The sequence below is a fragment of the Teredinibacter haidensis genome (assembly GCF_014211975.1).
Lineage (GTDB): Bacteria > Pseudomonadota > Gammaproteobacteria > Pseudomonadales > Cellvibrionaceae > Teredinibacter > Teredinibacter haidensis.
Genome location: NZ_CP060084.1, coordinates 4,691,167 through 4,748,837 on the forward strand (window position 1 = coordinate 4,691,167; position 57,671 = coordinate 4,748,837).

37 protein-coding genes and 1 riboswitch (2 of these 38 only partly in view) are annotated in these 57,671 nt (G+C 46.4%); of the genes, 18 read left to right on the forward strand and 19 right to left on the reverse strand.

Annotation, left to right across the window (positions count from 1 at the left end):
* The 8 genes from H5715_RS19115 to H5715_RS19150 form a co-directional block, all read right to left on the reverse strand.
* Positions 1 to 1,598: the 5' portion of a cytochrome b/b6 domain-containing protein gene (locus H5715_RS19115; RefSeq protein ID WP_083607960.1), read on the reverse strand. It extends 364 nt beyond the left edge of the window; only the first 1,598 of its 1,962 coding nucleotides appear in the window; the start codon lies at positions 1,596 to 1,598; its stop codon lies off the left edge, out of view.
* The gene (locus H5715_RS19120) at positions 1,595 to 3,061 is read right to left on the reverse strand and encodes a tetrathionate reductase family octaheme c-type cytochrome (RefSeq protein WP_075185026.1); all 1,467 of its coding nucleotides are present in this window, start codon (positions 3,059 to 3,061) and stop codon (positions 1,595 to 1,597) included. Before H5715_RS19120 ends, H5715_RS19115 begins: the two co-directional genes overlap by 4 nt.
* A 255-nt stretch (positions 3,062 to 3,316) precedes the next feature.
* Positions 3,317 to 3,994 carry a hypothetical protein gene (locus H5715_RS19125; protein ID WP_075185025.1) on the reverse strand — a complete coding sequence of 226 codons (678 nt, stop codon included), beginning with the start codon at positions 3,992 to 3,994 and terminating at the stop codon, positions 3,317 to 3,319.
* Positions 3,957 to 4,637, reverse strand: coding sequence for an HAD family hydrolase (locus H5715_RS19130; protein ID WP_075185069.1), 681 nt, complete (start codon positions 4,635 to 4,637; stop codon positions 3,957 to 3,959). The genes H5715_RS19125 and H5715_RS19130 overlap by 38 nt, the downstream gene beginning before the upstream one ends.
* 250 nt (positions 4,638 to 4,887) lie before the next feature.
* Positions 4,888 to 5,436, reverse strand: coding sequence for a hypothetical protein (locus H5715_RS19135; RefSeq protein WP_075185024.1), 549 nt, complete (start codon positions 5,434 to 5,436; stop codon positions 4,888 to 4,890).
* Position 5,437: 1 nt separating this feature from the next.
* Positions 5,438 to 6,439 (reverse strand): NAD-dependent epimerase/dehydratase family protein, encoded by a 1,002-nt coding sequence (locus tag H5715_RS19140; protein ID WP_075185023.1) that lies wholly within the window; start codon positions 6,437 to 6,439, stop codon positions 5,438 to 5,440.
* Positions 6,436 to 7,194 (reverse strand): AfsA-related hotdog domain-containing protein, encoded by a 759-nt coding sequence (locus H5715_RS19145; protein ID WP_075185022.1) that lies wholly within the window; start codon positions 7,192 to 7,194, stop codon positions 6,436 to 6,438. The genes H5715_RS19140 and H5715_RS19145 overlap by 4 nt, the downstream gene beginning before the upstream one ends.
* 656 nt (positions 7,195 to 7,850) lie before the next feature.
* Positions 7,851 to 8,468 (reverse strand): TetR/AcrR family transcriptional regulator, encoded by a 618-nt coding sequence (locus H5715_RS19150; protein WP_075185021.1) that lies wholly within the window; start codon positions 8,466 to 8,468, stop codon positions 7,851 to 7,853.
* A gap of 846 nt (positions 8,469 to 9,314) precedes the next feature.
* A riboswitch (cobalamin riboswitch) is annotated at positions 9,315 to 9,456 on the forward strand.
* A gap of 118 nt (positions 9,457 to 9,574) precedes the next feature.
* Between H5715_RS19150 and H5715_RS19155 the strand changes: the two genes are divergently transcribed.
* From H5715_RS19155 to H5715_RS19165, 3 genes are read left to right on the forward strand one after another with little or no spacing between them, the layout of a single operon-like run.
* Positions 9,575 to 11,617 (forward strand): ribonucleoside triphosphate reductase, encoded by a 2,043-nt coding sequence (locus tag H5715_RS19155; RefSeq protein WP_075185020.1) that lies wholly within the window; start codon positions 9,575 to 9,577, stop codon positions 11,615 to 11,617.
* A complete protein-coding gene (nrdD, locus tag H5715_RS20450) occupies positions 11,607 to 11,774 on the forward strand; it encodes an anaerobic ribonucleoside-triphosphate reductase (RefSeq protein WP_075185019.1) in 168 nt (55 codons plus the stop codon). The genes H5715_RS19155 and nrdD overlap by 11 nt, the downstream gene beginning before the upstream one ends.
* Positions 11,761 to 12,363 carry an anaerobic ribonucleoside-triphosphate reductase activating protein gene (locus H5715_RS19165; RefSeq protein ID WP_075185018.1) on the forward strand — a complete coding sequence of 201 codons (603 nt, stop codon included), beginning with the start codon at positions 11,761 to 11,763 and terminating at the stop codon, positions 12,361 to 12,363. Before nrdD ends, H5715_RS19165 begins: the two co-directional genes overlap by 14 nt.
* Here H5715_RS19165 and H5715_RS19170 read toward each other — a convergent pair.
* Positions 12,326 to 13,234 carry a LysR family transcriptional regulator gene (locus tag H5715_RS19170; RefSeq protein ID WP_075185017.1) on the reverse strand — a complete coding sequence of 303 codons (909 nt, stop codon included), beginning with the start codon at positions 13,232 to 13,234 and terminating at the stop codon, positions 12,326 to 12,328. The genes H5715_RS19165 and H5715_RS19170 overlap by 38 nt on opposite strands.
* A 111-nt stretch (positions 13,235 to 13,345) precedes the next feature.
* Here H5715_RS19170 and metE point away from each other — a divergent pair, with 111 nt between their 5' ends.
* The 4 genes from metE to H5715_RS19190 all read left to right on the forward strand — a co-directional run bounded on the left by metE (position 13,346) and on the right by H5715_RS19190 (position 20,225).
* The gene (metE, locus tag H5715_RS19175) at positions 13,346 to 15,652 is read left to right on the forward strand and encodes a 5-methyltetrahydropteroyltriglutamate--homocysteine S-methyltransferase (protein ID WP_075185016.1); all 2,307 of its coding nucleotides are present in this window, start codon (positions 13,346 to 13,348) and stop codon (positions 15,650 to 15,652) included.
* A 451-nt stretch (positions 15,653 to 16,103) separates the two neighbouring features.
* The gene (locus H5715_RS19180) at positions 16,104 to 16,808 is read left to right on the forward strand and encodes a hypothetical protein (protein ID WP_075185015.1); all 705 of its coding nucleotides are present in this window, start codon (positions 16,104 to 16,106) and stop codon (positions 16,806 to 16,808) included.
* A 108-nt stretch (positions 16,809 to 16,916) separates the two neighbouring features.
* Positions 16,917 to 17,432, forward strand: a complete 516-nt coding sequence (locus H5715_RS19185) for a hypothetical protein (RefSeq protein WP_075185014.1) — start codon at positions 16,917 to 16,919, stop codon at positions 17,430 to 17,432.
* A 609-nt stretch (positions 17,433 to 18,041) separates the two neighbouring features.
* Positions 18,042 to 20,225 (forward strand): carbohydrate-binding domain-containing protein, encoded by a 2,184-nt coding sequence (locus tag H5715_RS19190; RefSeq protein ID WP_185906571.1) that lies wholly within the window; start codon positions 18,042 to 18,044, stop codon positions 20,223 to 20,225.
* A gap of 279 nt (positions 20,226 to 20,504) precedes the next feature.
* On the opposite strand, the gene H5715_RS19195 is transcribed toward H5715_RS19190, so the two are convergent.
* Positions 20,505 to 21,266: an SDR family NAD(P)-dependent oxidoreductase gene (locus H5715_RS19195; protein WP_075185012.1), complete on the reverse strand. Its 762-nt coding sequence runs from the start codon at positions 21,264 to 21,266 to the stop codon at positions 20,505 to 20,507.
* 142 nt (positions 21,267 to 21,408) lie between these two features.
* Here H5715_RS19195 and H5715_RS19200 point away from each other — a divergent pair, with 142 nt between their 5' ends.
* Entirely contained in the window at positions 21,409 to 22,305 is an 897-nt protein-coding gene (locus tag H5715_RS19200; protein WP_075185011.1) for a LysR family transcriptional regulator, read from the forward strand.
* Between the two features lie 42 nt (positions 22,306 to 22,347).
* On the opposite strand, the gene H5715_RS19205 is transcribed toward H5715_RS19200, so the two are convergent.
* The 5 genes from H5715_RS19205 to H5715_RS19225 form a co-directional block, all read right to left on the reverse strand.
* Positions 22,348 to 24,408: a metallophosphoesterase family protein gene (locus H5715_RS19205; RefSeq protein ID WP_075185010.1), complete on the reverse strand. Its 2,061-nt coding sequence runs from the start codon at positions 24,406 to 24,408 to the stop codon at positions 22,348 to 22,350.
* A 74-nt stretch (positions 24,409 to 24,482) separates the two neighbouring features.
* Positions 24,483 to 27,641 (reverse strand): TonB-dependent receptor, encoded by a 3,159-nt coding sequence (locus tag H5715_RS19210; RefSeq protein WP_246434617.1) that lies wholly within the window; start codon positions 27,639 to 27,641, stop codon positions 24,483 to 24,485.
* Positions 27,642 to 27,739: 98 nt separating this feature from the next.
* The gene (locus H5715_RS19215) at positions 27,740 to 28,813 is read right to left on the reverse strand and encodes a FecR family protein (protein ID WP_075185009.1); all 1,074 of its coding nucleotides are present in this window, start codon (positions 28,811 to 28,813) and stop codon (positions 27,740 to 27,742) included.
* A complete protein-coding gene (locus tag H5715_RS19220; protein ID WP_075185008.1) occupies positions 28,810 to 29,436 on the reverse strand; it encodes an RNA polymerase sigma factor in 627 nt (208 codons plus the stop codon). Before H5715_RS19220 ends, H5715_RS19215 begins: the two co-directional genes overlap by 4 nt.
* A 161-nt stretch (positions 29,437 to 29,597) precedes the next feature.
* On the reverse strand, positions 29,598 to 29,795 hold the full coding sequence (locus H5715_RS19225) for a hypothetical protein (protein ID WP_175574245.1): 198 nt from the start codon (positions 29,793 to 29,795) through the stop codon (positions 29,598 to 29,600).
* Positions 29,796 to 30,497: 702 nt separating this feature from the next.
* Between H5715_RS19225 and H5715_RS19230 the strand changes: the two genes are divergently transcribed.
* The 3 genes from H5715_RS19230 to H5715_RS19240 all read left to right on the forward strand — a co-directional run bounded on the left by H5715_RS19230 (position 30,498) and on the right by H5715_RS19240 (position 45,844).
* The gene (locus tag H5715_RS19230; protein WP_246434619.1) at positions 30,498 to 33,317 is read left to right on the forward strand and encodes an endo-1,4-beta-xylanase; all 2,820 of its coding nucleotides are present in this window, start codon (positions 30,498 to 30,500) and stop codon (positions 33,315 to 33,317) included.
* Between the two features lie 835 nt (positions 33,318 to 34,152).
* Entirely contained in the window at positions 34,153 to 45,441 is an 11,289-nt protein-coding gene (locus H5715_RS19235; protein ID WP_185906572.1) for a choice-of-anchor A family protein, read from the forward strand.
* A 1-nt stretch (position 45,442) separates the two neighbouring features.
* The gene (locus tag H5715_RS19240) at positions 45,443 to 45,844 is read left to right on the forward strand and encodes a hypothetical protein (protein WP_075185756.1); all 402 of its coding nucleotides are present in this window, start codon (positions 45,443 to 45,445) and stop codon (positions 45,842 to 45,844) included.
* A 58-nt stretch (positions 45,845 to 45,902) separates the two neighbouring features.
* Here the strand turns inward: H5715_RS19240 and H5715_RS19245 are convergent, their stop codons facing one another.
* Positions 45,903 to 46,307: a helix-turn-helix domain-containing protein gene (locus tag H5715_RS19245; RefSeq protein ID WP_075185755.1), complete on the reverse strand. Its 405-nt coding sequence runs from the start codon at positions 46,305 to 46,307 to the stop codon at positions 45,903 to 45,905.
* Between the two features lie 104 nt (positions 46,308 to 46,411).
* Between H5715_RS19245 and H5715_RS19250 the strand changes: the two genes are divergently transcribed.
* The 5 genes from H5715_RS19250 (at position 46,412) to H5715_RS19270 (ending at position 52,984) form a co-directional block, all read left to right on the forward strand.
* Positions 46,412 to 49,549: a CHC2 zinc finger domain-containing protein gene (locus H5715_RS19250; protein WP_075185754.1), complete on the forward strand. Its 3,138-nt coding sequence runs from the start codon at positions 46,412 to 46,414 to the stop codon at positions 49,547 to 49,549.
* Between the two features lie 3 nt (positions 49,550 to 49,552).
* Entirely contained in the window at positions 49,553 to 50,581 is a 1,029-nt protein-coding gene (gene xerC, locus H5715_RS19255) for a site-specific tyrosine recombinase XerC (protein WP_185906573.1), read from the forward strand.
* 626 nt (positions 50,582 to 51,207) lie between these two features.
* A complete protein-coding gene (locus H5715_RS19260) occupies positions 51,208 to 51,444 on the forward strand; it encodes a hypothetical protein (protein WP_075186658.1) in 237 nt (78 codons plus the stop codon).
* Between the two features lie 374 nt (positions 51,445 to 51,818).
* Positions 51,819 to 52,457 (forward strand): hypothetical protein, encoded by a 639-nt coding sequence (locus tag H5715_RS19265; protein ID WP_075186521.1) that lies wholly within the window; start codon positions 51,819 to 51,821, stop codon positions 52,455 to 52,457.
* An 11-nt stretch (positions 52,458 to 52,468) separates the two neighbouring features.
* The gene (locus H5715_RS19270; protein ID WP_075186522.1) at positions 52,469 to 52,984 is read left to right on the forward strand and encodes a hypothetical protein; all 516 of its coding nucleotides are present in this window, start codon (positions 52,469 to 52,471) and stop codon (positions 52,982 to 52,984) included.
* 77 nt (positions 52,985 to 53,061) lie between these two features.
* On the opposite strand, the gene H5715_RS19275 is transcribed toward H5715_RS19270, so the two are convergent.
* Genes H5715_RS19275 through H5715_RS19285 form a run of 3 tightly spaced genes read right to left on the reverse strand, consistent with a single transcriptional unit; the run spans position 53,062 to position 54,811 of the window.
* Complete coding sequence (locus tag H5715_RS19275) at positions 53,062 to 53,802, reverse strand: ImmA/IrrE family metallo-endopeptidase (protein ID WP_075186523.1); 741 nt, start codon at positions 53,800 to 53,802, stop codon at positions 53,062 to 53,064.
* Positions 53,802 to 54,239 carry a hypothetical protein gene (locus H5715_RS19280; protein WP_075186524.1) on the reverse strand — a complete coding sequence of 146 codons (438 nt, stop codon included), beginning with the start codon at positions 54,237 to 54,239 and terminating at the stop codon, positions 53,802 to 53,804. The genes H5715_RS19275 and H5715_RS19280 overlap by 1 nt, the downstream gene beginning before the upstream one ends.
* Positions 54,236 to 54,811: a sigma-70 family RNA polymerase sigma factor gene (locus H5715_RS19285; protein WP_075186525.1), complete on the reverse strand. Its 576-nt coding sequence runs from the start codon at positions 54,809 to 54,811 to the stop codon at positions 54,236 to 54,238. The genes H5715_RS19280 and H5715_RS19285 overlap by 4 nt, the downstream gene beginning before the upstream one ends.
* A gap of 298 nt (positions 54,812 to 55,109) precedes the next feature.
* Between H5715_RS19285 and mblB the strand changes: the two genes are divergently transcribed.
* On the forward strand, positions 55,110 to 56,330 hold the full coding sequence (mblB, locus tag H5715_RS19290) for an anti-phage 6A-MBL system MBL-fold protein (RefSeq protein ID WP_075186526.1): 1,221 nt from the start codon (positions 55,110 to 55,112) through the stop codon (positions 56,328 to 56,330).
* Positions 56,323 to 57,671: the 5' portion of an anti-phage 6A-MBL system cap2_3 protein gene (gene cap2-3 / locus H5715_RS19295; protein ID WP_075186527.1), read on the forward strand. 847 nt of this gene lie beyond the right edge of the window; 1,349 of the gene's 2,196 nt are visible here — the first part of the coding sequence; it begins with the start codon at positions 56,323 to 56,325; the stop codon falls past the right edge of the window. The genes mblB and cap2-3 overlap by 8 nt, the downstream gene beginning before the upstream one ends.

Consider the following 57,671-nt stretch of genomic DNA (forward strand, 5'->3'; position numbering starts at 1 on the left):
TGTAGCTGCTCAAAACTGCGGACAAACAAGTCTGCTGGCATGGGGATAAATTGCTTTATTTCACCACTAGCTAAATGATAGAAAAGAGCCAGAGCAGCATTAGTGAACAAAATAAACGCAAAAATATTGTGTAGCTCCACCATTGAGCCAAAACTCAGCCATGAAAAAAGCCACGGCTTGTGAATGGCAGCGCCTGTAATCAGTAGAATAAATATGATCGCTGCCTGTAGCCAATGCCACAGGCGTTGGTAGTAACGATACATATAGACGCGTATACGGGGGGTAGCGCGATCAGCGCTTTTGCGGCGAGTTAGATACAGAGCGAACCCGTGTGCACTTACGCTGCTTAGCGTGGCTATTAGGATAATGAGCCCTAGCCAATCGACAATGGGCACGGTATCTCCACCGAGTACGTAAATGCCTGCTGCAGCGGGGACAGGTTTAAGGTTCGATAGAAAACTCTCGGGAAAATTCAGGTTTCTGGGATTGGCGGGTAGAGCTCTTAGTAATATGGAGGTGTTACTGTGGCAGGCGCTGCAGTGTTTTATGGCGGCCTCAGAGCTGATGTTGTGATGAATGCCTTTTGCTACAGCAAAGGTATTTTTTTCGTTAACAATTTCAATAATATTGAAGGGCGAAAACTTACCGTGTTTATTGGGAAGTAACCATGGGTTATAGCCTGTAATTAAACCGTCTTGTAAACCGCGCCATGTCACTTTTATATTATCTCCTGTGAGTGAGATATTTGAGAATGCGGGGCTGGCAATCCAATTACTATGGCAGCTTTCGCAGCTAAGCTTGCTGAGATGTCTACTAAGATAGGGGAGCCAGTTATGTGTTTTGTCTACTTTATGACAGCTGCTGCATTCATGGGCGTGTGTGAAATTATGATCGGGTTGTTGTAGATAGTCATGTGCTGAAAGCGTACGTGGGTCGAAGGATAGTTGCTTATTGGTATCGAGTTTTTGTGGCGAGACGGGATTGTTGGCTGAAGCATGGCAGTCGCTGCAACTCACTACACGCTCAGCGTGAGCATCAAAGCTGTAGTTCAATTTCTGTTTGTTGGCAATGTTCAGGGCTGATTGACTGATAAATTGCGAAGAAAAAATTTCACCGGTCAATCCAAAAGTATTGTCATTTTCAATCTGGCCATCAATGCTCAACGCTTCGCTTCCGATTTCTACTAAGCTGTGGCAGTTGCCGCAAGCTGTACTGGTTGGGCTGGTAAGTGTTAGGGTTTGGGGGGAGATTTCCCCTTCGTGATTAACCAGTTCTGAAAGTGTGTGACTCCGGTCAGGGTTGTGACAGTCCAGGCATTGGATGTTCTTTTTACGCGTATTTGTCAGCGTTATACCCAAATATAGCTTTAGGCGGTCACCACCTTCGGCAGCTTTGTGGTGGTAAGGGGCAAGCGAAGAATGGATAAATTCGGCATTGTGGCATTGGCCGCAGGTTAATGGCTGTGAAATCGCTTCGCCGTCTTGCCAGATTTCTCCGGCCGTATTGAGCAGTGAAAATTCCGGGTGAAAATCGTTGCCCCTCACAGATAGAGTGGTGGTAAGTAATAGGAAGGAAATGATTGAAAACCATGCTTTCATTTTTCACTACCCTGCATATCTGCAGTTAACTTACGGGATCCCCAGCGAATCGGGTCACCGGCGTAGCCAAGAGCTTTCCAGTTTAATCTGCCTGCTTTATCGTTGGCTGTTTCGTTGTGGCAGTCGCGACATTGCAAGGCTCTGCTGGCGGCTTGCACCATATGCGTTTGTGGCCAGTACATTAAGGTTTCGGTAAAGCCAAACTCACCACTATAGGCAAGCCCGGTTATGTCTGACCCCTGCTGTACGGCGCTGTCCCAGTCGAATGTTTTCCAATAGCCGGTCTCGCCATAGGTTTTCGGCTGCAGCAAGTGCTGATATTGTTTATCGTAAATTTGCTTTGCGCTGTGAACCTTAAACGGGAAAATTTTAGCGTGGGGATTATTAATATCCCCATTGGGATAATTTAAATCGGTTGCTCCGTCACGGTTAATCTTGTCTCCGTATAAATGGCGTTGAGCTGTACCGCTAAACCAGAGGTATTCGGGTTTTAAGTTATTCGCATATTTAAATTCACCTTTGATCTTTTTGTATCCCTCATTCTCTTCCCGCTCATTGTCACCAGCCTGGCTCCAGTCCCAATGGGTTTTAGTGGCGCTGCGCGTGGCTACTTCTGGTATGTGACAAGTCTGGCAGGCGACGGTGCTTGTGTGCTGATTGATACGCTGATCTTGGTGGAGGGTTTCACTGTGGCAATCGATACAGCTCACCTGAGCGGTATTATCCATGCTTACACTTAAGGCGCGACCGGATATCTTATGGCTTTCGGTTCTATGGCAATCGGTACAAACCATATCGTGCTTGCCCATATGTATATCGACATCATCGGAGGGAAAGTAGAGGCTGGAGTCCAGGTCGCCATGCTTCACGGCATCTCCACCACCTCCGCCGAAGTGGCAACTACCGCAGTTGCTGCGGCTGGGGAATGCGACGCTCTTCGCTGAAGCGAGTAGGTCCACTCCGTCTACTGGTAATCCCGCCTTGCCTTTCACATAAGTGCCCGTTTGCTCGTGGCAGACAAGGCAGTCGACATTGCGGTTGTCAGAAAAATCAAAGCTGTCATCTTTCCAGCCGTAGCCAGCATGGCAGCCTGTGCAGCCCTCCCAGTTTCCGGCAACGCCTATGCAAAAGTTGTTAATGACGTTCTTCTTTCCTCCTTTCACTCGCTCGGTACGACCGGGCACAAGAACGGGCTCATGCTCCCAAGTCCAGTGGGAGGAGCGCATCACCTGATCGTCGCTTTTATCATGGCACTCCAGGCAGCGGGCGGTTACCTGCTGTGGCGTATCGTATGGGCCTTTCATTAGCGCTGTATGGTCTACGTGGGGAATACGTTGGGGGAGGAAACTGGATGGGTCGGCCGTAGGCAGCTCATGATCGGGCAGCAACACCAATAACGGTATGGTAATAATGGCAAAGATGCTGATGGGCAGCCAGAGTGATTTTAATCGTGTCTTCCACATGGTCGAGCCTAGAGCTGTTGACGTCTAAATATAAGCATATACTAATATTTTGATCGTTGACTTTTATCAAAGATAGATACGCTTGTCATTTAGTTGATGAAAATTAAATGGGAAGTCGTTGGCTGGCAGGTGTTGAGTGAAATGATATAGTTGGCTCTATTGCTCAGGATTGGCTGCGCCCAAAAAGCAGAATCGAATAAAATGTGAAAGTACAAAACTTTTATAAAATCCATTTTTTTATACCAAAAAAGTTCGTTACCTATTTTCGAGAAACAATAGAGCATCCGACCAGTTGTTGAATATTATTTTTATAAACTCTTGCTTTGAGGGTAAGTCTTCGCGCCTAAATACGGAATTACACATCATCGCAGTAACGTATCCTGCTATTTTTGCGGCGTTTAGCGCTGTAGGGCAGTCATCAATGTAGAGCGTCTTTGATGGCGTTAAATTGATGGTGCTGGTAACACGAGAATAGTGTTCAGGATTAGTTTTACTCAGCCCGGGCTCTGCAATAACGTGGTCCTTACCAAGTAGCTCTATAATTTCCCGATACTTTTCAGCCTGAATATTGCCGGTGGACAATATATAGAGGGGTATACGTTTTTCAATACAGTGGTGGATAAAAGTTTTCGATTCGCTAATGCCCCCATTTGTCGACATTAAAGCACTAACGAGTTCCGCTTTTATATGATTGAGATCCATTGAGGAAAGTAGAAAGTCGATAGACAGGTCGAGAGGGTGAGGTACGAGTGACGAAAATAATTGACGGAATATGCTGTAATCCAACGGGCGATATTGAGATATGATTTTGTAGCAGGCATCCAGAAGTAGTTGGGTGTTCTGATAGGCTAGGACACCGTCAAAATCCGCGATGATGCTTGCTGGTGCTCCACCGCTAAACAGGTTGTGGTTTGAAGCATTTTCCAGGATCAATATCAATCTCCAGTATTCGTTCTTTAGTTATTTGTGTGAGCGAACTTAAGCGGTGTACAACTCCGGTACGCTTCATATCGCTATCCTGCCAACCCCAGGTATGAGAGGGTGGTAACCCGATGAATCCCGTGCCTAAATTCTTGCAGGTTTCTGCAACGGTATTGACATCGTCTATAAAAAGAACGTTTGTTGGCGATAGTTTGGCGCTATAAATTATTTCCTTCATTCCTGGTCTGAAGCTATTGGTGCAAATGTAGTCGTCAAAAAAATCCATGCAGGGTAAAAACTCCTTATGGATTTTGTGCTTTTCAAGACCTCCGTAGCAGAGTATGGGAAGTTTGAACTCTGAAAGCAACGCTAAGGTTTCAAGCGCGTCTTCGTTTAGACCTCCATCGTGATGTTTGAGGTAAGCTTCCCTTTCGGTAAAGTATTCGTCTATAAGGTGGTGTGCTGTGATATTGATTTCCAGGGTTTCTATTATGTAATTTGCCGCCTGAATTTGGTTTCTTGAAAATACATTACGCTCAATATCACGGGTGTAATCTCCGCCGTGGCGCAATATAAGTGTGTGCAGTACAGGGCTGAAGGTATCTTTGAGTATTACGCCATCAATATCAATTGCAAATAATTTGATGTTTTTCATATCGTATAGATTGTAATTCTTTAGTGTAAAAAATGCCGCATCTAGAACGCAAAAACAAAACACCTTAGGATGTTAAAATCCCATCGTCTCTCTAGGAGCTTACCTGAAATGAGGGGAGTCTTATCAGGTAGAGATTAGGGTAATACTAAGATGTTACCATTTTTTGCATGCGCCGCTAGATGCAGGGAGCAGGGCTCTAAGGAGACACAAAGTAACGTTGATATTTTTAAATTTAGCGAATAATTATTCGCTAGTGAAGTGTTTGCGAGACCATGGTCCCTCCGTCCATAGGGAAGACGGAACCAAAAAATGGCTCTCTTGCCAGTCGGACAACATAAAGCATGACGAAGGTATTTGGCGCTACCCAACGGCAGATACCTCTTCTATAGGGTTCACCTTTGTCGAGGAAACCTCCAATAACGCGTACAGTACCGCCAAAAAGGGCTGATTTTTCGTGAAAAAGTTGCGCGGCAAGGTCAAACTCTTCCTTGGTCGTTGATGAGGGGATTATGTCAATCTCTGTGTGCCAGAGTATTACTTCTTGATAGGCATCTGCGACTTGTTGGTTGTGCCTTCTGTATCTTTCAAAACTACGCACAACAAATTGGGTTGATATATCACGCTCAATCCATATTCTATCTAAGTCTTCTATATCGTATTTGTCAAAGCTGATTTTTTCAAATAGCTGGACCATCAGATCCTTATTCGATAGTTGATATACCTCGTCGTACAAATCACCAGCGATGGCCTGTTGCGCAAAGGTTAGCGTTATTGTTATGAGTATCGTTAATCGAAGCATGTTAGCAGGTAACCTCTTGTGGACGTAAAATAACGTTTTCATTGTTTAGGCAGTCTATAGAAGATCTTGGTGAGAAGTCTAGATCGTTGATAGATTTTGATATATCGTACGATTCTTTACTGTTGTAGTAGAACTTAACTTGGCTCCTTAGCAGCTGTGGCTCTGTTTTAATAATAAAACCTATAAATTCTGCGATGGATGCGACGACCATCAATATTAATCGACCAGAATTTATGGGCGGGGTCAGGTCTGGGTTATACTTTTGGAAAAATTTGTTGATTTGGATAAGGCTAATACCTGCGGGATTGGCCAAAATATATCGATTTCCGATTTTTGCTTTATCTATAGCATTTATCATTGCGTCGCAAACGTCATTGACATCTACAATATTGAGTTCAAAGTTTAGGTTAAATGGAACTTTCCCATCCCTAATCGATTCGATAAAGCGGCTTGTTGGTGTTGAATGCGTAAACGATCCACCGAGCATGGCACCGGGCAATACAGACACCATATTAATTCCCAGCTTTTTTGCTTTAGCCCACGCGAGTTGTTCAGATTGTTTCTTCGATTCAAAGTACGGGTTTCCGTGAGTGTTTTCTATCCACTCATTGGGCCCTACAACGCGCTCGTTACTTCGCCCTAGCGCTCCTGTCGAACCAACGTAAATCACGCGTTCGACTGCGTTGTGCTTGCAAGCGATTAATACATTATCTGTGATACGGTTGTTAGCTAAAATAATATCGTGTTCAGGGTCTTCACTCCAATGTGAAAAGTTTGCTGCCGCTTGGAATACGATGTCAGCACCCTGCATTACGCTTTCGGCTTCATCTAGCTTGGTAAGATCAGCTATGCGTATTTCGGCTTTGCTTTTATCTAGTCCTAACGCTTTAGCTTTACTGAAATTTCGAACAACCGCTATTACTTGGTAGCCTTTGTCTAGCAATTTTGATACTAAATTAAGCCCAAGATGCCCGGTAGCACCGGTAACCAGTATCTTTTTCATGCAATTTCTTCTCTTAGAATTTCTTCACTATTTTGTTCTTCCTTGAGTTTCTTCTTCATTAGCCGACAAAATTTATTCGTCGTTATTTGCGCAAGTCGAGCCTCCTTTTTACAGAGTTCTGATTTTTTCGAAGCCGTGAAACGACCACCCGATGTAACAACTTTTGTTGAGTTTTGATAAAAATCGACAGTTACATTGAAATATTTTTCACGATTTTCAGTTTCTTTATGCTCGATTGTCAGCTCTATGAACGTCTCAATCGGAAACGAGAAATTGAGATATTCAGCGTAAATATTGTGCATAACATAATAGCTATTAGAGTCGTTGAAGAGTAAATCTACTACTGAGGTCGACATTTGGCGTGTTACCTCCAGGAAAATCATACCTCGAATATGGTAGCCGGTAGTATGGTCGAGAATGAACTCATTATTTTCCTGTAGTACAAGCTTGGAGGAATAGGTGTTCTCTCCAGTTTTTATCGGTTCTGTTATAAGAATATTATCGGAAATATGCTTGTGTGTTTGCTTTTGTGTGGCAATAGGGGGAGGGGAGCTTTCAAAAAAAGGAGACTGCCTGTAAATATTGTCGATTTGAATGGGGCTTAGGCCTTGGCCTGGAACGAATAGGCAGGTGCCGGCATGTGTTTCGCCTGATTTTACCAAATCCTTCCAGTCGCTATAAAGGATACACGAAGAGATGTTGTTATAGTTGTAGAACCGGTCACCCACAACGATCCATATGTCCTGTATTTCCATTTCACTACCATCACTAGTTTTAGTTAAAAATTAAAGTAAACGTAAGAGGCGTTGAGGGAAAGTACTCGACGCCACTATGTCTTTAAATTTTGTTAAGCACTAAAAACCATTCCGAAAGCTTCAGTCAGCTTTTTGTCAGAATGCTCGTGGCGGCGCCTTATGGAGGTTGGCGGGTTTTCACGAGTGGCGTTTCATTGAAAGAATGGTTTGAGTTTGTCCCTAAAGCCCTCTTTGGTGTGCTCGTTTAGTATCCGATGAACGACCAAATTATTATTAATTATATGGATCTGCTAAATTTGGCGGAAACGGATACACGGTATGGCACCCGTATCGTTCGGTATATTATGTTACTCAGGGTAACTTAAGCTGTTGATATATGTCAACTGTTCAGACTATGTCGTACCGTCTTGCGTGGCGTTGGTGCTCTATAGGTATTTAGCTAACCATCGTCGGGCTTGGTCTAGCACTGATACTGCTTAGATTAATTGCGCAATTTCATCTGGTGTTGTGGGGGGAACTGAGGTTGTTCGGGGGGGCGAGACGGTTCGCTTATCCTAGGGCCAAGTTTGAACGGCTTCTGCCCAAGTAAAGTATGAGGTGGTTTATTGAAAAGTGGTTTAAGTGGGGCGTACGGAAAGTAGTTGAAAAATTTTAAATCAATCGACATAGCCTTTAAGCAAGGCTTCAATATGCCAGTACAGCGAATCATAAAATTTCATGTTAAATACGCTAAGTTCGGGTATTTCGTAGGCCTTTGCCATTAATGCGCTTGGGTTACTTAAGTGCCAGGCGCCGATTAGGGAAGAAAAAAGTTGTAATATACATTGGATCGCGTTTTGGGGCGTTAACGACAATTCTATGGCTACCGTTTTTACGAGCGGTTGCATTAATATTGCCACTTCACTTTTAAAGTCAATGGCCTCTTCGAGCGTAAGTGGTTGCTCGAGTACAGTTGTGAGTATGCCGCTCAAACGACAAAATATGGGTCGGCTAACAAATACCTTGGTAATGGCCTCTGATGATGGCGGTGTAAAAGCTTTAATCAGTAATGGAATTAGTTCGGATAACTCCCTGCGATAGATTTCCAAAAATATAAGTTCTTTGACGCGGAAATATCGATAGAGTGCCGGTTTACTCATGCCAACAGCGGCAGCAATGTCGTTGAGGTTGCAGCGCTCAAAGCGCTGTTCTGCGATAACACTTTCAGCCGCCGAAAGGATTTCAGTAATCCGGATTTTTTTACAATCTTCAGATCGCGCTCGCCGAAACGTCACGATGCTACTCCTTTTTCGTACCAATAATAATATGTATGCAAGTAATCGAATCCAATGATTGAAAAATGGCAAAATCAGCCAATTATACTGTCGAAAATAAAAATGCCCGTGAATTGAAAATTTTTCTATTCAGTAAAATGGAAGAATAGACGCTATGCGCGCCATCCGCAACTGCCAGAAAATGCCTAGATAAGGGTGGTGCAACACGTAAACAATAGAGGTAGATGCTTGGGCTTGCTCAATTATTCGCCTAAGCTTCGCGTTTTTCTTACTGTTATTTTGTGGTGACGTTACGGCATTTTTCCATTCTTTTTCGGGCGTCGCTATGATGTTTCCCTAAAAGTAGAAGATTATTTTTTTCGTTAAAGCGGTTGCGTAATCTCTTTACAATAGGGTTTGATATAGATGCTTACAAATTTCCTTTATCGACGATACGTTTTAAGTGAATCCATCTTGCGATGGACCGTCGCTTGGACCTCGTTGATATGTATTCGTCCGGGGCGAATTAAAATTTAATCAGAGCTTCACCAGTTGGTTACCTCCAACGTCCAAAACGAATAAGCTTGAATCTTGTCTCTTTTGAGATATCCGTTTGTTATGGGCGGGAGCCTGTCGGAAAGATAGCAGATAATTGGAGGTTGTCGCGTTAGTTATAGGCTTGTTTAAATGAGTAAAATCGCTATTTAGCGTCTGAGATAATCTCGGCGGGCTTGTACGCTGCTCCAGATGCCTTTTGGTAAAGTCCTCGCTCAAAGCAGCGGCTGGATGTTACATTCGTCTCTTTTCAGGTCATTGATCCATCACAAATAAAAATAGTAATTATCCTATATGATGTGTTTTAAGTGATGAGAAGCACAACATGTAGGCTTTGTGTCACTAAATGCAGGGGAACCTGGTGTGAATCCAGGGCTGTCGCGCAACGGTAATAAGTGGGAATGTATTAATCCCCACTTTAAGCCCGAATGCCTGCCAATGTGCTGCCAGAAAGCTGACAGCTCAACCCGGGTCTCGCGCTAGGACCAGCAGGGTGGTCGACGCTGTTGACCTTACCTTCCCCGCCGTTCACTAAGTTTCCGCGCGACCCCCCACAGATATCGGGGAGTCTTATGTCTAGTAACGTGGCGTCAGCCAATTCATTGTTTTCTCAAATGCCAGAAGCCGTGCGTAAACGCGACGGCAGTCGCGCTGTTTTTGAGCGCGACAAAATCGAGCAGGCCATCGCTAAAGCTGGGCTTGCGACGAATGAGTTGGACGGAGCAGAAGCCAGTCTAATGACGTCGCAGGTACTGAAAGTTATCGGTCATTTGCAAGTACGTGAAGTGGATATAGAGCGCGTACAAGACATTGTCGAACAGGCCTTGATCAGTGCCAATCACTTAAAAACAGCGCGGGCGTTTATTGTCTATCGCGAACAGCATCAGCGCTTGCGAAAGGATAAGCAAACCTTGGTGGATGTGTCCTCAGCTGTTAACGAATATCTCGATAGGCTCGATTGGCGGGTTGCTGCGAATGCCAATCAGGGGTATTCGCTGGGCGGATTGATCCTTAACACCTCTGGAAAAATTATCGCCAACTACTGGCTTAATCATGTGTATCCGCCCCAAATAGGCGAGGCTCACCGCAAGGGCGACTTGCATATTCACGATTTGGATATGCTCAGCGGTTATTGCGCGGGCTGGTCACTGCGCACGCTGTTACACGAGGGCTTGAACGGTGTGCCCGGTCAGGTAGAGGCAGCGCCACCGCAACATATGTCGAGCGCCGTGGGCCAGATCGTGAATTTTCTGGGAACCCTGCAGAACGAATGGGCCGGTGCCCAGGCCTTCAGTTCTTTCGATACCTATATGGCGCCATTTGTGCGCAAAGATCAGTTGAGTTATACCGAAGTTCGCCAGCACATTCAGGAGTTGGTTTACAACCTGAATGTGCCCTCGCGCTGGGGTACGCAAACCCCTTTTACCAACCTTACGTTCGATTGGGTGTGCCCGGACGATCTTAAACAGCAGAACCCTGTTATCGGCACCGAGACCATGCCATTTTGCTACGGCGAGCTGCAGTGTGAAATGGATATGATCAACCGCGCGTATATCGAGGTTATGTCCGAGGGCGACGCCAATGGCCGCGTGTTTACCTTCCCTATCCCCACGTACAACATCACTCGTGAATTTCCCTGGCACTCAGAGAATGCCGAGCGCCTGTTTGCCATGACAGCCAAATACGGCCTGCCGTATTTCCAAAATTTTCTCAATTCCGAGCTGGAGCCCAATATGGTTCGCTCCATGTGCTGCCGGCTGCAGCTGGATTTAAGGGAGCTGTTAAAGCGGGGTAATGGCCTCTTTGGCTCTGCCGAGCAAACGGGCTCTCTGGGTGTGGTAACTATCAATTGCGCGCGCCTGGGTTACCTGCACAAAGGTAATGAGGCTGGGTTGATAGAGGCCTTGGATCGGTTGCTGGACCTGGGGCGGGACAGCCTAGAGCTTAAGCGCAAAGTGATACAGCGGCATATCGACGCGGGCTTATTTCCTTATACCAAGCGTTATTTGGGCTCGCTGCGCAACCATTTCTCCACCCTGGGTATAAATGGTGTCAATGAGATGATTCGCAATTTTTCCGAAGATCAATGGCATATTGCCACTCCCGACGGCAAAGCACTGGCGCTGCGGCTGCTCGACCATGTGCGTTTGCGTATGACACAGTTTCAGGAAGAAACCGGGCATCTATACAACCTGGAAGCGACACCGGCGGAAGGCACGACCTATCGTTTTGCGCGGGAAGATAAAAAGCGCTTTAAGGATATCCTGCAGGCAGGTACGGAGGATAGTCCGTACTACACCAATTCCTCCCAGTTACCGGTGGATTTCACCCAGGATCCCTTCGACGCGCTGGAGCGTCAGCAGGAATTGCAAAGTAAGTACACGGGTGGAACGGTTTTACATCTCTATCTGGGCGAGCCTCTGGCAAGCGCAGATGCCTGTCGCCGGCTTGTTAAGCGCGCGCTCAGCAATTTTCGCCTGCCTTACATCACGGTAACACCAACGTTTTCCATTTGTCCCAAGCACGGCTATTTAGCTGGTGAGCATGAATACTGCCCGCGCTGTGATCAGGACATTCTGCAACAAAAATCGAAGGAGATTAGCGATGAACAATAAAGTCGAGTTAAAACCAGAAGAGCGTGTGCGCTGCGAAGTCTGGACCCGAGTAATGGGCTACCATCGCCCTGTGTCAGCCTGGAATGCGGGCAAGCAGGCGGAGCATCAGCAGCGTCGTTTTTTTACCGTAGATAAAAAGCCGCATGCCGAGAGCTAAGACACTGCAGGTGGGTGGTTTTCAGCCCTTAACCAGTATTGATTATCCCGGTGAGCTGGCGGCCATCGTGTTCGCCCAGGGTTGCCCGTGGCGCTGCGTTTATTGCCACAACCAAGGGCTGCAGCCCACCGGTGGTGGTACTAGAATTTGCTGGCAGCAAGTGATGGATTTTCTCGCCCGCCGTCGCGGATTATTGGATGCCGTGGTTTTTTCCGGGGGAGAGCCAACGGCGCAGGTCAGTCTGTGGGCGGCTATTGAAGAAGTTAAAGCTCTAGGGTTTAAAGTCGGCTTGCACAGCGCGGGGATCTACCCGCGTCGGCTTAAAACCTTGTTGCCATTAATCGACTGGATTGGTTTGGATGTGAAAGCTCCGGTCGATCATTACCCGCTTATTACCGGTGTTAACGACAGTGGTAACGCAGCCTGGCAGAGTGCTCGATGGGTTCTGGATAGCGGTATCGACTACCAGTTTCGGATTACAGTCGATAACCAGTGGATAAGCTCTGAACAGTTGGCGGCCACTCAGCAGCGTCTGGCGCAGATGGGGAGCGTTAATACGGTTGTTCAGTCGGGCCTGCCTGTGGTCTGAGTGCCAGCTCGATAAACGCGCGTAAATAGTCGGTTTGATCAGCGTCGTCACGCGTGCCCAGGTGAATCTGTTTTTGTATGCCTTTGTGTCCCAGGCGCACCGCTTTTACCGCAAAAGTTTCCGCCAGCTCGGTTACGAGCCATTGTGGCAGTGTGGCGACGCCGCGACCGGCTTCTACCATCTGCAGCATAATCTCAGTGGTTTCGACCGTTTTGTGTTGTCGTGGTCGACAGTTGGCAGGCAACAGAAATTGGTTGTAAATGTCTAGCCGTTCCGTGGAAACGGGGTAGCTAAAAAGTTGGTGATGATTCAGATCTTTCGGCATTACATAAGCTTTTGATGCCAGCGGGTGCTGAAGGCCTACGACCAATACTTGTTCGTAGTCGAACACCGGTGTAAAGCGAACGCCTTTTCTGTGCAGTGGGTCGGGCGTTACCAGTATGTCGATTTCGCGGTTAAATAGAGCTGCCATACCGCCAAACTGGAAGCGCTGTTTTACGTCCACATCGACCTGAGGCCACTCCTGAAGATAGGGTTGTAACAGCCGTAGCAGCCATTGATAGCAGGGGTGGCACTCCATACCTATTCGTAGCGAGCCCTTTTTCCCCGAGGCAATTTGCTGCATTACCTCGTCGAGGTTGCGCATTTGGGGGAGCAGGCGCTTCGCCTCCGCAAGTAGATAGTCACCGGCCTGCGTGAACTTTAGTCCGCGCCCATCTTTATGCCATAGGCGTGTGCCCAGCTGGTGTTCAAGCTTCTTAATCGTATGTGTGAGCGCGGACTGGGTAAGGCACAAAGTTTTGGCTGCAGCGGTAAGGGAGCCTTGTTTTTCAAGTTCGCACAAGATACGCAGGTGGTGACGTTCAATCATATCATCTATGAATAAAATTAATGGAATTGCAAAATAATACCATTATTCCTCATGGTTTACGCTCGTTAGACTGCTCGGCAATTCTTGATCAATACAAACGAGTGAGACGTTATGGTTACCACACACAACCTTGGGTTCCCGCGCATAGGCGGTAACCGGGAACTTAAATTTGCATTGGAATCGTTATGGCAGGGGAAAACCCACGCTGCCAATTTGCAAGCCACCGCTGAACAATTACGCGCGCGACACTGGGCTTATCAAAAGAGCTGTGACTACCGGCCCGTGGGCGATTTTTCCCTCTACGACCACGTACTGGATACCAGCTTTTTGCTCGGTAATATTCCCGAGCGGGCGGGTTCTGGCGATACCCTGCAGCAGTATTTTCGGGTGGCGAGAGGTCGGGCGCACAACACAGATGATTGTGGCTGTACGCGGGCGGGGGAGATGACAAAATGGTTTGACACCAACTACCATTACATCGTCCCGGAATTTGATGCCCAGACTCAATTTGCACTGAATCCCGAACGCCTGTTGGGAGAGTTAAGTGAAGCCAGGCAGCAGGGGGGCAAGGTCAAACCCGTACTGCTCGGGCCGGTGACCTACCTCTGGCTGGGCAAAGCTCGTGATGGCAGTAATAAACTCGATTTGTTGGAATCGCTGCTGGAAATCTATAGCCAATTATTACAGCGCCTAGAGGACGCTGGTGTGGAGTGGGTTCAGTTGGATGAACCCATATTGGCGACTGATCTGTCGCCCGAGTGGAAACAGGCGCTGGAGCGCAGCTGTCACCGATTTAAAACACAAAAAATTAATTTGCTGTTAAGCACCTATTTCGGTGCGCTGGAAGATAACCTGCAATTGGCCTGCACACTGCCGGTTGCGGGGCTACATATCGATGCCATCAATAACCCAAAAGAAGTGACGAGAGTTGTCGACTGGTTGCCTGCGCATAAAGTGTTATCGCTGGGCGTTATCGACGGTCGCAATATTTGGAAGACGGATTTAAATGCAGCACTGGAATGGTTGCAGCCTCTGGCCGACAAGCGGGGTGATGGGCTCTGGCTGGCGCCTTCCTGCTCGCTTTTACATGTGCCAGTGGATCTGACTAATGAAAGTGCGCTGGATCCTGAAATTAAAAGCTGGCTGTCTTTCGCGGTACAAAAACTGGAAGAGCTGGCCGTGCTGGCCAAAGCCTTAAACCATGGTTGTGAATCGGTCGCACAAGCGTTGGAGGACAATAAAGCGGCCATACTGGGACGACGGTCATCAACACGCGTGCACAATGCCTCTGTTCAGGCGGCTATGGGCCAGATAAACGCCGAGTTCGGACAGCGCCGAAGCCCTTTCCCCACGCGCGCCGCCCTCCAGCGGCAGGCTTTAAACTTGCCGGAATTTCCGACGACGACAATAGGCTCCTTTCCACAAACAGACGAAATCCGCAGCTTGCGCAGACGCTATAAACTTGGTGAATTGCAGCAAATGGAATACGAGCGGCTAATAAAACAGGAAATAGAGCGGGCCGTAAGTGTGCAGGAAGAGCTGGGTTTGGATGTGCTGGTTCACGGCGAAGCCGAGCGCAACGATATGGTCGAATACTTCGGCGAACAGCTGCAGGGTTATGCCTTCAGTGAAAAAGGCTGGGTTCAATCTTACGGCTCACGCTGTGTGAAACCGCCCATTTTATACGGCGATATCTCTCGCCCAAGTGGCATGACGCTGCAATGGATTCAATACGCGCAATCGCTAACGCAAAAACCACTTAAAGGAATGCTAACAGGCCCGGTCACCATGCTTAATTGGTCGTTCGTACGTGATGATCAGAAAAGGAGTAGAACGGCCCTGCAACTGGCGCTGGCGATACGAGAAGAAGTGCAGCAGTTGGAAGCGGCGGGTATTCAGATAATTCAAATCGATGAAGCCGCCCTGCGGGAAGGTCTACCCCTGCGCCGCACTGAATGGCAGGGATATCTGGATTGGGCAGTTGAAGCGTATCGCATTAGTGCAAACGGCGTAAGCGATAGTACGCAAATCCATACCCATATGTGTTACTCAGAGTTTAACGACATTATTGCAGCGGTTGCGCAGATGGACGCGGACGTAATTACGATCGAAAGCTCTCGTTCTGATATGGAATTGCTAAACGCGTTTGAAAAATTCAGTTATCCCAACGATATCGGTCCAGGCGTATACGATATTCATTCTCCAAATATTCCAACGGTCGAACAAATTGTTGAGAATATGCGCCGGGCGGCACAACGAATTCCCGCCGAGCGTTTGTGGGTAAACCCCGACTGTGGTTTGAAAACACGAAAGTGGGACGAAGTGTTATCTGCACTCAGCAATATGGTTTCTGCGGCAAGAGCGCTGCGTGACGTTTCTGAGCCAGCAGAGACGAATACATTGATGGCTAATGGTTAAGTTATACCCTGACATTGGAAAATAGCGCCCAAAAACTCGTGGGCCGAATTGTTAAAGGAGCTCGCGTAGATTAGGCCTGGGCGAGTTCCTTTTTTGTGCTTGGTATATATTTCCAGCTTATATATGGAAAACCTTCTTTGTGACAGAAATGAAAGATTTGATGCCAAATGATTTTTTGAAGCATAAGTTAGTATGCTTTGAATTTGGTTTTTTGGGATTGTATGTTGATATTAAACAGGATAATCTCAGTGGCTTGCGACGTTAACATGATAACTAATTGAGATTTTCGTTGATTCTGTTAAATCTTTATAGCTCATCGCTATGGATTTTGTTTTGTGTAATCTCGTAGTGAAAGGTACGACTTTTGTTTTTTTCGTGCGGACAATTATTTTGTAATAATGTCATGCATTGACTTGGGTAGAATAACAATAATTTCTGGAGGGTCATAGGGATGCAGCGGCATCAATATTTGATTCTTTTATTATCCGTAATACTTTCATTTTTTCTTGGCCATCGGTTTCAGAATGTAGGGCAGGGTAATGTTGCCGAGGTTCACCGAAGTGAGCGTCCTGGCGAGCTACCACTTAACGATTGTCAGCCACAAGCGCCGCTCCTTTCTAAATCCATCACAAAAAACAATGTCTTACTCCCGCGTGAAGAACTGTTGCCAAAAGAGATGGTCGAGCGCGGTGAATATTCCACCCGAAAAAAATTCGAAGAGATTGCTATAGCTGAGGCTGAGCTGCTTAAAAGTGAGCAGCGAACGAGCGAGTTTCAGATCTGGGTTAGTAGCCAAATTGCGCGCGATAGCAAGTTTAATATCGAGCATGAAATGAATCGGAAATTTAGTGCGGAAGAAAAAGATGCATCCTGGTCTATTGAAGCTGAAGACGAAATTTCCAGTATGTTTTACAACGAAGAAGCACTTGGAGAATTTGCCTTGCAGGGCGTTGAGTGTCGGTCAACTCAGTGTCGGGTGGACGTTGCAATTTCCGATCTTCGTCAGGCAAATGCCATTATTGAAGTGCTGTCGAATAGTTTCTCCAAGACTGGCGACTATCGCGAGCTGGTTGCCGCGCCGAATCACATCGTCGGAAGTTCAGCCATTTTCGTTTCTCGCGACGCCGGAGGTCTGTCTATTAACTCTGAGTTTTAACTGACACGGAGGTTGGTGTCCGCCAATCAAGTGATGGTGAGCTTGGTAATATTGCTATAAAAAAAGGGAAAATTTTATAGCGAAAAATAATAGTTCTAGGAGAATTATATGAAGAATAAAACGTTATCTTTTTTTCTGCTGCTCGCAGTATCGATGTTGATGGGGAACTCGGCTCTGGCAAATGAACATAGCGTTACGGATTGTAGTTGGGTAACCACCCAACAAAACCAAACGTATTACTGGATAACGGTATCTCAGGCGTATCAATGTACGCTGGTAGAAAGTGGGAATGCCGTGACGCCGTTAACGCGTACTATTAAACAGCAAAAACGGCCGATAGGTTCAACGCCTCCCGGCGCTCCAACATGCTCTATAGTGGATCATGGCGTGTACTCACACACCGGCACCTGTTTTAGCCCAACACTTATCACTCCAGCCATTACTCCCCCTTCCGAGCCTTGCGGTGACAATGCTGGGCATTTTTGGGGGTCTTTACCCACCATTATTACGTCAACCATTACAAATCAAATAAGTCAGTATTGTGGTGGTTGTGGGTTTAATATTCGCCCGCTTTACAGTAATAGTGATGGAACCACTGCGCTGGGTGCCTGGTGTAATAATTAATGAGTTTGATGGCGCTATAAACGCAGCGAAATTTCTAAATAGGTCTAAGTGTTGTTGAAATATCACGAGTTGATATTTAGGTGGGGTTGTCTCTGAAGGCGCGTTGTAAAGTTTTGGTGGTAAATACATCGATCTTTCAGCCATATCTTGTCAATAAGAACTTCTAGTATGAAACAACGTCCGGGCTTGTTCAGATATATTATAAAAAGAGTCGTTATCAAAGTGCCGCAGTTGCGGCGCTTTTTTAATTGAATTTTAAGTGGTAGTTTGTTCTGTGAGAGTTCGATTGATCATACCAATAGTGATTGCCCTGGCTATAAGCATGTCGCGCTATCGTCTGTAATTCGTTCAGATTTCCATTTTGTGTTTTCGGTGGTCTTGAATTCTCGCTAGTTTCGAGAAGTGAAACGCCTGCACTTCACTTCGTTCCAAATATCGACTACGGTCGGTAATATTCCATAAGAATTAATCAGTTGTCACAAAAAGCTTCGAGTTACTTTTGACGTATCTCGGCGTCTTAGGCTTTTAAAACCCTTCGCTATGCAGTCTTCGCATAATATCGCTTTTGCGAAAGTTCGCTATCCATTAAAACAGACGGAGATGTTGATTATGAATAAAACGTGCGAGATATTCTTTAAACGAATTTTACGGTTAGGTATTTCGGGTGTGGCGGCTATCTGTTTTTTTTCTTCAGTCAGTGTGTCTTCGCAAGAAAATAATAACACTATTGATGTTCGTATGCGTGGAGGTGCTGGAGAAGAAATAGCCTTCCTAAAGGTGGGGTCGAGCGTTGTTGGATCCTGGGAGGTGACTAATGATTATCAAACCTATTCTGCAGCTACGACCTTATCTGGAGAAATACGAGTTGAATTTAGCAACGACGCTGACGGTCGAGATTTACAGGTTGATTACATTGTCGTGAATAATGATGTGCGTCAGGCTGAAAACCAGCAAGAAAATACCGGCGCCTGGGATGAGAGTTGTGGTGGTGGATCCTACTCGGAAATGCTTCATTGTAATGGCTATATAGCATTTGGAAGTGTTGGCGGTAGCCGTTCCATCTCGTCATCTAGTTCCAGTAGTATTGCGTGCGAGGAAGTGTGCCAGTGGTATCAAGACTCTCCGCGACCGCTGTGTGAATATTTGGACAACGGTTGGGGGTGGGAAAACCAGCAAAGTTGTATTGGTAGAATTACCTGTGAAAATCAGTACGGTGGCAGTGGCGTTATATCGACGTGCGACTCAGATGAAGACGACAGGCATCTTTGCGATCAGATGAGCGGGCGGACCTACTACTCCAACGGTCTATTTGAAATGGGGCGCTCGGAAACAGGAATCGTGCAGGGACACCGCCAGTTACGTTTCAATAACGGTGAGTTGTCGATTTACCAATCCGACTACGTTATTCCCGGTAGCTACCGCTGTGAAAACAAAACGGTACTGCTTAGCTACGGAGCGGTAGCTGATCAACTGCTTGATATAAATTGGGATTTAAGCACCTTGTTTTTTAATGCCAACGGTGGTGAAGCGATTGGCTATACCTATCCCGGTGACGTTAATACCACGGATGCTTGCGAGTTGGTCGCAGGAGCTTACTACGAGGTGGATACTTCCTCGCTTGAGGTAGAAACAATCCCCGAGGAAGAAAATTATACTATCGCGTTTACGGGATATTCACGGGTGAATATCGATATGAGAGGGGCCGTCTACCCCGATGCCTATTACGATTGTACCTTAGGTTACCTACACCTGCACCGAAGCACTGATGACGAAAATCCGATGGTTGTTGACGTCGGTGAGAACGGCGATGTTCTATTTGTTGCCATTGGCGATTCGACAACCTGGAGATTTAACAAGGTTGATCCTGTGGTATGTCCTGCGGTTTATGAGCCGGTGTGCGCGATAGAGCCCCATGACATAGCGTGCGAACTGGATGACTGTCCGGTTGGTGTTTACAAAACCTATGGCAATCGTTGTGAATCAGATAGCGTTAACGCGTTGTTGCCAAAAGATGGCGAGTGCGGTGAAGAGGAAGGTGGTTATGCTTGGGATGATGGCGGCATCTGCACGATGGAATATGCGCCCGTATGTGCGGTGGATACATGGGTGCAGCCCTGCACTGAAATGCCCTGTCCAGTTGAAACGCTTCGTACATACAGTAACTCGTGTTTTGCCAATGTAACTCACAACACTTTCGTGATCTCGCATGAGACCTGTGGTGACAGGAGTGGCGAGCGTTTTACTGATTTGACAGACATTGCTCAGATAGCTTGTGCGACGGATTATTACCCTGTTTGTGGCAAAGATGAGGCGGATATCATGTGTGTTACGGAACCTTGCCCAACCCATGAATATAAAACCTTCAGCCAGAAGTGTGCAGCGTTTTATGCTGCGGCTGATTTAACCTGGGACGATGGTGTGTGTGGGAATCTTGAAGGAACGTTAGCGAGCAGTGAGCCACCGGTTAGGCTTGTCGATGTTTTAGCGGTATCGGATAAAGCTGTGGAAATCGAGCAAGCGACTATCGAAAACGACGTCTTGCTCGTTGCTCTGAATTACTCCGGGTGTAACGAGCAACATTTTGAGTTGCAAATTTCGAGGGCATTTGCCGAAAGTAATCCCGTGCAGGCGCGCTATGTATTTAAGCCGCTATTGGAAGATAACGATTGCGATAACATCCAGTCGACAAAATTCAAGTACGATTTATTGCCGCTAAAGGCGACCTATCGAGCAGCCTATGGTAATAACAGCGGCGTGATTGTCTTGCCGGGATTGGGGGAATACGGTTTTTAGGTCGAGCCGACAAGAGAGGCTCTTAGAGCCTCTCAGGGGAGTGAGATTATTGGCACCTTAAATGGGTTTTGGTTGTTCTGTTGTTGAATTGTCGTGGCTTCCGATATGTTGGTAATTGATATACGGAAAAATTCTGGCGGGGCGTTATGCGATTCGATGTTTTGCGTTGAAAGGTGTGTTGTTTGGATAAGGCGCGCAAGCCAAACGCGGTTTGTTGTGTGGACTAAAGCCGTTGTCGAGGGAAGAAGATCCCGTCGACAACGGACATGTGTTGCTTGTTTAGAGAAACATTCCGCCGGAGGCTTCGATACGCTGACCGGTTATCCAGCCATTTTGGTCGGACAATAATGATGCGATGGCACCACCGATATCGTCCGGTAGGCCAACCCTACCAAGAGCGGTTTGTGAAGCGAGATGTTGATTCATTTCGGCGTTGTCGCGCACCACCCCGCCGCTGAAATCTGTTTCAATCGCTCCGGGTGCGAATGCGTTTACCCGTATGCCGCGCGATCCCAGCTCTTTCGCCAGATACCTGCTCAGAATTTCAATGGCACCTTTAAATGATGCATAGGCGGAGTGTCCCGGAACGCTAAATCGGGTAAGTCCGCTGGAGATATTAATAATTCTTCCGCCATCGGCCATTAAGGGTAGCAGTGTTTGAGTTAGGAAAAAGACTCCTTTGAAATGCTCGTTTAAAAGTTGGTCGAAGTCGGCTTCGGTTGTTTCCATAAAAGGTTTGTGAACACCTCTACCCGCATTGTTCACCAAAAAATCAAAGCGACTGCACTGCCATTCGTCCTTCAGATGGCTTGCGATCTTCTCCGCGAATGTGCCGAACTGTGGGATTTGCCCAACATCCAGTTGCAGGCATACGGCTTTTCTGCCCAAACTCTGGATATTGCTAACGACTTCACGCGCCTCCGATTCGTTGGTGCGATAGGTCAGTATAATATCCACACCTGACCGCGCCAAAGCCATTGCTGTGTTTTTCCCGAGACCGCGACTACCGCCGGTTATCAAAGCTAGTTTGCCATTGCTCATGTTCAGTTCTCCTATGCATGTAGAGCCCGTTGATCTAGGGGGATAAAGGGCCGATGTGCTTAGGTTATTGGTTTCAAATATAAAGATAAACAGCCACAAATAACATAAACTGTTCATATTGTCAGAACAATAGGGTGGGTGTATGGACAAATACGAAGCCATGACGATATTTACTCGTGCGGCTGAGCTGTTAAGTTTCAGTAACACCGCGCAGGATCTGGCCATTCCTAAAGCCAAGGTATCCAATGCGATTCAACAGCTAGAGGCCAGCCTCGGTACGCGCCTATTTCATCGCACCACTCGTCGTGTGCAGTTGACGCAAGACGGTTCAGCCTACTACGAGGGCTGTCTGCTGGTGATGGAAGAGCTGGCGGCGCTGGAGTCGCAACTGCAAAACACAAGCAGTATTTCCGGCAGGCTGCGCGTTGATATGAATCTCGGCATGGCGAAAAATCTGGTAATTCCTCATTTGCCAGAATTTTTGGAAAAATACCCGAATATTTCTCTGGAAGTGAGTTGCGTTGATTACCCGGTGGATCTTGTTCGGGAAGGTATTGATTGTGTGCTTAGGGTGGGAGCATTGGCTGATTCGACTTTGATCGCAAAGCCACTGGGTAATCTGCATATTATCAACTGTGTTAGTGCCGCCTATCTCGAACAGTTTGGCGAACCAGAAACACTGGCGGATCTCGCCAGCCATAAGTTGATTGATTACGTCACTTCACTTGGAGCAAAGTCTAATGGCTGGGAATATTGGGATGGCAAACGGTACCGCAGTTTAGCGATGCAATATAGAGTTCGGGTAAACAGTGTTGAAGCATATACTTATGCCTGCCTGGCCGGCTTAGGTATTGTGCAGGTACCCGAGGTAGGAGTAAGACGATATTTAGAGGAGGGGAGCCTGGTTGAGATCCTCACTTCCTTTAGCGCAGAGCCAATGCCTGTCTCGCTTATCTATCCCAACCGAAAAAATGTATCGAAAAAAGTTCAGGTATTTATGGCGTGGGTTACAGCACTTATGGGCGATTATCTTCGATAACCTTTAGGGGTCAAATGGCGTGCGTCGGGAGCTCCTCAGTTATTATTTACCGTTAGGTTTCAGTGCTTGAATAAGACCTTTTTCTGTATCTAAAAGAAAATGATTGTCGGGAGCACCGGTTTCGAATCCGTCGAGGATGGTTAGTACTTGGCTCAATTGCTGGCGTAGTTTGCTAATGTGCGGCAGTTCTTCGGCCGTGAAATTTTCAGAGTTGGTATTGTCATTGTATATTTGGTTGAGTAAGCGATACTCAGCCAAACGTTTCGGAGCAATATCTTGCAAGGCTAGGCTCCCTGCATTGCGCAGGCGATAGAAGTCGACGCCAATATCCATGCCTGTCCAGTCACCGAAATTATGTAAAGAGCGGCCAGCCTTTTCCGCATTTTTCTGAGCGCGCTCGCTTGCCTGATGCCATTCGGGCGATGTTAAAATCGACTCCCAGGCGATATCGCCATTGTCGGCAAAGGCTTCCGGTGTTCCCCTCCATTGAGATAAAACCAAAAGTTGTTTTCCGGTTAGTTCGAAAACGCTGTTTCGTAGGTGTTGAGGCCACTCGTTTGGAATAAATCGTTGTCGGGTCAGCTCGCGAATGTGCCAGTCCGTAAACTCACGGTAGGTTTTTGAGTCGAGAATGGCGTGGTTCCACAATCTGTCAGGGTCTGTCCGCTGCAGTGTTTTATACTCCGCCTCATAGTGCTCGAATAATTCATCGAAACGGGGTACTTCTTCGATCTGGATGGTTTCAACTTCTATCTGGTGATTATTCCTCAGTGTTATTAATTTATAGGCAGGACGGTAGGCAGCGATGCTGGGCGCCTGAATATTGAATAGCGTTTTCCCTGCGGGTGTGCGAATAACGCTGGTGTCATTCATATGCATATGGCCACCGATGTGAACCTTAATCCCCATGTTTGCCAACAGCTGACCTGTCTTGTCTTCTGGCTTGCGGCGCAATTGATGTGTGTGTTTGCCAAAAGTATTCGCCATGGTGCTTGACTGGTCGTCGTAAAATTCCGCCATTGGAAAGTGGCTGAAGGCAATCAGCACTTTGTTTTGAGACGATGCTCGCTGCACGACATCGCCTATCCAGTTCATTACATGGGTTTTGTGAGTAAACATTTTGTTGTAACCGGCGTTTCCAGAACTTTCAAATTGTTTATCCTCGTTCGGAATGTAAACATTGGCATCGATGGCCAGTAGCCAAAGCCCTGGGACGGGTTCCACCAGATAGCTGCTGTCGGGTACCTGTGTACAATCGGTAAAACCCTTTTGTTTGAATTTTCCACCACTGCCCTGCTTGCAAATTTCGTATTGCCGAAGAGACAGTTTCGATCGCGCCAACGCGTGTTTATATTGATAAGGCTTTACCTTGTTGTCGCTATAAGGTGTTTCCCAGTAGCGGTAGTCAGCTTGCGGATAGAAACCATACGGAGCTAAAAAGTGCATAACATCGTGGTAACCCGAATGCTGAACCATTTCGTTACAAATGGTATTCAGCGTATGACGGGTTTTTATTCGCGCCACACTACCCCGATATTCGTTGCATTCGGCCATGCCGCGACTAAAAATTCTCTGTTCGTAACCGGCTACCCCGAGAAAATCGGTTTCACCTCCGGGCGAATTAACCGGCCTGACGGGATCATGGTTTCCCGTTGTCGCAAAAAACGTAATACCGTACTGCTGACGATAAGATTCAAGGATCTTAGCGAGTCCACGCAAGTGAATGGGCTGCCCATCGTCGCTAAAGTCTCCCGGAAGGACGACGTAAGTGATACCGCGTGCGGCGACATCGTCCAACGCAGCCAGCAGCGCAAAATAATTTTCATTGAATAGTCGGGTCGAGTTCAGTTCAGCAGATAGGCTGCGGATTGTTGCGTATCTTCCACTCTTGCTATTTAACAAACCTCTAAAAGCGCCTTCGGGAAAATTCGCATAAATATCGTGAAAATGAACGTCGGGCATAAACGCGATACGCAGGCCATTTAATGGTGAACTTTTGTCCGCGTTCGCGGTGGTGAGGCTTACCCAAGAGACTAGCCCGGTAAGAATAAGGTAAGAGATTAGCCGAACGATTGTTGTTTTCAGTTTAAATAGAAAGTGCATGATTAAACGGAGACATCCTGACAGGGACGGAGAAAAGAGCAGGCGTCACGATTGACTAAACCTGCCCCAAAAACTTAGAAATTGGCTCTTACACCCAGGGAGTACCGGCTGCCCGAGACTTCATACATGGTCGGGAATGAAGGGTCCATGGTGTAACCTTGAGTCGCTTCATCGGTAATGTTAATGCCTTCCAGTGACACTTTTACAGTGTCCGTAATTTGGTAGCCAATGGATATATCCATTTGACCGTAAGCATCGCGATATACGGGGTACATATCACGCTCGATACGATCGACATATTTGTCCTTGTAGTTATAGGACAGACGGGCATCGAACACATCGTTCTCGTAGTAAAATGTCATGTTGTACGTGTTTTCTGCGAGGCCTTCCGGTGGTGTGGAAATCCCCAGGTCCGATTCTCCCGTTAGCGAATTATCGAGCATGGTGTAGTTGGCATTAACGCCGAAGCCATCAAGCCGATCGCTAAACATGTTTAAAGGGAACATGGCGACTAACTCTATTCCGGAAACATCATAAGAACCATCGACATTAACTTTTTGATAGACTTCAAAGTCGTATACGCCATCGAGAGTGCCGTTGTCATTATACTTTGTGACATCTGGAACTATATCTGTCAGTGTTTCACGCACAACGCCCTCGATTTTTTTCTCGAAGTAAGATGCAGCCAAAATACCCCCACTTTCCAGATAGTATTCGAGCCCGAGCTCCCATTGGTCCGCGTAGGTGGGTTTTAGATCGGGGTTACCATCACGGTATTTAAATTCATTAACACTGACGCTACGCTTATAGGCTATATCACTCAGTGCTGGTCGAATTAATGTTTTCGATGCGGCGGCGCGCACTAGCATTTCGGGTTGAATAGCGAGACTCATATTAAGGCTTGGCAATAGATCGCTGTAGCTGCCCTTCTTTGACACAGGCTCCGAAGTGTAGCCTGTTGATCCGTCGGAGTTTTGTACCTGGTGATAGCCGAAAGACAATACCGAGCTATCGACAAAGCGGGCACCGGCATTGATGGTTGCTGGCATATCGGCAATATCGAATTCAAAATCTGTCATCGCGTAGAGGCTGAGCACTTCTTCATCAACGCGGTAATACTGGTCTGCTTCGTAATCGACATGAAAGCCGTCGTAACGGAATTCCTTGCGTGCGTAGGCGTTAGACACCTGGGCCCAGGAGGGACTGTAGGGCAGCTCCGGCAAATAGTTTCCACCGGGCACTAGATCTGAAATCTGTGTCAGTTCACTATCTCGAAGTGTACGTACTCCCGACCAACTGTTGTCCCCTTCGCTAGGGCCCTTGACTTGATGGGTTCCCTGATCGCGTTCCTTGGATTTATCGGTATAGCGTATGCCAAACTGCACATCGGCGAGCGCTGGGAGAAATGACAAATTCAGGTCACGGCGAAAATCCAGTTGCGCCGCATATTTGTCATCACTAATTTCCTCGAGACGCACTTCGTAAAAATCGAAAAGATACGCTTCCGGTGATTGGTACATGTCGATAGTATTAGGGTTATCACTGAATATTGTCTCGCCCCCCTTGCCGGTGTAGCGTGTTCGCGAAGGCGCATAGGCGGTGTGCTTTAAGTTGGTAATGTCGGCCAACTTTTCGGCACCGGAATATCCCAGTAAGCCGCTGATATCCCAAGCCGTAACATGCCAATCCATTGTTACGCTGTACTGTTGGTAATCTGTTTTGTTCACGCGTTCTTTGCTTAGGAATTCGTGCTGGGTCAGTGCATAGGATACATCGTTCAGAACTGTAATTCCGTGCTCGGAAAGTGTGGAGCCGTCATAGCCGTGAATGACTTCCAAGGTGCTGGGGCTGGAAGCAGAATAGGCTGCCGCGTCGTATTCGTCTTCGGTCGTATCATAGCCACCGAGCATCGCATCAAAACTTAATACAAACTCATTGCTCGGTTTGTATTGCAGTGATGTTGTTGCTCCCCATTTGTCCTGGTCATTCAGGTAAGCGCGATCACCTACTTTGTCGATAAATACCACTCGGCTGGTTTCGTCACTGTCAAATCTATCGTTAATGACAATGCCGGTATCTCGTTCGAGTACGTCTGCGGCCTGATCTGATTGCGCCTGTTTGGAATCGGATCCAGATTTTTCCAGCCAGCGTGAAAGTGGACGAAAGTTAATGCCCGAATTGGAATCTGTGCGATTGGTTCGTTTTGAGCTGGAAAACGATACAAGGCCACCCCAGTCACCAAATGTTTCGCTGGCAAGAAATGCAAAATTGGGATCGATTTCTTCAGAGGTTGAATTATATGCGCCTTCGGCGGAGACGATAAATTTACCTTGGTCGTAATCGAAGGGGCGCGCTGTAGAAATAAGCACCGACCCGGCAATACCTCCCTCTTCGTCGGCGGCGGAGGGGGATTTTTGAACGGTAACACTTTGAATGATTTCGGATGCGAAAATATCGAACTCAATGTCACGGCCCCCGCTACCCGACGCCGTTGCAACGCCATTTATCGAAACGTGCGTAAATTCGGTAGGCAGGCTACGAACATTAACTTTGGTTCCCAGCCCCTTGTTGCGTTCGATTGTCACGCCAGGCATACGCTGTAATGCCTCGGCCAAATTTTGTTCGGGAAAGTCAGCGATATCAGAGGCAACTACTGAATCTGAAAAACCGATATTATTGCGCTTTAGGTCTACCGCCTGCTTGAGGCTTTCGCCATAACTTCCTGTTACAACAACCTCTTCAATCAGGTTTTCCTCAGATACACCATCAGCGTAAACTGCGGCGGAATTGCCCATTATCGCTGTAATCATAGCAATAAGACGTGATAGCTTCTTTTTCTTGATATTCACTTCGTGATCCTCATTCGGCGGTCTTTTTTCAACCGCGATTGTCAGAATCCGACTACTGCTAAAGACAGGTTTCAATCCAGTTCCATTGAGCAATATGGCAATCGCTTCATCGATTGAATAATCGCCTTTGAGTCTATTGGCATAAATTCCGCTGACTCGATTAACCGGAAATAAAACCTGCAATTCAGCTTGTTGAGCAAAGTGATTTAGGCTTTGCGTAGCCGGTTGCTTGTCGATATCGAAGTGATAAAAAGTTTGTCTGCTTTCCGAAGCGCGGACGGCAGACAATGGATACAGTACCAGCATTAACAGTAGCCATTTGCTTAATACACCGGCGATATCACGATTAGTTTCTTTAAAAAAACGAGGTTTAACCGCCGTCAAAAAAACATATCGTCGGATAAGACAACTGAGGATGAATAATCTGCCAGTTAAATTTTTATGAACTTTGTGTGTGAGAATAAGAAGGTACATCGTCGACTTTACTGAGCGCTACTGTTGTCATTTTTTGTTAATAAAACCGTGTTATTGTTTGTGGTTGTGACATTAATATTAAAACCGATTTTCAGTAGATCGAGCATCGCTTGAGTTTCCCCTGCTTTGAAATATCCGCCAACTTGCAGGTTGGCCAGCTCTGGGTCTTGAATTAGAATCTTTAAATCGGTATAGCGCGAAATTTCGTGAACAACCTCATCGAGAGGCGTATCGACAAACGACAACATACCCTTCTGCCAGGATAATTCGCGCTCGATTTCTTCATCCTCTACCTCGATGATATTGTTCACGACTGAATCGTCGAAGCGTAATTTTTGACCGGCGATAACCGCCACTATATTTTTCTTCACGTTGATTTTTTTAGGAGGATGCGAAGAATCTTTAACGTCTTCGATTTTTGTTTTTGAATTGGCGACCTTTACTTTACCTTCTGTAACCACCAGGTCGGTTACACCTTTGCTATATTTTACATTAAACGCTGTCCCCACTGCGGTAATTGAACCTTTGCCAACATAAACGATAAAGGGGCGTTCGGTGTTTTTGGTTACATTAAAGTGAGCTTCTCCCTCTAGCAGATAAATTGCTCGCTCCTTGTTTGAGTAAGCAACGTCGACTTTAGATGCGGTATTGAGGTTTATACTTGAGCCGTCGGCGAGTTGAAACGTTTGGATTTCGCCGACCATAGTTTCAATTTGAGCGATAATATTCTCGGCTCCGATTTTAGTATCCGTATCGGAAGGAATAAAAGCGAAAATTAGCGCGGCAACGAAGATAGATGCTGCGATGGCAGAAGGAAGCAGTTTTGATACGGATATAGATAGGCGATTGGATGGCGGGGGTTTATGAAGCTTGCTGCCCGTATGTGCCTTGAGAAGATCAAGCTTACCCCATAGGCGTGCCAATGCAATAAATTCGCGCTTATGGCTTCGATTTATTGAGATCCATTCCGCTAGCTCGCGACGCTCTGCACCGTTCAATTCACGCTGATCGATTTTTATAATCCACTCCGCAGCATCCTGCTGTATAGCGCTCTTGCTTTTAAATTTCTTTACCTGATTCATTTTTTTATTTTAGTGTCGTACGAATGTCGTGGATTTTGAAGGTGGGTGTGTCGAACAGGTGGTTGCTCTGCTATGTCGAGATGGCCGAGTTTCTGCAACTCATTTTTGCACTCGATCAAACCCTTGGCTAAGTGCTTGTCTACAGTGCTTACCGTAATGTTGAGTTTTGTGGCTATTTCCCCGTTCGAAAGGCCATCAATTTTCTTGAGTTTGAACACGCGCTGGCACTGCGGTGGCAGTCGATCGACAATCTCACAAAAATGTTCAAAACGCTGCTCTTGTTCGACTAGTTCGTCAAGGCTTATGCTGCTGTTTATGTGATCGAGGTCTGCATCCTCGATCTGATCCGTTAGCCGATGACTTGCCCGCGAGCGTTTATTTAGAGATAAGTTACGAGCAACTTTGTACATAAAGGCCTTTGGAGACTCGATGTCTTCGGTGTTTCCTCGTTCGGCGATTTTTACAAAAACATCCTGCAGAATATCGTCAGCATCTTGATCGCTACAGAAATAGGAGGCCACATAGTGGTGAATGCTCTTAAAGTTCGCAAGAAAAACACCAGTGAGAGAGCCTGGATTTTCTTCCTCCTGAAGGGAAATATCTTCCTTCTCTAAATACTGCATGAGGGGAACTCCAAAGCAGGGGCTTACGTTTATTAATAATATGAATTCGAGCAATGGCTGAATTGGCGTGAGCGTTCTGCTGAGACAACAAACTTTGTAAGGGTACTGACTTATAGTTGCAATAATATGACGGAAGCTTGCTCGTATACCGAAAAATGGGTTTACGGTCTGAAAAAGCTATTTCCCGGCTCTGGAATTGGAATCATGCTCTCCATAGACGCTCGATACTCCACTTTCTCCAACTTGTGCTGCTTAACAATATGGGTGTATTGGTTTGGTCGGGAATCATAATGATTTGAATTATGACAGTGACGTGTTGGAAAGTTTTGTTCATCAATAGTAGGGCTATTTCTAGTCATTTTCCTCCTCTTCATTAGTGAGCAGTTTAGAAAAGTGATAATTCAGTTCTAATGCCTACGGCTTAAGACGGTATGGTGGCTCTACATAAAATCTTGCTACGTGCGGCCTGTTTCTTCTTTTGTGAGCCTGTGGTCTGGTCAATAATGAGCTGGGATTGACGTTGCTGATGGGGTTTTTTATGACTCTCTCGGTAAACCACTAAAATGCGCAGGTTATTTATAGGCGGGATGAAATAGATTAATTCCTAATTGGATGCTTTTGACGAAATATTGAGTTGAATTGATGCCAAGTTAATCGATTACATGCAAATATTTTAAGGCTTGCTACTTTTGTCTAATTTCAATTTCCTGTTCTTTATCCTATAGTCATATGGTCAAAAAGACAATAAGAATAAAAATAATTGGGAAGTCTTTGTGTCCTACGCTTGCAGTCGCATGGATGTGTTGCTACCTCGTACTTACCCATATTTATCGCTATTACTTTAGGGGAAATTTTGGTGTTGCCGGATTATGAAAATGTAATCCTGTAGCGATTATTTGGTCTGGTTTCCAGTGAAATCATTTTTGGCCAGTCGGTGTGCCGCTCGGTTTTAACTGCACCGATAAATAAAATCCCTAGCACGACATTTCTTTTGTGCGCTCACCTGCGCCCGATTTGGAATGGTTTTAATAACGCATAACTCACTTCATGGGAAATTTAAAATGAAACGTCTATTACACGCAGCGTTCTCGAACGTTGTACTCTCAATGTTGTATTCAGTAACCGCCAAGGTGGCATCGCCTTTTCGGCGCGTAAATAAATTGATTGGCTTGCTAGCGCTCGTTCTTTCATCCGCGTCGGTTTTTGCCGCCCCCGATCCCAACTTCCATATTTACCTTATGTTTGGCCAATCCAATATGGAAGGTCAGGGGCAAATATCTGATCAGGATCGTCAGGTCCCAGCTGGTCTTATGGCGATGCAAGCCGATAACAATTGCACCGTTGGTGGTGCCAGTTACGGTGAATGGCGAACAGCCACTCCACCTTTAATTCGCTGTTATGACGTTGCTCATAATTGGAATAGCGGTGGCCTTGGCCCAGGAGACTACTTTGGTCGCACCATGCTTGAAAACAGCGGGGCCGGAGTGCAGGTCGGCCTGGTCGGGGCAGCTTATCAAGGTCAAAGCATTGATTTCTTTATGAAGGATTGCGCATCCAGAGGCACTTGTAGCCCATCCGGTGCGAACGGTTCAGTTCCCCTTGGGCAAGGCGGTTATGCTTGGCTCCTCGATCTGGCGCAAAAGGCTCAGCAAGATGGCGTGATTAAAGGCATTATCTTCCATCAGGGGGAAAGCGATACCGGTGACACCAGCTGGCCTGGCAAGGTCAACGATGTTGTGACCAACCTGCGCAACGATCTAGGATTAAACGCGAACGACGTCCCCTTTATTGCTGGCGAAATGGTCCCAGGTGCTTGCTGCACCAGCCACGACACCCAAGTGCATCGTATTTCTGATGTTGTCACTAATGGTCATTGGGTTTCTGCTGCAGGCTTAGGTTCGCGCGATCAGTACCACTTTAACGCCGCTGGCTATCGTGAAATTGGGCAACGCTACGGGCAAAAAATGCTGGAGCTAATCGATGTTTCCGGAGGTTCCAGCTCTTCTAGCTCAAGCAGTTCTTCCAGTAGCAGCTCTTCATCCAGTTCCAGCAGCTCTTCCAGCTCTAGTATTGGCCAGTGTGAAGAAATGTGTAAGTGGTATCAGGACGATCCTCGCCCACTGTGCGAGAATCAGGATAGCGGTTGGGGTTGGGAAAACAACCTGAGCTGTATAGGCCGCACAACCTGCGAAAGCCAGTCTGGTGATGGTGGCGTCATTTCCACTTGTAGCACATCGTCCTCTTCCAGTAGTTCATCTTCGAGCAGCAGTTCAAGTTCTAGTTCTTCCAGTTCTAGCTCTTCAAGCTCCAGTTCTTCAAGTTCTAGCTCCTCTAGCTCAAGCTCTTCCAGTTCCAGCTCGTCCAACAGCAGTGTTTGTGAGACGGTTTGTAATTGGTACGGCACGAACTACGCCGTCTGTCAGAATCAGACCAGTGGTTGGGGTTGGGAAAGCAGTCAGAGCTGTATTGGTACCAGTACCTGTAATAGCCAGAGTGGTGATGGTGGTGTCGTGAGCAGTTGTTCATCGTCCTCCTCCAGCAGTTCTTCTAGTAGTTCTTCTAGCAGTAGCTCCTCCAGCTCTAGTTCAAGCTCTAGCTCCAGCAGTGGTAATAATGCCATTACCGTTCGTATGAGCGGCGTTATTGGCGATGAGAGTGTTAGTTTGGAAATTGGTGGCTCTACCATCCAAACCTGGACGCTGAGCACCAGCATGATGGACTACAGTGTGAACACCAATGCCACAGGTGAGCTTCGCGTTGCGTTTACCAACGATTCCGGTGACCGTGATGTGCAAGTGGATTACGTGACGGTAAATGGCACAACCTATCAAGCGGAAGATCAGCAAGATAATACCGGCGCCTACGATGGCAACTGTGGAGGTGGTTCTTATTCAGAGATGCTTCACTGCGATGGTTCCATCGGTTTTGGTAACCCCTTCGGTGGTTCATCCTCGTCAAGCTCCAGCAGCTCTTCTAGTTCATCTAGCTCGTCGTCGAGCTCTAGCAGCTCTTCAACAGGTAACCCCAACTTCCCGCCATTTTTCGTAGGTAATATCACTACCAGTGGCAGTGTGAGATCCGATTTCACCCAATACTGGGATCAAATCACGCCCGAAAATGAAGGTAAGTGGGGCTCAGTAGAAGGTTCGCGTGACCAGTACAATTGGGGTCCTTTAGATGCCATCTACGATTATGCCCGCGCTAACGGCATACCCGTAAAAGCCCACACCATGGTGTGGGGAAGCCAGCAGCCTGGTTGGATCGGTGGGCTAAGCGCTTCCGAGCAAGCCGCTGAAATTGAAGAGTGGATTAGTGATTACTGTGCGCGCTATCCAGACACTCAAATGATGGACGTAGTCAACGAAGCAATCTCGTCTCATGCTCCGGCCAATTACGCACAAAATGCGTTTGGTAATGATTGGATTCTTAAGTCATTCCAGTTGGCTCGTCAGTACTGCCCGAACACCGTGTTAATTTACAACGACTACAACTTCATGACGTGGGACACCGACACCATCATGAATTTGATCCGCCCAGCAGTTGAAGCTGGTGTGGTTGATGCGCTCGGTCTGCAAGCCCACAGCTTGTATGATCCCAGAGAGTGGACGGCAACAGAGATTCAAGACAAACTCGACTTGATTTCTACTCTCGGCGTGCCGCTTTATATTTCCGAATATGACATCGAAGCCACCAACGACCAGACTCAGCTACAGTACCTGCAAACACATTTCCCCCTGTTTTATGAGCATCCAAATGTTTACGGTATTACCTTCTGGGGCTATGTTGTTGGCTCAACGTGGCGTGATGGCACAGGCTTAATCCAAAGCAATGGCCAGCACCGTCCCGCGATGGATTGGTTAATGAATTATTTAGGCCGATAAATAAAACTAATATCAGTAAAAATATATTCTGCAGGCCAGTCAAAGCGTGACAGAAAAAGGGGGCAAAACCCCCACGTAAGGCAGAGTTAAATAGATATAAGCATGGCGGCACAATCTTCTGCCCACAAGGCACAAGGACGTGTCGTTATGTTTAACCGACCTGCACTATTTTATTACTTACCAGGTTAAACGGTGATGTACCTAACCGTACACGCGAAGCGCAGCCAGCAGTGGTTGCGCTTTTTTTTTGCGTGAAATATCGAGCATAAAAAATGTGGCGGCAGCCTAAGCCGATCGTGGTAGATTAGGAACGGCCATTAGAGGTTGGGCAAGCAGAGAGATGAATGCAATGAGGTGTTGAATGAACTAAAAGGGGACGCCCTTAGGTTGTTGATGAAGTGTCGGGTTAGAGGGGCTTGGGCTGCAACTGGATTTATTATTTCATTCTGTTTGTGGTTGGAGTAATTAAGGAAAGCGTTGGAATTTGGACGGCCGGTAAGGGGGGGCAATTTCTATTTTGGCCGTCAGAGCTCAACCGTGGCATTGTTCTATTACTTTTTTTATTCTTTGATTCTTTGATTCTTTGATTTTGGTCAATATCTTTTAATAATGAAAAAATATGGCGCAGGGCGGGTTGTTTCCAGTTTCAGTTGTTCAGCTGACGACATGAATTACGATTGTATACAATTGGTGTAATGAAATTAAAACAAAGATGGGTTATCCTTTCGCTTGTAACAACGTAGCAGTTTGGCATGGATGCAGCCGATAAGCGGTTTTTCGAAGGATTGACTATTCGCTGTGTCCCTTATTTTCTCTTTGAAATATCGGGGGCGATGTGAATTCACTCAAATCTCTTTTTGTTGGCACGTCACGGGCTAGCAAGCGCGACATTAATTTTTTCTTCCAATGCGTAGCGATCTTAACGCTGACGCTCGCATCCGCCTCCATGGCTTCGTCATTGGGTGTCCCGGGTGAATATAACGCTTTCATCTCTGGTGATTTTACCGCTGAAGCTACCGATATTCATGGGAAACTCGCCGCAGGGGGCAATATTTCGCTCACCAGTTATGGCGTGGCAACCAAAATTGAGACCCCTCCTGAAACCTTCACACTAATAGTTGGTGGAGATATTACTTATCACGATGGTCGTATTTTTACCGGTAGTGTAGCTGCTGGAGGTGATACCTCTGCAATAGGCGATGAAATTTTAAATGCAATGGAAGAAGGTTCCGCTGTTGTTAATCATGCCGAGTTGCCCTTCAGCTTTAGCGATGAGTTCAAAAGGTTAGCTCTCATCTCTCAGTTTTTATCTCTGGCCACAGTAAATACCACGGTTGAGTACAAGTGGGGTGGTGTATATATGGCGGGCGATTGTGATTCTGACACCCAGGTTTTCAACCTTGATGGTGATATGGTTAAAACTGCCTATAGCTTCGATGTGAAATGCATCCCGGATGACGCAACACTTATTTTTAATGTTTCTGGTGATAATCCAAAGTTTGAGTCAATTGGTCTGACCCATCTAGCCCCTTGGGCGCATAAAACAATATTTAACTTCTACGAAGCGAGTAAAGTTACTTTTGTGAATGTTGGTATTGAAGGGACAGTACTCGCCCCAACTGCAAATATTGTAGATCCCCAAGGGCATTTAAACGGTAGTGTTTACGCTAAGAGTTGGTCTGGAATGATGGAACTACATCATGTTCCTTTTGTTGGGGATCTTTCAATTATTTCGAATAAACCTCCTGTAATTGTTTCAGATCCTGTTACTCAAGCGACAGAAAATTTGAATTATTCATACGATGTGGACGCGGAGGATGAGGACACTGTAATCGGAGACGTCTTAACTTATAGCTTGGATAAATTTCCCGCAACAGCAGTTATTAATCCTGAAACCGGGCTTATCAACTGGATGCCAGGCGCGGAGTATGTCGCTAGTGTTCCAGAGTTTAATGCGCAGTGTTATATCGTGCCCGCAGGAGCTGTAGGTGTGCTGCAGGAAAATACAGTTGGTATAGAACCGACCTATATAGCACCGCTTTTCCAGGACGTAAAAACGGCGCTAGAGTTAGCCGGCAGTTACACTGCTCCAGCAGTATATGAATGGAGTGAAAGCAACCAATGCTTGGGTTGTCATGTGCAAACGCAAAGCCTGGTTGGTTTGGAAACGTCTATGACAAAGGCTGCTATAGACGAGACCGTAACTGAATATTTACTTCAGGAATTTCTCAATAATCAACAGTCAGATGGGTCAATTCGAAAGTCGCATCCCGAATATTCAAAAACACAAACGTCATTAGCGTTATGGGCACTCGAAAACCATCCTGATCGTGAGCGTACAGCAAGTGTGCGAGCAGAGGCCTTGAGGTACTTTCAGGCGACACAACAGGGCAGCGCCTCCAATCTTTACTGGACTCGAGATCACGACACTGCGTGGATACGTATTCCCCAGGCCGTCAATGCATTGATTGCTCAGGGCGTCAGCGGATTTCTGTCTGATATCAATGGGGGTGAAATTTCGTTTAGCGCTAGCCAGCTAGAGATGGCCGATGTTTATCGTTCAGAAGTGGATGCAATTACCACCAATATCCTCACAGGAAACGAAAATAATAACCTTGACTTTGCCTTTAAATTAATTGGGTTAGCAGAGCTTGTTGGTTATATTCAAGATGACAATTTGAAAGTACAAATTCTTGAGAAAATACATGCGAGTGACGCACGCTTACGTGAAGAACAAAGTAACGATGGCGGATGGCCACTAACATTTGGTGGCGCTTCTTCAGATCCTCTCGTCACTGCATGGGTAGGTTTAGCGCTGGATTATAGCAATCCAGTCATAACAGATCCGGCTGTTATTAATGCTATCAAATATTTGCTGGGTACTCAGGAAACCAATGGGGTTTGGAGGACAAGTACCGGCTGGTTTACAACGAATTATGGAACAACAAGTTTGGTGATGGCTTACCTGCCCGTTGCCCTCGATCACCTAGGCAATCCGGATTTGAGAGTTGGCGATTTTGATCTTATAAAAAATGAAGATGGTTCTCTTCATTTGTCCGTAGGCGTTTCAAACCGGGGAATTACAGATGTTAATTCCAAGACCACATTGGAAATATATTCAGGGTTTGACAATTCCGGTGTATTTCTTGGGCGTGTAACAATTCCCGAAATCTCGAGTGGTGTTTCTGCACTCGTTTCCATTGATATTGAAAGTGATAGCGCTCTTTCCAGTTCTGTATTCGCTCGAATTGTGGAAGCTGAAAATTTGGATGAGTGTGAAATTCAGAACAACTCAAATGTTGCCGCCGTTTTTAAGGCGCGGGTTACAGATCGCAGGGGGTTGTTCGACACTCAAATTTTTACTGTAAATGTCGCTGATGCTAACGATGCGCCGGAATTTGAGGGTGAGTCTGAGCTTGAGTTAGATGGTGCTCAGGTTCTACGTTCAACTGTTGATGCAAGTGATGTGGATAGGGGCGATGCCCTCTCTTTTAGGTTGGTGGACGCACCGGAAGGCTTGTATATTGACGAGCGTACAGGCCAGTTTACATCTGATCCAACAATCCTTCAGCCTGGTAACTATGTATTTACTATAACAGTGACTGATTTACGTGGTGCAACTGCCGAACGTGAAATTACGCTCATAGTAAATGAAAATCTTTCGCCCGAAATAATATCGAACTCGGTGCAGCAGGGTATTGAGGGGTTAGGTTACATATATGATGTGAAGGCCACTGATCCGAATGGTGATGACCTGGGCTATGCACTCGATCGTGTATACGAGCCAAACGTTGTTATAAATAAATTCTCTGGGGGTATTTCGAATGCCGACGATTTTTTCGTTGAATCGTTGCGCAACAATAATGAGTATTGCGAGCGTCCACCGTTCATAGGTTCGGGTGAATTTTCTGCTCAAGTGAAATGGAATTGGCAAGGAACGGGTAGCTCAACGCGTGTATTTGGGCCTGTAGTCGTTGTGCAACTTACAGATGATAATGCTGATGGGGAAATTACAACTGAAGACATGCCGGATGTGGCATTTTTTGACCGAACCGGTGATAGTTTAGTTGTGGTAGATGGTGATACAGGTGAAACGATTTGGCAAAGCGCAGAGGGCTTAGTCGCAGGCCTAGGTAGCCCTGCTGCAGCTGATATCGACGGTGATGGTATTGTTGAGATCGTTGGCGTTTCACCAAACCGGTCTCGATTGTTGGCCTTTGAGCATACTGGTGAACTAAAGTGGAGTAAATTAACGGGAGCCCCCTCAAAAACTGATCCGCGGGACGCGGTGTCAATTGCAGATTTGGATGCAGATGGCGATCCGGAAATTGTTCTGGGCCGTATTATTTTCGACCATGAAGGTAATGTAGTCGCAGAAGGTGGAAATTCGTATGGTGGTGAAACTGGCTACGGTATTATTTCAATTGTTGCTGACGTGAACCTGGATGGTTTCCAGGAAATTATTGCAGGTAACACCGTATACGATTACCAAGGAAACACTCTGTATCGCAATACCTCAGTAACCTCCGGTGGCTTTAATGCTGTTGGTAATTTCGATGAAGATGAATTCCCTGAAATTGTTCAAGTTGGGGCTGGAAAAGTTTATCTCTATAACCACGATTTAACGCTAATTTGGTCACGGCCTATACCGGGCGGTGGTAGCGGTGGCGCCCCTACGGTTGCTGATGTGGATGGTGATGGCGAGCCAGAAATTGGTGTCGCAGGTGGTGCCAATTACGTTGTTTTCGAAACGGACGGTTCCGAGAAATGGCGTTTTCGAACAATTGACGCTTCGTCCCATCGTACAGGGTCTTCTGTATTCGATTTTCAGGGAGATGGGCGCGCCGAAGTTGTGTATGCGGACGAGAAATATTTCCGTGTATTCGATGGTACGACAGGTACGCTAATTCATGAGAGATACAATCGTTCTGGGACAACTCTCGAAGTGCCAGTAATTGCGGATATTGATAACGACGGTCAGGCCGAGATTTTGTTCGGTGGGAACGAATCGACCACGCCTGGCTTATTTGCGCTTGAGACAGCTGGTGAACCATGGGCACCAACTCGATCTATTTGGAATCAGCACGCGTATCACATCACAAACATTAATGATGACGGTACTGTTCCGCAATTCGAGCAGCCGAGTTGGTTAACACACAACACCTACCGCTTGAATACTTTTGCAAATCGGTCAGCTCTTTCGATGCCTGACTTTGCTCTATTCGAGTTAAGCTTCAACGACAAAACTAATACCCTGTCAGTTGTTTTGAAAAATCGCGGTGCAGCTCCTGCTGGAGAGCCAATTACCGTGAGTTTTCATACCAATGGAGACAGAGTGGAAGACACGTCTTTAGGAGAAGTAGTTGTCGAGGCTTTAGATGGTTACGGTGAATTCTCAGTTAGATTGCCTAACATATCTGCAGAGCAGTTGGCGTCCTATGTGTATGCCAGTATTTCTACGGTAGCGGAAGAGTGCGACACCAGTAATAACAGTCAAGGCTCGACTGTATTGCAGGTAGGGGCATATGACCCGTTAGGCCTGTTCGATAGCCAAACTCTTCTATACAGCACAATAAACCTAAACGAAGCGCCAAGTATTGTGAGTTCCGCTTCCAGCGGCGTGGCCAGCGCATTGGGATATTCGTTCCAAGCCGAGGTGCAAGACTCAGACCTAGGTGACGCACATCGTTTCAGTCTACGTGACAATCCCTCTCAAATTTCAATAAATGCCTATACCGGAGAGCTTACTGCGCTAGCGGGCGTGCTAGAGTCGGGCGTCTATAGTTTTAATATCGCTGTGCAGGACTCAGAAGGTTTATTAGATGAACAGCTACACAAGTTAACAGTATCTGTTCCAGATAATTATCCTCCGCAGTTTGAAGAGAAGGTCAATGAATCCATTTCAGCGTTGCAAGAGTGGACATATACTGCTGTAGCGACAAACCCCGATGGTGATGCGATTCAGTTTGGTTTGGCCACCAAGCCTGCAGGGATGCAAATAGATGGCATTACAGGTGAGGTGTTTTGGACTCCTACGCGAGATCAAATTGGTCTGAACGTAATTGATATTGTTGCAATGGATGAACGCGGTGAAAGTACCCACCTTCGGTTTTCAATTGAAGTTACGGATCCCTATGAAAGTAATCACGCCCCACAAATTGTCAGCACTCCGAGCGGAGCGGTAACGGTTGGACAGGAATTTGGTTATCCAGTGAAAGTCGTTGATGAAGACGGTGACGATTTGAGTTATTCCTTGGACGATGCGGCAGGAAACATGGCAATCGATTCAGCCGGGGTGTTTACGTGGCTTCCAGAGGCATTCATGATAGGTCGTACATATACTATAACCATAGTGGTTTCAGATGGTCGTGGTGGGAAGGCAGCGCAATCTCTGGCGTTGCCGGTGAACGAATCCTTTAATAATCCGCCAGCAATTATCAGTGATCCCGGTCAAACTGCGACCGTCGGTGCGCTTTACCAGTACAGCGTTATAGCGACGGATAGCGATGGCGATGCGGTTCAAATTACCTTGGGGGCCAAGCCAAACGGTATGAATATTTCTCCGGCCGGTGTCGTAACCTGGACCCCGTCCGAAGAGCAAAATACTCAGGTATTTGATGTAGTAGTTATCGCAACTGACGCCCGTGGAGCCATCAGCACTCAAACATTTGGGGTAGCGGTAAATATGCCAGTTGTCCCGAATGAACTACCATATTTTATCAGTGTTCCAACATCGCCAGCCGTAGTAGGGAATGAGTACCAGTATCAGGCGCAGGCAGTGGACCCAGATAACGACGCGCTTGTTTATTCTTTGTTAAGCCCAGAAGTTGATGGTGTTGAGTTGTCTGCAGCTGGCCTATTTAGCTGGACACCCGTTGAGGGGGCCGTGGGCGAATACACGGTAGCTATTAAAGTATCTGACGGAAAGTCGGCTATTACCCAGTCTTACACACTTGCCGTTGAGTCGGCACTCGAAGACTCGGGTGCAGGAATAAACAACTACCCACAAATAGTCAGCCAGCCTTTAACCGAAATTGTGTCGGGCGAGGAATATGGCTACCAGGTTGAAGCGACAGACCCAGATGGTGACGCACTAACTTATGAGCTACTTAGCGCAACCGTGGCAGATGCGAGCCTATCGCCTGAGGGCGCGCTCCTTTGGAATACCGCAACTTCGGATATTGGTATCCAGAATTTCAGCGTACAGGTTTCCGACGGCCAATTAAGCGTTATCCAAACCTGGTCTGTAAAAGTGTGGGATGAATATCCACCTCTTCGATTATTCCTCGATGTCACGCCGGCAACTGCTTATGTTGGCGACGATGTTACTCTTTCCGTCGCGACAACAGGCGGCAGTTCAGTGACTGCAATTGCTATATATGTAGACGGCTTGGAAGTTGAGCTGGATGGTTATGGCCAGGCCACCATCACGGCAAGCGAGTTTGGTCTGCACGATGTAATTGCAATAGCAAGCGCTGGTGAAGAATATCGGGAAGACGTGGGTAACTACTTGGTGCTAAACCCAGATGATACTACAGGTCCTATCGCAACAATCTCTACACCAGAGGAAGCCACAATCGTTACGGCACCAACCAGCATTGTTGGAACCGTAAGCGATGATAACCTTGTTTCATACGAATTGTTTGTTTCCCCTAAAGGTGCAGGTAATTGGACGATGGTGGCTTCAGGTAATAGCGAGGTTGAGAATGCTGAGCTTGCCGAGTTCGACCCAACAATGCTGTTAAATGGCACTTATTCGGTTGTACTTTTAGCAACGGATGTAAACGGTCAAACTGCACAAGACAGCACTACACTGATTGTGGACGGTGATATGAAAGTTGGTCATTACTCCATAACCTTTGAAGATGTGAGTGTTGATCTTGCCGGTATTCCTGTACGCGTAACGCGAACCTACGATACACGCCGCAGCAACGAAAGTCTGGACTTTGGTTACGGTTGGAGTGTCGACTATCAAAATGTTCGGATACAGGAAAGCAGAACACTAGGCTTTAGTTGGAACCTGAACTACTACCGTAACGGTTTCTTTGGTAACTATTGTGTAGAGCCGAATGGCAATCCCATTGTAACTATCACCTTGCCTGATGGCAGTATTGAAAAGTTCAAAGCTGTAGCAAACCCAGATTGTTCGTACCTAGTACCAACCATTGACGTTCAGATGAGCTTTGAAGCAATGGCTGGTACATACTCGACACTGGAACAAACCGACCATGGCCTGTTGCGTTTGGCAAACGGCAATATTATCGATATGGGGGACTTTGAGTCACAAGATAATGGAATCGATCCAAATGGCTACAAACTCACTACAAAGGGTGGCATGGTGTACTACCTGGATCAAGGCTTCGGTATTCGCAGAGTAGAAGAGCCGGGCGGACAATACGTTACCTACAGCGAGAGTGGAATTGTTCACAGCCTCGGGTATGCGATTGAGTTTGAACGCGATTCGCAAAATCGAATTATTGCATTGACGCTGCCAGATGGTCGTCGCATTGATTACTTCTATACGCTCGAAGGGGATCTTGAACAACTTTCTGACTTCTCTGGAGATATAACCACCTTCGATTATCTACCCCGTATTCCACACTATCTGGACGACATTGTTGATCCAAATGGTGTATCTGCAACGCGTATGGAATATGACGAAGATGGTCGTCTCACTGCGATAATCGACGCAGAAGGTAATCGCATTGAATACGACCACAACATTGACGGCCGTACCTCAATCGTTACCGATTTGCGTGGTAACAACACGATTTATATATACGACGATAAGGGTCGCGTACTAAGCGAAACCAACGAGCTGGGTGAAACTACAACGCGTACCTACAACATAGTTGGAGACGTACGAACAGAAACAAACCACCTAGGTGAAACGCGCAAATGGGATTACGACAGCCGTGGCAATATAATCAGCGAGACCGATGCATTGGGTAATATAACTTCCAATACGTATACCAAACAAAACATGGAGGAAAGCACCACTAATGCTTTAGATGTTACGGTATACCAAAATGCTTACGATACACGTTCTCGCAAGCTCACCAGCATTACAGACGCATCGGGTAACGTAACCAAGCTACATTGGGATATAGGCGTTGGAGGCAGCTCTTGTTCCACCGGAGCAAGCAAGGGCTTTACGGATGCACTTGGAAACACTCAGTCACATGGTGTTATTTGTGTAGGCCCACTGGCTGGCTTGATTAGTAGCCAGACCAATGCCGATGGTTCTGTTACTTCTTTTGGCTACGACGCGAGTGGCCGTAAGATTCGAGAAACAACTAGCCGCACAGACTTGGAAGGCAATAGTGTCAGCCTCGAAACTCTATACGAGCACGACGCAGAAGACCGCGTAATCCGCACTGTATATCCAAACGGCTCGGAAGCAACTATGGAATACAATTATTTCGACCAGGTTGTGGTAGAAGTAGATACCCTGGGTCAGAGAACCGAATTCGAATACGATTCGCGCGGTAATCAGGTTCTTGTGCGTTATACCGACGGCAGTGAAGAAAGTAAAACATTCGACGCCGGGGGAAATTTAATTGAGCAGATGGATCGAAATAACAACATAACTCGCAACGAGTACGATGCTGCCAATCGCCTTATAAACACTACTCACCCAGATGGAGCAATAACGCGTAGCGAATACAATGCCGCTGGCCGCTTGGTTGCGAGTATTGATGCGTTGGGTAATCGTACAGAGTACGAATACGACGCGGCGGGGCGCCGGACATTGGTTCGTGATGCGTTTGCGAACGAAACGCGATACGAGCATGATGCTGCGGGGCGGATGACGGCGACCATCGATGCGCTTGATCGCCGTGTGGAATACACCTATAACGATCTTGATCAGCGCATCGCAACGATCTATGCAGATGGAAGTAAAATCGAAACGGAATTCGATGCGCTTTCACGTCGTACTGCTGAAATAGACCAAGCAGATGTTCAAACTCGATTTGAGTTCGACAGCATGAGTCGACTAGCGAAGGTTATCGACGTATTGGGCCAAGAAACTATATATGGCTACGATGAGCAAGGTAATAAAGTTTCACAAACGGATGCTAATGGTAATAGCACTGCATGGGATTATGACACCCAGGGTCAAGTAACCAAACGCATATTGCCAATGGGCCAAGAGGAAACAACGGCCTACAGCGAAGCGGGTTATGTACTCAGCTATACTGACTTCAACGGTGACATTACCACCTACGAATACGATGACAATGGCCGTGCAACTGTCATCGTGTACGCAGATGGTAATGAAGAACGGTTTGAGTACAACGTACTTGGTCAGAGATCTTCCGCTACAAAAGTATCTGCACTAGGAGAACATCGTATTGCATATTACGAATACGATGTTCTCGGTCGTCTAACTCTGGAAACACAGCCCAATGGAGCAACTCTAGCGTTTGAGTACGATCTGAATGGCAATAAAACGCGATTGGTTGCCACGCCAGCCGGAGGTGGTGCTGTTACCACAACGTATACTTACGATGCCCTTAATCGGCTGACCTCGGTAACCAGTGTGGACGGTATTACCGGCTATGGCTACGATGCCGTAGGTAATCGTACCAGTATCAGCTACCCCAATGGCAGCAGCCAAATATACTACTACGATGAACTGAATCGTTTGATCACCCTGGAAACATACAGCGGTGCCGGTGCTTTGGTGGAGCGATATGACTATTCGCTACATGAGACTAACCGTCGCACTGCAATTACCGAGTTGGATGGGCGCGTAACAGATTACACCTACGATAGCCTGTACCGTCTCACTGGCGAAACTATTACTGATAGCGATGTAGGTAATTACAGTGCAAATTATACCTACGATGCGGTCGGTAATCGTATTAGCCAAACGGTAGAAGGGGTTGAAACGTCGTATGCCTACGATGCAAACGACCGCTTAACAGCGCAAGGAGGCACTACCTACACCCACGACGCTAACGGTAATACCCTGGAAGAAACCTCGGAAAGTATTACCACTACCTACCGATACAACAGCAAAAATAAAATGGTGGAAGCCGAAACGGCTGAAGAGTTGCTACGTTATACTTACAACGTTGCGGGAATTCGCAACAGTAAACAGGTAGGTGGTGTTACTACAAGCTTCCTTGTTGATAGCAACCGGGCTTATGCGCAAGTTTTGCTCGAAACCGATGGTGTAGAAACGGTAAGTTACACCTATGGTGACGACTTGATTAGCCAGGCGAGAGAAGGTAATAGCTATTTTTACCATTACGATGGATTGGGTAGTGTTAGAACGTTAAGTGATAGCGCAGGTAGTATTTCAGACGCTTATGATTACGAAGCGTTCGGTGAGGTACTGAACCGTACGGGTGTTACCAAAAATAGTTATATGTTTGCTGGGGAGCAGTTTGACAGCTCTCTGAATCAGTATTACCTAAGAGCGAGGTATTACGATCAAGGGATTGGGCGATTTACCTCAATGGATACTTGGATGGGGAATAACCATGATCCTATTACATTGCATAAGTATCTGTACGCAAATGCTGATCCGGCTAATAACATAGATCCAACGGGTAAGTTTTCTATTGGGTCTGTTATGTCAGCCGTTAATGTAAGCTCTACTTTAGCAGTCGCAAGTGCTGGTTTATCTGGATATTCAATTGGTAGCGGTGGTGTTGCGATTTATGAGGGACGCTATGCTGATGGGGCATTAGATATTGCGCTTGGATTTATGGGTACAGGCGTAGCCACCTCAGGTTACAAGCTAATTAAATATACTTTTGGTCCAGTAAACCGTGCGATACGACAAAGGTATATGTCGTTCCTTGCTAATGAAATGCCGCGTCAAATTTCATTGTGGAGAACGCAAGGGCGTACATCTCAGCAGATTGCCGAGTCGTTAGTCCTGATGCGTAACTCAATCAAAATAGAAGCTCGCGCAATGATGGAAGCCGAAGGAATTGCGGGGCAAGCGGTAAAAAGAATATTGGAGTTAAGGAATATGTGGCATTACGGCCATGCAGTTGGGCCGGACGTGTCTTGGTTCCTCAGCCGAGGGAAAACGTATGACGATATTATTGATAGTGCGGTTCGAAGCAGTGAAAAAATAAATAGGATGGTTGGCGGAGCCTTGTAGTATGACTACTTTTTTTATAAGAGAGTGGGGTAAGCAAAGTACGGTTTATTCTTGGAGCTGTTCTGGTGATTTAATTCACGAAAACAGCTCCCCAGAATTAACTGATGGTTTTTTAAAGCGATTTTTATTTGGAAAGAAGTTGGTTGCTTACAAGCGAGATGAGAATTGGTTTATATGCTTAAAAAATAATGAAATGGCTGTACAGGAAATCGAAAAAGTAGAGTTTCAATGTTTCGGCCCGTTCTCTAAATTAACCTTGTTAGTTAGGGGGCAAAAGCACCTCTTTTTTGATTTAACACCATTTGATTTTTTTGCTAGTAAGTTTGACCCCACATACGATTCACTAGATAGTGAGCTTGTATTTGGGCGCTGGTTGGTAGACCTGTTCTGTAAGACCAAATAGGTTAAATGAGGTAAACATTTTTAATGTAATTTTTTAAGCCCAGTACTCGCTGGGCTTTTTACTTCCTCATGCTCTGACTGGCACTGACCAATTTTTGCAAATCTGCTCTAGCCACAAGGCTGTCCAAGAGCACAATTAGCGCTTGCTGATCCTCATCTGATAACTCATTGACCTTCTTGTACAGCTCATGCAGCTTAAGGTTATGTATGACAACTTTGTCACTCTTCCCTGTACGTCCTGCGAGCTGATCAAGGCTCACATCCAGTGCTTCTGCAATCTTTACTACAGAATCCCAATGAGGCACGGCATCGCCGTTTTCCCATCGATTATAGACGCGTGGGCTTACGCCAATTAGCTCTGCTAGGCGTGTTTGAGTGATTTTGCGTTGTTCGCGTAGCTCTTTGAGCTGGTCTTTGAGTTGTGCCATATCCAAGCCAATACCAAAGTAGTGGAATACGGCCATGATGATAACCCCCTGTCTAGAAAGTACGACTTGATAAGTACATAGTAGTCATGTAGTTTAGTACTGTAAAGTCTATTGACGGGTTTTTTAGAGAGGGTTGGCCTATGGCACGTATACCAGATGACACCATCAACCAAATCAAAGCGGATGTCTCGTTGTTGGACTTAGTGCGCCAGCAGGGCTTTGAAGTGGTGAGCCAAGGCAAAGACTCCGTGGTGTCGTGCCCCTTCCATGAAGAAAAGACACCCTCGTGTATTATCAGCCCAAAAACCAATCTCTTTAACTGCTTTGGCTGTGGTGCCGGTGGCAGTGTGATCGATTGGGTGATGAGAACCGAACGCTTAGACTTCCGTCAGGCCGCATTGCGATTACAGCAGCAATACCTTCCTTTAGCCGCTTCTTCTGAATCCAAAACCAATGCCCATACACCGGAGCCGGTTGATGTGGAGGTGGCACCCACCGAAGATGATCAAGCGGTTTTACAGCAGGTGATTAGCTTCTATCACGAAACTTTAAAGCAAAATCAGGACGCACAAGACCATTTAAAATATCGCGGCTTGGATGATGCGGAATTAATTAACCATTTTAAATTAGGCTACGCCAATCGTTCTTTGGGTATTACATTACCAGCCAAACAAGTGAAAGCCGGTGCGCAAATCCGCGAACAATTACAGCGAATCGGCTTGTATCGCGAAACTGGCCGCGAGCATTTTAACGGCTCATTGGTGATCCCTGTGATCGATGAAAATGGCGTAGTGACCGAAGTTTATGGCCGTAAAACCGTGCGCAATTTACGCAAGGGCACACCCAAACACTTGTATTTACCAGGGCCACATAGTGGTGTGTTTAATCCCGAAGGTTTAAACAGTGACGAAGTGATTTTATGTGAATCGTTGATTGATGCGTTAACGTTTTGGCGTTGGGGCTTTAAGCATGTGACCACCAGTTACGGCACGCAAGGCTTTACCGATGAGCTGTTTGACCGTATCACCGCGTTAAAAATCAAACGTGTGTTGATTGCTTATGATCGTGACGAAGCGGGAAATGCTGCCGCTGAAAAAGCTGCCAAGCAACTGATACAAGCCGGTATCGCGTGCTATCGCATCCTGTTCCCGAAAGGTATGGATGCGAACGAGTACGCACGGCAAGTGACGCCAGCGCAAAAAAGTCTTGGCTTGGTGATTAGAAAAGCGGAATGGATGGGTGGTGGCGAGCCACCACTGAATGATATTGAAGAAATAGAAACACCTTCACCTTTGGCGGCTAGTTCTCTAGTCGCTCCTACGCATCCTGCGTCCGCGACATTAGAACATCCCTGTTCGTCAGATGCTGTTAAACCTGAACTGGCAGAACCAACAGAAAATAGTGAACAAAATCACTCTGCATTACCCGAACCGCCAACCTCATCACCAGTACCCAAGCACGACCCGTTAACCGTCGATGCCCAAATCAAAGATAACGAAATGACGCTGGCCTTCGGCCCACGCCATTACCGCGTGCGCGGCCTAAACAAAAGCGTGAGCTACGACAGCTTAAAAGTGAATGTGCTGGTCAGGCAGGGCGAACACTTCCATGTGGATAGCTTGGATTTATATGTGGCGCGGCAGCGCCAAAGCTTTATCAAGCAAGCCATTATCGAGCTAGGTGTTGATGAAAGCACTATCAAAAATGATTTAGGCAAAGTGTTATTGGCCTTGGAAAGTCACCAGCAAGACCGCCTCGAAGAAAGTGCGCCCAAAGATAACGCGGTGTACTTGAACGATGAAGAGCAGGAAGCCGCTTTAAGCTTATTACGTGATCCCAATTTGCTGGATCGTATCTTGGCCGACTTTAACGCCGCCGGTGTCGTGGGTGAAGAAACCAATAAGCTGGTGGGCTATTTGGCTGCCGTATCCAGAAAGTTAGATAATCCTTTAGCGGTAGTAATACAAAGCACCAGCGCCGCCGGTAAAAGCAGTTTAATGAATGCTGTACTGGCGATGATGCCCAAGGAAGAATGTGTGCAGTACTCGGCCATGACCGGCCAAAGTTTATTTTATATGGGCGAAACCAACCTCAAGCACAAAATCTTAGCGTTAGCTGAAGAAGAGGGCGCAGAAAGTGCGAGCTACGCTTTAAAGCTTTTACAAAGTGAAGGCGAGTTGACCATCGCTAGTACTGGCAAGGATGCCGACGGTAATTTAATGACGCAGGAATACCGTGTGGAAGGGCCGGTGATGTTGTTTACCACCACCACGGCTATCGACATTGACGAAGAGTTAATGAACCGCTGCATAGTGCTTACCGTGAATGAAAGCCGCGAACAAACCCGCTTAATCCATGAGTTGCAACGCGATAGAGAAACCCTCGACGGTATGCTGGCCGATGAAACCAAAAAAGCCATACTCCAAACCCATAGCAATGCCCAGCGTTTATTAAAGTCGATCAAGGTGGTGAATCCCTTCGCTAAGCAATTAACCTTTATGGACAGTCAAACCCGCAGTCGTCGTGATCACATGAAATACCTACACCTCATTAAAACCGTGGCCTTACTGCACCAGTATCAACGAGAAATAAAAACCGTATTGCACCAAGGTAAAACCTTGGAATACATCGAAGTTGAGCTAAGCGATATTGCTATCGCGAATCGTTTAGCGCACGACGTGTTGGGCAGAAGCTTAGATGAGTTACCACCGCAAACGAGAAAGCTATTAAGCGCGGTGCATGACATGGTGAAAGCCGTTTGCCATCAAGACAATATAAAACAAAACAGCTATCACTTTAGTCGCAAAACAGTACGAGAAAAAACCGGTTGGGGTGATACCCAATTAAAAATACACCTCTCTCGCTTGGTGGAGTTGGAATACTTGATGGTGCATAAGCAAGGCCAAAAATATTTATATGAGCTGCAATATCATGGCGAAGGTGAAAGCGGCCAAGCGTTTTTAATGAATCTGATTGATGTCGAATCGTTAAAAAAGATAAGTTACGACAACAACCGGTCGGGCTTAAAAGCTAGTCAGTCGGAGTGCGGTCGGCCCGTGGTCGGTGGGCAGTCGGGGGATGGTCGGGAAGCGGAAAATCAAAATAACTCTATAAAACCAGACTCAAACACGATTGATCTTAAAAATCCTGAAAGTAACAGTACTCAGGGAAAAATAAATCACTCCGTGTCGTCGCATCGTACCCAAAGCACTCGCTGCGCTCATGGGGCAGGCTCTAGTCATGGCTCTCCTTCCTTAGCCGCTTCTGTTCGGGGCTAAATCATGGCTAAAGTTAGAACCCGAATGAAAACCCGTGTAATAACAGCCGATGGCCCCGACGGTATCGGCACATGGTTATTGCGCTTCCTAGAATGGATGGGTATGACCAATTACGCCAAGCCCACAATAGACGGTCGTCACCGCGATTTATGGCAGTTTAAGCAGTGGTGCAACGATCGAAGCTTGGAAAGCCCCAAGCAAGTCACAAAGCCAATTCTCGAACGCTATCAGCGTTATCTGTATCACTACCGTGGCGCCAACGAAAAAACGTTGAGCTATGAACGGCAAGCGTCATTGCTTAGTGCCGTGAAATACTTTTTTAAATGGATGGCGCAGCAAAACCACTTGCTATTTAACCCCGCCTCAGAAATTACCTTACCGAGAACCCCGCGCAGACGCTTAACGGATCGACTGCTACAAAGCTCGGAAATAGACTTAATCATGTTGCAACCTAATATCGAAAACCCCACAGGGATACGTGATAGGGCGATACTGGAACTGTTTTACTCAACGGGCATAAGACGCCGTGAATGTGCCGAGTTACAACTGTATGACGTGGACAAAGAGCGCGGCACCGTCTTTGTACGGCAGGGTAAAGGTAAAAAAGATCGTGTGGTTCCGATTGGTGAGCGGGCGCTGCATTGGGTGATGCGTTACACCTTAAGCGTGCGACCCGAATTAAGCATTAATCCTAGTGAACAAACCCTGTTCTTAAATTATCAGGGTTTACCGTTGGTGCCAGATGGCATATCGCATTTAATCCGTGGATACTTCCAAAACGCGGGAATCATTAAGCAAGGTGGGGCGCATATGTTCCGTCATACGATGGCTACTAGCATGTTAGATAACGGCGCAGACATCCGTTACATCCAAGAAATACTCGGCCATGCGATGCTGGACACCACACAGCAATACACCCATGTCTCGATCCAGAAATTAAAGGAAGTGCATAGCGCAACCCATCCAGCGGCTAAATTAAAAGTGCAAAGTGAAGATGTGCTGGAATGGCTGGAGGATGACGATGATGCGTGATGTTTATGGGGGACATTGTACTTCTTCCTCCGGCTGTCACATGCCTTGCAAAAAAGCCGCAAGGCAAGGCGCCAGCCTACCATTGTGCTAAAAGGCCAGTGAATCACTTCGTAAGAAAGTACTTACAATAATGTTGCGGCCCGTTCGTTCCGGCTTATTGTCACAGGCTTTGCAAAAAAGCCGCAAAGCCAGCGCCAAACGCCTCCACTCTCTAAGCGCGCAGCTTCCATAGCCGCGCCCGTGCGCGCACCTTGCCCAACCTGGGTATTTATTTTTAGGGAAAAAACGCCCCTAAAAATAAATACCGTCGGTTGCCCCGTTTTGTCTTCGCTACGCTACGCCAAAATGGCCCTTTAAAAACACAAAGGGCCAGTGCTTGCTATGTGTTGCGGCAAGCCGCGTTTAAAAAATCTGTTTCACCCACCCCAAACCCCGCCCTCAAGGGCGGGACTTCAGATCGTGCCAGTCGGGAAGTCCGTGTCTGCTGTGTGCCCCTTCAGGATAGCCCCGTGCTCGGTCTATCAAGGGTGAAATGCACGGCGCAAAAAGACGCGCCGCCCTTGACAGCCCTGCGCGCGGCGCTCTCTAGAAGTGGCAAACAACAGCCACTCAAAGGAGTAATCAAAATGCGTAATGTCCCTTATGAAATTGAAAAAATCATCAATGTAGCCAACGAATTAGCGTGTAATGGCAGTACTGGCGCGTCAACAAGCGAGGTTATCGCGGCGGCGTTCGTGCTGGATCGCATGGAGTTCTTGCCCAATGGTTATACGGTTATCGAGGCGTGGGAGCGCTTGGATAACTGGCAACCCTTGGTCAAAAAGATCAAAGCCGAATATCAAGACTTGTTGGTGCCTTGGTAGGCACCAAGGGGCGCTACCGCGCCCCATTAAGAGATGATCTAGGTGACAATCGTCACTTCTCTGCAAAAAGATAGTGAAAAACGACTTTACATTCCCATAATGGGATAGCTTCAAACGATGATATTGGAGCGAACCATGTTAGAAATACTGTCCCTCATTCTCACCATATCAGCTTTGCTGATCCGTTTAGCCGACAAAATATACAAATACTTCTTTGATAATGACCCGCCTTCGGAATGAGGGCGGTAGGTCAAAAAGTGCATCTAGGGAAAAAATTTACTAGACTAGCGAAGCGCCTAGCCGCAAGTTCTTTAACTGATTGATGTGCCTAGAAAAAATCGCTGTCTGAGCTACGACGCACGGCGGGGTCATACATGTACGCCGGTAACGACCCTGCTCTCATGGTTGACCCTAGTGGTAATAATTTTACTATTGGCGGTCTTTCTATTAGTTTTAACATGATGGCTACACTTGCAGTAGGTAGCTATGCTTCTTATCAGGTTGGGCAAAGTCTGGCTGGAAGTGATCTTGATTCTGGCTTTTCGTCCGGGCAAAGTTTTTGGATTTTGCTGGCCGCAATGGCGGGAACAGGTTCTAATCTTTTAGATATGGTGACATCTAAGGTGGGAGCGGATTCAAGTGGAGCCATCACTATGTATCATGGCTCATCCGTTGAGTCATTAGTTTCACTGTTGAACGGTGCCCCGTTGTCAGTTGCGTCGGCTCAAGAGCAGAAATTTCCTGGAGAAGGCTCTTTGCTCGGGTTTTTCTTAACACCAGATTTATTAGCGGCGGAATTTTTTGGACAACGACGTGGAGGAGGAGTGATACAATTTACATTTACTACTTCTGCATTCAATGCAATTAGGTCCGGATCGATTACACAACCCATTCCGCCAATAGGAAGTTCTATGCAGTCACCGGGAATGGAAATGATTGTTCAGCCCGTTGTGTTCCCGCTATTTGATAGCTTGAGAAGCTCGGGACAAATTATAGCTAGCCCAGTACCATAAAGAGGTTGTGAATGGCAGATAAAAAATATACAGCTGATGACATCAAAGTTATTAAACCTGCGAAGTCAAATGAGCAGCTGATCGATATTAGTAGAGAAGCATTTGGAAATAATTTGCTAAGTGCTTCGAGACATGCTCTTGAATTCGCGCGAACTTTAGTCATCAAAGAGTTACCGGATGACGTTAAGTACGTTGTTTGTTTGGGGGCTTCTTATGACGGTAATCCCTTGGAGAGCGGTGAAATAACCTTTCCAGAGGATTACAACGAAAATATGAGAATCTTTGATGAGTGTGAAAAGGTTATAAATCTTTTGTGGCGAGATGGCAAAGTGCCTGAGTGGATCAATATTTCAGTTGCATCTGAAGAGGATGGTTTTACTAATGTACGATTGGATTGTTGCGGTCGATATTCAAGCGACCCAGAGCAGATATATCATGCTCATGAAGGGCGAGCTCCTTTTCACGTTTTAGGTCCACCCGTTCCGCAAGGCGTTGATATTGAAAAAGGGCAAAAATACACTTTATAAATATTTCGTGCACTCTATTAGTTCAAGTGATTTGTAACCAATTCGATAAGGTTTTTGACTCGGTGGATATTTGTTGTTTAAGCCCAGCTAAGCAAAGAAATTACGTCAAAACCATTGTCAAATACACTTTCGGTTATGGGGATGTCTTTGGCGGATCTGGGGTCTATCCACTTTGAATCACTAATAAGAACATTGTTAGAATCGATAAAATATTGAGGAGGATGAGAGATAGACTGTAGTGGCCAAATAGAATCAGATAAAGAGGCGCTACGATCAAACCAACGCCTAGTCCCGTTATTGCTCCAAAGCGCGACCATTGCAGGTTTTTTTGTAAGTTCAATAAGGCGGCCTGCAGAGCTAATGAGTGAGGTGTTGTAAGTGCTGGCAATATATCGCACTGTGTCCATATTTACTGGCATGTTAGCAATATCAACCATCATAAAGCCTGGCATCATGAGATGGCTGGCAAAAACATTCGCGCGTGCTTCCCTAGCTTGATGTGCGGTAAGTCCTTTACCATTCTGTCTTTGGTTAATATCGCCAGTACTGCACTCAATACTTAAATTCTTGCCACGATCATTTGTCCAGTGCCCAATTTCATGCGCGAGTGAAAAACGCTGACGAGGCACTTGCGTACCACTGTTAACGGTTATTACAGCTTTATCCTTTGAACCAAATATATTGGCTTCATAGCCTTGTAGAAGCTCGTATATAACTTCTGCATTTAACGTATAAGCGATGAAATCTAAATCGATCTCATGTGGTTGAGAGATTCCTATATCTCTTAAAACCGAAGCTGGTGATTTTACCCAGGCCATTATGACGCACGCTCATCTTCAATTAATCCAAGCATATACATCCGAACCCAGATTTTCTTCAGTTCTTCATCATTGTCTTTGCCTGAAACTTCTTCACGATGAGCCATTGTCCAGCCTTTTGGCACAGTGTCTCCACCAGATGTCACGACGTTCACAATCTGCTTAAAAACTTGCTCTACCGACGCTGGTAGAGAAATTAAAGCGCGATGATATAAGGAATCTTGTTTTTTGTATGCTGCATATATAGAGCGGTATTCGTTCAGACGTGTCTTTCTATGTGCTGAAATTACGCTATGAGTAATAGAACGAAAACGATTAACACGCTCGTCTGTTGGTAAATACTTTGGGTCAGTCTCTGCCACTAATTGACTGGCGGGAAGATCTTGGGTTTCCTCTGTAATTAACCCGTTAATAAAATCTAAAAGTTCAAAGCTCACTGCTCATCCCTCCAGTAATCAATGCCTGCTGGAAACATCTTGCGAGCATTACGTTTTAACTTCTTCACGGCTGCTTGGTAGGAATTTTCCGTTAATGTGCATATTTCTTTAATTTTGGTCGCCTTAAACCCTTTAAGTTTGTTCAATATGATACATGTAATACTTTGATCGCCCTTGAATGCATCCATCAGCGCGTGAACAGCTTTGGAGATGACTGCTTCATCATTTCTTAGGTCAGCTGTTAAGTCCAAATCAGAAATATCATCAATATTCTCGAGCGCTGTCGCTTGAGAAAGAGCATCTTTCCTGCTTTTCACAATGCTCCAGATAAGGCTGCGAACAACATTGCGAATGAATGTATGGCACTTAACTGATTTCGGCCACTTGCGATCACCAGCGAGTACTTTCTCAAGAGCCAACTCAAAAAGGTCTTCCGCTGTGGAACCCGCCCGATGAGGATTTAATTGCTCAATCGATAGAATCATTTTACGGTACGCGTCGTCACTGATATCAGCGAGAAGCTCCTCTGCTTCGCCAATGCTGTAGTGTTGTTTAGTTTCATTTGACTCCAATGTAAACGTCCTTTTACCAATAGGCTCCGCATTTTCAGTTTTTTGGACATTCTTGCATATTTTTGCTTGCTGCGACCACCCGGTTTCGAGGAAGAAGCGGCAGATTTAGGGTCAATGCTACTAATTGGCTTAAGGAGGAATTCAACTGGTGGAGGGCGTGACCAATAGGTATTTGTGGTTAATGGACGATATATCTACATTCTTGTGTCCAAATTTTCCTGATATTGGAGCCTAAGGGTATACAGCCCATATTTTACCTTTCTTGGGCAGACAGTTAACGTCAAATTGGAGCAAGAAAATGCCTAAAAAATCATCAATTCATCACTTCCCCGTGGGTAATGGCGACATGACATTACTCAAAATCGCCTCTAACAATCGTTACTTCTATGTGCTGGTGGACATGTACATCCGACAGTCAAGCTCAGAGAATGACGACCAATGCAATGTTTTGGACGAGTTACACTATCTTCTCGAAAAGGACAGCGATGGACGTCCCTATCTGGATGCTCTCGTTTTAACCCATCCTGACAAGGACCACATTGGTGGCTACAAAACGCATTTCTACCAAGGGCCACCGGGCGACTATGCTCCGGCTAAGTCAGGGGAGAAAGATCGCATATTTGTACGAGAGATCTGGTCCTCGCCACTGATTTTTCGAAGGAAACGAAAAAATCATAGCTTATGCGAGGATGCCAAGGCATTTAATACAGAAGCAAAGCGCCGAGTAGAACTTTATCGTGAGTCAAAGTCGGTTGGTCCTGAAGGCGATCGTATCTGCCTTATTGGCGTGGATGTTGATGGCAAGACAGACGATATTCTAGATATTGTATACAAACCTGGAGATGTCATTGGAAAAGTTAACGAAGTGACACTTAAAGAGCTAACCATTGATATTTATGGGCCACTATCCGACGAGGAGTTTGAAGATAGCGAAGCCCTGGATAAAAATATGTCGAGCGTCATTTTACGGTGGGGGATTGCAAGTCACGGCTACTCAGATCCAACTAATTTTGTAATGCTTGCCGGTGATGCAAGCGTAGAGGCTTGGGAGGTCATTTGGGATAAGTTCAAGAGCAACCCCAAAAAGCTTTCATATGACCTGCTATTAGCTCCCCATCATTGTTCTTGGCACACGCTTTCACACGATAGTTATTCAAAAAGTGATAATCCTAAGGTCTCAGAACCCGCCAAAAAAGCGTTAAGCCAGGCAAGGACTGGGGCAGTTATTCTTTCTAGCAGCGACCCGATCAAAGACAACAAAAATGACCCACCTAATTTCGGAGCCAAGAAAGAGTACGAGAATATTGTTAGTTCTGCAAAAGGTACGTTTTTATGTTTGGCCGATAACATTGCCGATGGAGAGAAAGCTCCTTCGGTTCTAGAATATCGTTTAACGAATGAAGGGCCTCAAAAGGTCAGCAAAACGGCAACAACTGATTCTACCTCATCGGCTAAGAAGCGAACCGCTGCTACCACTACGCTCATAGGTCATTCGGGGCAAGCAATTGGACATGGGTAAATTAAAACCTACGCCTGACATTCACCATGTTATCCGTAGGTTAGAGGAGTATTCCCCGGTTGCAGGGGTAAAAGTGGAAGCCTGCTCGGACGACTGTGTGGTTGTATCAACAAACTGGAGAGTTGACTTACCGATAAGATTTGAATCGGCAGGAGAGACCGAATCAGGGATACGCTCGATAGAGCCTGTATCGTGGGTGTTTCCTTGGGACTATCCTTTGCGTGCACCTCATCCTACGTTAAGGGACGACTTCCCTTTAACGTTGCCGCACATCAACCCCGTGATTGAAGGTGACGGCGTCTCTCCATGTATTGCTGAGGTAGACCTATCGGATCTTTTACATAGCAGTGGTATCGAGGCAGTTTTTGGTGCTATGACGCATTGGCTAAACAACGCCGCCTCCGGAGAATTGCTTTGTCCTGTTCAGGGTTGGGAGCCTGTACGCCGCGACAATGCTTCTGGGCTGATCAGTGCGGATACTTACGCAATTCGCGAAGAGCTGAACAATTATGCCCCGGCTAGGTATTTCCGGTATAGGTATGTTGTTGCAGGTAATGATCATGATCTAGTATTGGGACATATCGAGACGCCATCTATCGGAAGTGCAAATAGCGTATTCAAAGCAAAGGATGTTGGTATTTTAAATGGAATTCGACATGGTCCTGCACTGCTATTGCAAGTAAATGGGATCGTTGGGGAATACTGGGCGGAGTCTGTTAAGACGCTTGCGGACTTGAAGGGGCTGTTAAAAAAACTACAGTTGAGTGACGCTTTTGAAGCTCGGCTAAAGCATGTTATGGCTACCTCTTCGCCGAAGGCTTGCGCAACCAAAAAGAAAGCGGGAGTTGAAGAATTTATAATTGTAATAGCTGTTAAACGCCCCTTTAACGTGATCGGCGCTGACAATCCGTGGGAGCTATTGCCATATCGTGTTTGTTTTACGGGTAACTCAGAACGACTGGCCGATGATGTGCCGGTTTATGCACCATTGATGATCAAATCTACCTGCCCCGCGATGCTTCGAGCTGTATCGGGCATAGACCAGGATTCTGAGGTCATACCGATATCCTTTATCGGTTGTGGCAGTTTGGGTTCAAAGATGGCGTTACATTTAGCCAAGAGTGGCAGATATGAATTTTCATTAATTGATGACGATATTTTTTCTAGTCACAATAATGCTCGCTACGGTGCAGTAGTGGATGGTTTTGATAGTATTGGCCGCCCGAAAGTAACTTTAGTAGCCAGAGACATCCTAGCACTTGGGGTAAGAGTTGAAGCACTAAAGGTCGATGTTCTGGAGCTGGGAAAGACCAAGCCAGCTATCGCTGACAAAAAGTTCCG

Excerpts from the sequence above, each read along its gene's own strand:
- H5715_RS19120 (WP_075185026.1), bottom strand. The coding sequence starts at position 3,061 with ATGTGGAAGACACGATTAAAATCACTCTGGCTGCCCATCAGCATCTTT.
- H5715_RS19130 (WP_075185069.1), bottom strand. The coding sequence starts at position 4,637 with ATGAAAAACATCAAATTATTTGCAATTGATATTGATGGCGTAATACTC.
- H5715_RS19135 (WP_075185024.1), bottom strand. The coding sequence starts at position 5,436 with ATGCTTCGATTAACGATACTCATAACAATAACGCTAACCTTTGCGCAA.
- H5715_RS19140 (WP_075185023.1), bottom strand. The coding sequence starts at position 6,439 with ATGAAAAAGATACTGGTTACCGGTGCTACCGGGCATCTTGGGCTTAAT.
- H5715_RS19145 (WP_075185022.1), bottom strand. The coding sequence starts at position 7,194 with ATGGAAATACAGGACATATGGATCGTTGTGGGTGACCGGTTCTACAAC.
- H5715_RS19155 (WP_075185020.1), top strand. The coding sequence starts at position 9,575 with ATGTCTAGTAACGTGGCGTCAGCCAATTCATTGTTTTCTCAAATGCCA.
- nrdD (WP_075185019.1), top strand. The coding sequence starts at position 11,607 with ATGAACAATAAAGTCGAGTTAAAACCAGAAGAGCGTGTGCGCTGCGAA.
- H5715_RS19165 (WP_075185018.1), top strand. The coding sequence starts at position 11,761 with ATGCCGAGAGCTAAGACACTGCAGGTGGGTGGTTTTCAGCCCTTAACC.
- H5715_RS19170 (WP_075185017.1), bottom strand. The coding sequence starts at position 13,234 with ATGATTGAACGTCACCACCTGCGTATCTTGTGCGAACTTGAAAAACAA.
- metE (WP_075185016.1), top strand. The coding sequence starts at position 13,346 with ATGGTTACCACACACAACCTTGGGTTCCCGCGCATAGGCGGTAACCGG.
- H5715_RS19180 (WP_075185015.1), top strand. The coding sequence starts at position 16,104 with ATGCAGCGGCATCAATATTTGATTCTTTTATTATCCGTAATACTTTCA.
- H5715_RS19185 (WP_075185014.1), top strand. The coding sequence starts at position 16,917 with ATGAAGAATAAAACGTTATCTTTTTTTCTGCTGCTCGCAGTATCGATG.
- H5715_RS19190 (WP_185906571.1), top strand. The coding sequence starts at position 18,042 with ATGAATAAAACGTGCGAGATATTCTTTAAACGAATTTTACGGTTAGGT.
- H5715_RS19195 (WP_075185012.1), bottom strand. The coding sequence starts at position 21,266 with ATGAGCAATGGCAAACTAGCTTTGATAACCGGCGGTAGTCGCGGTCTC.
- H5715_RS19200 (WP_075185011.1), top strand. The coding sequence starts at position 21,409 with ATGGACAAATACGAAGCCATGACGATATTTACTCGTGCGGCTGAGCTG.
- H5715_RS19205 (WP_075185010.1), bottom strand. The coding sequence starts at position 24,408 with ATGCACTTTCTATTTAAACTGAAAACAACAATCGTTCGGCTAATCTCT.
- H5715_RS19215 (WP_075185009.1), bottom strand. The coding sequence starts at position 28,813 with ATGAATCAGGTAAAGAAATTTAAAAGCAAGAGCGCTATACAGCAGGAT.
- H5715_RS19220 (WP_075185008.1), bottom strand. The coding sequence starts at position 29,436 with ATGCAGTATTTAGAGAAGGAAGATATTTCCCTTCAGGAGGAAGAAAAT.
- H5715_RS19225 (WP_175574245.1), bottom strand. The coding sequence starts at position 29,795 with ATGACTAGAAATAGCCCTACTATTGATGAACAAAACTTTCCAACACGT.
- H5715_RS19230 (WP_246434619.1), top strand. The coding sequence starts at position 30,498 with ATGAAACGTCTATTACACGCAGCGTTCTCGAACGTTGTACTCTCAATG.
- H5715_RS19240 (WP_075185756.1), top strand. The coding sequence starts at position 45,443 with ATGACTACTTTTTTTATAAGAGAGTGGGGTAAGCAAAGTACGGTTTAT.
- H5715_RS19245 (WP_075185755.1), bottom strand. The coding sequence starts at position 46,307 with ATGGCCGTATTCCACTACTTTGGTATTGGCTTGGATATGGCACAACTC.
- H5715_RS19250 (WP_075185754.1), top strand. The coding sequence starts at position 46,412 with ATGGCACGTATACCAGATGACACCATCAACCAAATCAAAGCGGATGTC.
- xerC (WP_185906573.1), top strand. The coding sequence starts at position 49,553 with ATGGCTAAAGTTAGAACCCGAATGAAAACCCGTGTAATAACAGCCGAT.
- H5715_RS19260 (WP_075186658.1), top strand. The coding sequence starts at position 51,208 with ATGCGTAATGTCCCTTATGAAATTGAAAAAATCATCAATGTAGCCAAC.
- H5715_RS19265 (WP_075186521.1), top strand. The coding sequence starts at position 51,819 with ATGTACGCCGGTAACGACCCTGCTCTCATGGTTGACCCTAGTGGTAAT.
- H5715_RS19270 (WP_075186522.1), top strand. The coding sequence starts at position 52,469 with ATGGCAGATAAAAAATATACAGCTGATGACATCAAAGTTATTAAACCT.
- H5715_RS19275 (WP_075186523.1), bottom strand. The coding sequence starts at position 53,802 with ATGGCCTGGGTAAAATCACCAGCTTCGGTTTTAAGAGATATAGGAATC.
- mblB (WP_075186526.1), top strand. The coding sequence starts at position 55,110 with ATGCCTAAAAAATCATCAATTCATCACTTCCCCGTGGGTAATGGCGAC.